Below are 55,088 nucleotides of genomic sequence, written 5' to 3' on the forward strand. Positions count from 1 at the left end.
CCGTTGTAAAGGCTGGTAGGAGTGGTCAAGGATTGCTTGCGTCCACTTTGTGGTTCCCAGAAGACGGGCACCCCGCGTCGATCGTGAAGATCGTCCGGAACAATTGAAAACACGCACGGCGTGTAACCCAAGATTTGACCATCGACCCGTTTCGCGGGTGGGTGTGTCGCCAGGGTTACGGCGGCCATAGCGAGAGGGAAACGCCCGGTCACATTCCGAACCCGGAAGCTAAGACTCTCAGCGCCGATGGTACTGCAGGGGGGACCCTGTGGGAGAGTAGGACACCGCCGGACACCATTCACGATGGCCACCCACACACTGGGTGGCCATCGCTGTTTAACCGGTCGCCACGATTTCGTGGGCGAGACCGACGGCCGGAGCGACGTCGCTCCCGTCGTCGCCCCACTCCCGATCAAGGAGAAACGGTGAACCAGGACCGCACTCATCAGGACCAGACCGAGCAGCACGGCGCCGGCCAGGAGCGCGCTGACGCGGTTGCTGACGATCTCGGAGCGACGCTCGAGGACATTGAAAACGCTCCGCTGGCGCAGAGGGCGGCTGCGTACTCGCAGGTGCAGGACGAGCTTCGGCTACGGCTAGAGCACGCCAATCGCGCCCGATGATGGACAGTTCACGACTTGACTCGGCTCTCGCTGTTCGGGGGATCGCGCGCTCTCGGACTCATGCCGCTCGGATGATCGCCGACGGTCTCGTCACGGTCGACGGGATTCCCGCGCTCAAGTCCTCGCTCCGTGTGCGCGACGATCAGGAGGTGGCGGTCGCCGGTCTCGACCATTACGTCAGTCGTGCTGCCCACAAGCTTCTCGCAGCGCTGGACACGTTCGCGGTCCGGGTGGAGGGTGCGAACGCGCTCGATGTGGGCGCGTCGACCGGCGGTTTTTCGCAGGTCCTCCTCGAGCGGGGTGCGGCCTCGGTCATCGCCCTCGACGTCGGGCATGCGCAAGTGGCGCCGCGTATCCGCTCCGATGACCGAGTGCACGTAGTCGAGGGGTTCAACGCCCGGGACATGACTTCGGCACGATTGGCCGAGGCCTCCGGTACCGATGTTGTGCCCGACCTGGTCGTCTCGGACGTCTCGTTCATCTCCCTGACGATGGTGCTGCCTCCGGTTGCCGCATCCGTGTCTGCGTCGGCCGACTTCGTGCTGCTGGTGAAGCCGCAGTTCGAGGTCGGGCGAACCGGTATCCGCGAGGGGATCGTGCGCGATCCGGCGCTGCGGCGTGAAGCGCTCTCGGACGTTCTGTGGTCGGCCTGGGATGTCGGGCTCGGTGTTGTTGGTCTCGTTGAATCGCCTCTCCCCGGGAGCGCTGGGAATCACGAGTATCTGGTGCACCTCCACCGCGGCCATGGAACGATTCCGACAGAATGGAGGGACGCGGTCACCGCGCTCACCACCGGATGACGCGATCGTGTCCGCCGCCGTCGATCGATCCGAAGGACACCTCCTCGATGCAGTCCCCTCCTGACGAGCGCAATATCCTCGTCGTCGCCCACACCGGACGAACGGACTCCCTCGACGCGGCGATCCTCGTCGTCGAACGCCTGCGCAATTCCGGTGCGCGGCCCATTCTCTGCGCGGATGACAAGGGCGACATGGTCGCCGCAGCCGCCGACCTGGCCGACGTCGACGTGCTCGGCGTTGATGTCCCCCTTGAGTCAATCGAGTTGGTCTTCGTGCTGGGCGGCGACGGCACCATTCTCCGGGCCGCGGAGATCGTCCGCTCGGGGACCGCGCCGCTGCTCGGAGTCAACCTCGGCCATGTCGGGTTCCTCGCCGAGAGCGAGCGCGACGACCTCGACGACGCCGTCGCGCGAGCGCTGAGCGGCGACTACCGCGTCGAGGAACGAATGACGCTGCAGGTGCGGGTCAAGATCAATGACGTGGTCGTCTATGAGACCTGGGCTCTGAACGAAGCGACGGTCGAGAAGGGTAGCCGCGAGCGGATGCTCGAGGTGATGGTCGGCATCGACGGGCGTCCGTTGTCGAGCTTCGGCTGTGACGGGATTGTGGTATCGACTCCGACCGGATCGACCGCCTACGCGTTCTCGGGCGGCGGTCCCGTGGTCTGGCCGACCCTGGAAGCGATGCTGCTGGTGCCGCTGAGCGCGCACGCCCTCTTCGCCCGGCCTCTGGTGGTGGGGCCGGATTCGAGCCTCGCGGTCGAGGTAAAGGAACGGACCGACGGCGTGGGCGTGCTCTGGGCCGATGGGCGGCGCACGTACGAGCTGCCGACGGGTGCGCGTGTCGTCTACCGCCGCTCTCCGGTGCCCGTGCGCTTCGCGCGCCTGCACGACGCCTCCTTCACCGATCGCCTCGTGCACAAGTTCGGTCTCCCCATCCGTGGATGGCGGGGGTCGGCGGAGACGGAGTAGGGACCCATGCTCGAAGAGCTACAGATCCGCGATCTCGGAGTGATCGCCGAGGCGACGCTTCCGCTCGGACCAGGCTTCACGGCGGTGACCGGGGAGACCGGTGCCGGCAAGACCATGGTCGTCACCGCGCTCGGTCTGGTGTTGGGCGCGCGGTCGGACGCGTCCGCAGTTCGCTCGGGTGCACGGCAGGCCTGGGTGTCGGGGCGCTGGCTGGTCCCGGAGGTAGGGCCCGTCGCCGACCGCGTGCACGACGCCGGAGGCGACCTGGACGGGCCGGAGTTGCTGCTGGCGAGGTCAGTCTCGGCGGAGGGGCGCGGGCGCGCCGTCGTTGGGGGCCGCAGCGCTCCGGTGAGCGTTCTCAGCGAGCTCGCCGACCAGCTGGTCGTGGTGCACGGGCAGTCTGATCAGATCCGCCTCCGCTCAGCCGCCGCGCAGCGCGAGGCGCTGGATCGCTTCGGCGGACCGGACCTTGCCGAGGCGATTCGCGAGTACACGAGCGCGTTCGAGCGTTGGCGCGCCAACCGCGAGGAGCTCGACGGTCTGAGCGACGCGCGCGAGGCACGCGCTCGCGAGGCGGAGCGGCTCCGCGCCGCCCTCGCGGAGATCGAGGTGATCGCTCCGCAGCGGGGCGAGGACGTCGAACTCGCAGCGCAGTCGGCCCGCCTCGGGAGTATCGAGCAGCTTCGGCTGGCCGCGGGTGATGCGCGCGAGGCCGTGTCCTCGGAGGAGCTGGACGGGCGTGACGCGCTCGGGCTCGTCGAGACGGCGCGGCGCGTGCTGGAACGGGCCGCCGAGCACGACGCGGCGCTGCAGCCGACGGTGCAGATTCTCGGCGAGGCCTCCGTGCTGCTCGTTGATGCGGCGGGCGCTCTCTCCTCCTACTTGGCCGAGCTGGACCTCGACGGGGCGCACGACCTCGAGCTCATCGAGAACCGGCGCGCCGAGCTGACGATGCTCGCCCGGACCTACGGACCGACGTTGGACGACGTGCTCGACCTGGTCGACTCCTCCGGCCTGCGCCTGCTCGAACTGGATGGTGACGACGAGCGGATCGCGGCTCTCGCGGCCGACACCGCGGCCGACGCCGATCTCGTTGACCGGCTCGCGACCCGGCTGACGCAGCTACGCACGGCTGCGGCGGCGGAGCTGGGGGAGCGAGTGAGCGACGAGCTGACGGCACTCGCGATGACCGACGCGCGCCTGCAGGTGCAGGTGACGGCGGCGGGCGAGCCATCGATGTACGGTCGCGACGTGGTGGAGATGCTGCTGCAGCCGCACTCCGGTGCGACGCCTCGACCACTTGGTCGCGGCGCCTCGGGCGGCGAGCTCTCGCGGGTGATGCTGGCGATCGAGGTCGTGGTCGCCGCCAACGACCCCGTGCCGACGTTCGTGTTCGACGAGGTCGATGCCGGAGTGGGTGGTGCCGCGGCGATCGAGATCGGCCGACGGCTCGCGCGCCTCGCTGAGACCTCGCAGGTCATCGCTGTCACGCACCTGGCGCAGGTCGCGGCCTTCGCGACCAATCACCTCCGCATCGAGAAGGGATCAGACGGCGCAGTGACGTCGAGCGCGGTGACGCAGCTCGACTCCGAGGAACGGGTCTCGGAGATGGCGCGGCTACTCTCCGGCCTCACTGACTCGGCGAACGCCCTCGCCCACGCGCGGGAGCTGCTGGAGACGAGCCGGCGCGGCTGAGCCGGGCTCCGATCCGGGCGAAGGACGACGGTCGCTCCGAATGTGCTGTTAGGGTGGAAGCCCGTGGTGGACTTTACGAACACGGGCCTTTCCCCTTCTTCTCCCGCGGATTCCGGGAGATTCTCCGACCCGACGCGTGTCACGTCGTCGGCCGGGCAGGACACTCCTCTGAAAGTCACGAAGCACATCTTCGTCACGGGCGGAGTCGTCTCCTCGCTCGGCAAGGGCCTGACGGCCGCCAGCCTGGGCAACCTCCTCACGGCGCGCGGACTCCGCGTGGTCATGCAGAAGCTCGACCCGTACCTCAACGTGGACCCGGGCACGATGAACCCGTTCCAGCACGGCGAGGTCTTCGTCACCGACGACGGGGCCGAGACCGACCTCGACATCGGGCACTACGAGCGCTTCCTCGACATCAACCTCGACCAGGCGGCGAACGTCACCACCGGGCAGATCTACTCGCGGGTGATCGCCCGCGAGCGCGCCGGGGAGTACCTCGGTGACACAGTGCAGGTCATCCCGCACATCACCGATGAGATCAAACGGCGGATGCGGCTTCAGGCCGAGGACGACCCGCAGCCGGACGTGATCATCACCGAGATCGGCGGCACGGTCGGCGATATCGAGAGCCAGCCGTTCATCGAGTCGGCGCGTCAGGTCCGCCACGAGCTGGGCCGCGCGAACGTCTTCTTCGTGCACGTCTCACTCGTCCCGTTCATGGGCGCGTCCGGTGAGCAGAAGACGAAGCCGACCCAGCACTCCGTTGCCGCCCTGCGCTCGATCGGGATTCAGCCGGACGCTCTCGTCCTGCGCAGCGATCGACCGGTGTCGGAGTCGAATAAGCGCAAGATCGCGCTCATGTGCGACGTGGACGAGCAGGCCGTCGTGAACGCCAGGGATGTCGCATCTATCTACGAGATCCCGCAGATGCTCAACGAGCAGGGCCTTGACTCCTACATCATCGACCAGCTTCGTTTGCCCGCCGGTGAGGTCGTCTGGGACGGCTGGGCGCGCCTGCTTGAGGCTGTGCACGAGCCCAAGCACGAGGTGACCATCGGCCTGGTCGGCAAGTACATCGACCTGCCGGACGCCTACCTGTCGGTGACCGAGGCGCTGCGGGCCGGCGGATTCGCGCAGCAGACGAAGGTGGTCATCCGCTGGATTGCGTCTGACGGGCTCGAGGACCCGGAGGTTGCGGCACGGACGCTCTCAGAGCTCGACGGCATCTGCGTGCCCGGCGGTTTCGGCATCCGCGGCATCGAGGGCAAGCTCGGCGCATTGCGCTTCGCCCGCGAGAACGGAATTCCGACGCTGGGTCTGTGCCTGGGGCTACAATGCATGGTGATTGAATACGCGCGCACCAAGGCGGGACTCGAGGGCGCCTCCTCGACGGAGTTCGACCCGGACACCGAGTTCCCCGTGATCGCGACAATGGCCGAGCAGGTCGAGATCCTCGCGTCCGGCGATATGGGCGGCACCATGAGACTCGGGCTCTACACGGCGACCCTTGCCGAGGGCTCGATCGTGGCCGAGGTCTACGGAGCGTCCGAGGCGGCCGAGCGCCACCGTCACCGCTACGAGGTCAACAACGCTTACCGCGATCGGATCGCCAAGGCCGGCCTCTGGTTCTCGGGCACATCGCCAGACGGACACCTCGTCGAGTACGTCGAGCTGCCGCGCGACAAGCACCCCTACTACGTCGGCACCCAGGCGCACCCGGAGCTGCGCTCGCGCCCGAACAATGCGCACCCGCTGTTCCGCGGTCTGGTAACCGCGGCGCTGGAGCGCCAGGAGTCCTCGCGGCTGTTCCCTGTCTCGGAGGCGGGCGACGATGAGTGAGCCGCTGTCCGATGAGCTGATCGAGCCCGAGATCCTCACCAGCGAGCGGATCTTCGACGGGGTGGTGTGGGATGTCCGCGCCGAGACCTTCCGCTACGGGGGCGGCGAGTTGCGACGGGAATTCGTCGACCACACCGGCGCCGTCGCGGTGCTCGCGCTCGACGACGACGGCCGGGTTGCGCTCATCAAGCAGTACCGTCACCCGATTCGCAGCCGTGAGTGGGAGATCCCCGCGGGGCTTCTCGACATCGAGGGTGAGAATCCGCTCGTCGCCGCGCAGCGCGAGCTGGGGGAGGAGACCGACCTGCAGGCCGAACGCTGGGATCTGCTCTCGGAGTTCGTAACCTCGCCCGGCGGCAGCGACGAGGTCATCAGGATCTACCTCGCCCGCGGGCTCTCAGCCACCGCTGCCGCTTTTGAGCGCGAGGCCGAGGAAGCGGACATGGAGCTGCGCTGGGTGCCACTCGACGAGGCTGTCGAGGCGGTGCTGGCCCGGCGGGTGCAGAACCCGTCGCTGACGATCGCTGTACTGGCGGCGCACGCATTTCGGGCCCGCGACTGGCGCGGGCTGGGCGACGCCGCCTCGCCGTGGACGCGGCACCCCCGGGTGCGCCACCCTCGGGTGTGACGCCGCGCGCCTGCGCCGACGCTTACCTCCGCCAGGCGAGCGTCGAGCGCGGGCTCTCGGCACACACGCTCGTGGCGTATCGGCGCGACCTCGCGCTCTACCTCGGCTGGCTGGAGGAGCGCGGGGTCAGTGAGTTGGCCTCGCTGCGACGAGCGGATGTCGGCGAGTTCTCCTCGTGGCTCGCGGCGCGTCCCGACAGGCCGCTCGCGCCGAGTTCGAGGGCGCGCGTTCTCTCGAGCGTGCGCGGGCTGCACCGGTTCGCGCTGGAGGAGGGCCTCGTCGCCGACGACGTTGCGCACGACGTCGTGCCGCCCAAGCTGCCGATGACTCTGCCCAAGGCGATCACGATCGAGCAGATGACGGCGCTGCTCCAGGCCGCGCGCGGCGAGGAGCTGGCCGACCTACGAGACCGCGCGCTGCTCGAGCTGCTCTATGCGACCGGCGCGCGCATCTCGGAGGCGGTCGACCTGAATGTAGACGATGTGCTGGACGCCGAGGTGGTGCGTCTGACGGGCAAGGGCTCGAAGCAGCGCATGGTGCCGCTCGGGCGCTACGCCCGAGAGGCGGTGGACGAGTACCTGGTGCGGGCGCGGCCGGAGTTGTCGCGGCGTGGGCGGGCGACTCCTGCGCTCTTTCTCGGGATGCGGGGGAGCCGGCTGTCGCGGCAGAGTGCGTGGCTCGTGATCCGGGCGGTGGCCGAGAAGGCGGGGCTGGATGCCACGATCTCGCCGCACACATTCCGGCACTCCTTCGCGACGCATCTGCTGGCGGGCGGAGCGGATGTGCGGGTGGTGCAGGAGCTACTCGGGCACGCATCGGTGGCGACGACGCAGATCTACACGCTGGTGACAGCAGACACCCTGCGCGACGTGTACACGTCGGCGCATCCGCGCGCGCGGCGCTGAGGGGCCGCCCCTCCGGGGCTCGGCGGGGCGCGGCGGCGGGGGACCGGGGCGCCGGTACACTCGACGCAGGCCGCGCGGGAGCGCTCGCCGACACGGAGACGAGGTAGACGCAGGTGACACGCAAGACGGACGACAAGGCCGAACTCACCGGTCTCGAAGCCCCGACGCTCGGCCCGACCGGCCGTCCTCTGCGCGACTTCCCCTTGCCTGTGGAGTTGACCGGCCACGGACCCGCGCGGATCATCTCCCTCTGTAATCAGAAGGGCGGAGTCGGCAAGACGACGACGACCATCAACCTGGGCGCGACGCTCGCCGAGTACGGCCGCCGCGTGCTGGCGATCGACTTCGACCCTCAGGGCGCTCTGTCCGCGGGCCTTGGGGTGGCGACCTACGACGCGATCACGATCTACGATCTCCTCCTCGGCACGGTGAAGGACCCGGCCGAGGCGATTCGCAGCACCCGCGTCCCCAACCTCGACATCATCCCGGCCAACATCGATTTGTCGGCGGCGGAGGTCCACCTCGTGAACGAGGTCGCCCGTGAGCAGATCCTCGCGCGCGTGCTGCGCAAGGTGAGCGCCGACTACGACGTCATTTTGATTGACTGCCAGCCCTCACTGGGTCTGCTGACCGTCAACGCACTCACCGCGAGCCACGGGGTCCTCATCCCGCTCGAGTGCGAGTTCTTCGCCCTGCGCGGTGTCGCGCTGCTGATCGAGACGATTGATAAGGTGCGCGATCGGTTGAACCCGGTGATCGAGCTCGACGGCATCCTGCCCACGATGTACGACTCCCGCACGCTGCATTCGAGGGAGGTGCTCGACCGCGTGGTCGACACGTTCGGTGACAGCGTTCTCGAGACGGTGATCGGCCGGACGGTGAAGTTCCCGGACGCGAGTGTGTCCGGTGTGCCGATCACGCAGTTCGCTCCCGAGCACAACGCCGCGAAGGCGTATCGCAAGCTCGCCAGGGAGCTGATCTCGCGTGGCGCGGTCGCCTGAGGTCGTCCTCGAGGGGCGTCCCGCGCCGACCGGATTCCGCGTCGCCCTGAGCAACTTCGAGGGACCATTCGACCTCCTCCTGAGCCTCATCGCGAAGCAGCAGGTCGACATCACCGAGATCGCGCTGAGCGCGGTGACGGACGAGTTCCTCTCTTACCTGCACGGAATCGACACGCTCGAGGGACTGGACCGCGCGTCCGAGTTCCTGGTCGTCGCTGCGACGCTCCTCGACCTCAAGATCGCCGGGTTACTGCCGCAGGGCGAACTCGTGGACGCGGAGGACGCCGCACTGCTGGAGGCCCGTGACCTGCTGTTCGCGCGACTTCTCCAGTACCGGGCGTTCAAGCACGTCTCGTCGTGGTTCGCCGAGCGGATGGCGGTTGAGACCGGCCGCCACGTGCGAAACGTCCCGCTGCAGGAGGAGTACCGGGCAACGAAGCCGGAACTCGTCTGGACCCTCTCGGCCGAGGACTTCGCCGCGCTGGCTACTCTCGCGCTTGCGCCCCGGGAACTGCCGACGGTCGGGTTCGATCACCTGCACGCGCCGCGGATCAGCATCCGGGAGCAGGCCGCCCACGTCGTCGTCGTGCTGCGCTCACGGGAGTGGGCGACGTTTCGCGAGCTGATCGCGGGCGCGGACGAGAAGGGTGTGGTCGTGGCCCGCTTCCTCGCCGTGCTCGAGCTGTACCGGCACGGTGCCGTGTCGTTCGAGCAGCCCGAGCCGCTCGGCGAGTTGACACTGCGCTGGATCGCCGAGTCGTGGAGCGACGAGAACCTTGCCGCGCTGGGGGCGGACTATGACTCCTGATTCCTCCGGTCGGACGGACGCCGATCCCGGTGCGGTCGCCGTCGAGATCGACCGGGCGATCGAGGCGATCCTGATGGTTGCCGACGAGCCGCAGTCGCTCGCCGCTCTCGCTACTGCCCTCTCGCGACCGATCGCGGTGGTCCGCCAGTCGATCGAGCGGCTCGTCGCCGACTACGACGGCATCGACGGCTCGATCCGCCGCGGATTCGAGTTGCGCGAGGTCGGCGGCGGCTGGCGTATCTATGTGCGTCGCGAGTATGACGCGGTGGTCTCGGACTTCGTGCTGACCCAGAATCCGACGCGGCTCTCGCAGGCCGCGCTCGAGACGTTGGCGGTCATCGCGTACAAGCAGCCTGTCTCGCGCGGCCAGGTTGCGCAGATTCGCGCGGTCAACGTCGACTCCGTCGCGCGCACCCTCCTCGGCCGCGGCCTGATCGTGGAGGTCGGCCACGATCCCGAGACGGGCGCGGTCCTCTACGGCACCACCGAGCAGTTGCTCGTGCACCTCGGCCTCACCTCGCTCGATGAGCTGCCGAAGATTTCACCCCTACTGAGCGACGGAAGAGACGGATTCGATGAGCGCCCCTGACAGCGGCCCCGATGGCGAACGACTGCAGAAGGTCCTCGCGGCCGCGGGGGTCGCCTCCCGCCGGGTCGTTGAAGAGATGATCGTCGCGCGACGGATCCGCGTGAACGGCACCGTGGCCGACGAACTCGGTCGGCGCATCGACCCGGCGACCGACCGAATCGAGGTCGACGGCGTCGCGGTGCAGTTGGATACCTCGCGCCGCTACGTGATGCTGAACAAGCCGGTCGGAGTGGTCAGCTCGCTGGCCGACGAGAATGGCCGGGCCGACCTCAGCACCTACACGAAGAATTTCGAGGAGCGGCTGTTCAACGTCGGCCGTCTCGACGCCGAGACTTCCGGGCTCCTGGTGCTGACCAACGACGGCGAGCTGGCACACGTGCTCGCGCATCCGTCGTTCGGAGTGACGAAGACCTACATCGCGAAAGTGCACGGGCAGGTTCTCCCGCAGACGATCGCGGCGCTGACCGCCGGGATTGAGCTCGATGACGGACCGGTGGCGGCCGACAAGGCGCGGCTGCTGGGGCGGCCGGAGGGGCGCTCGAACGCGTCGCTCGTTGAGATCACGCTGCACTCGGGGCGCAACCGCGTCGTTCGGCGGATGATGGCCGCAGTCGGGCACCCCGTGATCGAGCTCGTGCGGCGGCAGTTCGGGCCGCTGCACCTGGAAACGCTGCGCTCGGGCGATCTGCGCGATCTGACCCGCGACGAGCTGGGTGCACTGCTCACCATCGCGAGGCAGGGCGGGGAAAAGGTGGCAGCCGCGACGCCGGCGCCGACTCGGAAGGCGAGTGCGGGGGCTCGGCGGCCACGGCCGGACAGGGGTGAGCGCGGCACGGGCGGGGGGCGTGGCTCCGGCGCTCGCGAGGAGGCTCCCGGTCGCGGAGGCTCCTCCACAGGCGGTCAGCGGCGGGATGCTCCACCGCGTCGCTCGGGAGCGGACAAGCACCGTCGCCCCGATCGCTAGGCTGTCCGGGTGAATGAGCTCCTGCACCCCGCCGCGCCCGCGATGCGGACGACCGGCACGGTGCGGGTGGTCGGCTCCGGCCTACTGGGCGCCTCCATCGGCCTTGGCCTCGCCTCGCGTGGGATCGATGTCGTGCTCGACGACGCCTCGCCGGCCAGCCTCTCGCTTGCCATTGACTACGGTGCCGGCCGTGCTGCCTCCGCCGATGACCGGCCTTCGGTGGTGGTGGTCTGCGTGCCGCCCGACGTCACAGCGAGCGTCGTCGAGCGCGAACTCGCTGCGCATCCGGAGGCGGTAGTCACCGATGTCGCGAGCGTCAAGACCCAGCCGCTGCGCGAGTTGCGCGCCCGCGGTGTCGATCTCTCCCGCTACATCGGCTCGCACCCGATGGCCGGCCGCGAGCGCGGCGGACCCGTCTCGGCGCGCGGCGATCTCTTCGTGGGCCGACCCTGGGTGATCTGCCGTGATGGTGAGACGAGCGCCGAGGTGCTCGCGCGGGTCGAGGGCCTCGCGCTTGATCTCGGTGGGACGATCGTCGAGATGGACCCGGAGGAGCACGACCTCTCGGTCGGCCTCGTTTCGCACGCGCCGCAGGTCATCTCGTCGCTGCTCGGGCAGCGCCTGCTTGACGCGCCAAACGCGGCACTGCGCCTGGCCGGGCAGGGCGTGCGGGACGTCTCGCGCCTCGCTGCCTCTGCCCCCGAACTGTGGATGCAGATCCTCGCCGCGAACCGCCACCACGTCGTCGCGGTGCTCGACGCCTTCCGCAACGACATCGCCGAGGTCGCTGACGCGCTCCGCGACCTGGATGCGCCGGGCTCGCGCCGCGTCCTCGCCGAGCACCTCGCAGCAGGGAACGCCGGAGTCGCGCGGCTGCCAGGCAAGCACGGCCAGGACCAGCGCTTCTCGACACTGATCGTGCTCATCGACGACTCCCCGGGCGCGCTCGCGCGCCTGCTCGCCGAGATCGGCGAGGCCGGCGTCAACCTCGAAGACGTGCGCCTCGAGCACGCCGAGGGGCGCCGCGTGGGCCTCGCCGAGATCTCGGTACTGCCCGAGGCGGTCGCTCCGTTGACGGATGAACTGACCGCACGCGGCTGGAGGATCGCCGGATGAGCACCGAGCAGAACAGGCAGGAGGGTGGCCTGAACAGAATGACACCCGCCCGTCGAGCGCAGCAAAGCATCCCGGAGGACGGCGGTGCCGCTCCCGTGCGTGCTTCCCGCACGGAGGCGGCCGAGCAGGGCGATTTCGGTGAGGCCGTTGTCGTGGCAATCGACGGCCCGGCGGGCAGCGGTAAGTCGAGCGTGTCGCGCGAGGCTGCACGCCGGCTCGATTTCGAGTTTCTCGACACGGGGGCCGCCTACCGGGCGCTCGCCTGGCACGGACTCGACCGCGGGCTCGACTTCGCCGACGAGGACGCGATTGTCGACGCGCTCGATGGCTTCGACTACTCCATCGGCACGGACCCCGAGTCGTACTCGGTCTGGGTTGGCCCGACCGAGGTGACCGCGGCAATCCGTGAACCCCGCGTCACCGCGCAGGTGTCGGCCGTCGCGAAGGTGCCGGAGGTGCGGCGGAGGATCACCCTGCTGTTTCGGCGGATCATCGGCGAGACGCGACGCGAGGGCATCATCGTCGAGGGGCGCGACATCACGACCGTGGTCGCACCGACGGCACCCGTGCGGATCCTGCTGACGGCAAGCGAAGAGGCTAGGATGGCCAGGCGTTCGCGCGAGGTCACCACGCAATCCGCCGAGGCGACGGGTCAGGCGCTGCGGTCCAGGGACCGCGCCGACTCGCAGGTGGTCGACTTCATGAACGCCGCAGAAGGAGTCACTCTTCTCGACTCCACTCATCTCGACTTCGAGCAGACCGTCGATGCGGTCGTCGCCGAGGTCCGAACTTCGAGAGCAAGGGCCGATCATGGCACAGGACACGCACGTCGGTGACGACGAGCTGAACTTCCCCGACGACGATCTCGTCGAGCGTCTCGGCGACCTCGACGAGCAGCTCGCCTCCTCACGCGCTCAGGCGCTGCGTAGTGGACTCGAGGACTACGACCTCGACGAGGAGGACCGCGACCTCCTCGAGTTCGCCGCTGAGGACTCGAACGAGGTCCGCTACCTCCCGGCCCTTCCGGTCGTGGCAATCGTGGGCCGTCCGAACGTGGGCAAGTCTGCGCTGGTGAACCGCATTCTTGGCCGCCGCGAAGCCGTCGTTGAGGACACCCCCGGCGTGACCCGCGACCGCGTGTCGTACAGGGCCGAGTGGATCGACCGCTCCTTCACCATCGTCGACACTGGCGGCTGGGAGCCGGACGCCCGCGGCATCGACGCCTCCGTCGCCATGCAGGCCGAGATCGCAATCGACCTCGCGGACGCCGTCATCTTCGTGGTCGACGCGAACGTCGGCGCCACGGCAACCGACGAGCACGTGGTGAAGCTGCTCCGCAAGACGAAAAAGCCGGTCTTCCTCGCGGCGAACAAGGTCGATGACGCGCGGCAGGAGCCGAACGCTGCTTCCCTGTGGTCGCTCGGCCTCGGCGAACCCCGCCCGGTCTCGGCCGTACACGGCCGCGGTGTGGCCGACCTCCTTGACGCGGTGCTCGAGACGCTGCCGCTCGAGTCGGCCGTCGCCAAGCGTGAGGTCGGTGGTCCGCGCCGCGTCGCGATTCTCGGGCGCCCCAATGTCGGCAAGTCGAGTCTGCTGAACAAGGCCGCGGGGGAGGAGCGGGTCGTCGTCAACGAGCTGGCCGGCACCACGCGAGACCCGGTCGACGAGCAGGTCGAGATTGCCGGCAAGGTGTGGCGCTTCGTTGACACCGCGGGCATCCGCCGCCGCGTTCACCTGCAACAGGGCGCCGACTTCTACGCGTCGCTGCGCACCTCGACCGCGCTCGAGAAGGCTGAGGTCGCCGTCGTCGTCCTCGACGTCTCGCAACCCATCTCGGAGCAGGACGTCCGGATCATCGACCTGGTCCTCGAGTCGGGCCGCGCGCTGGTCCTCGCCTTCAACAAGTGGGACCTTCTCGATGACGAGCGCCGCCGCTACCTTGAGCGCGAAATCGAGACCGACCTGGCGCACGTCGCCTGGGCGCCCCGGGTCAACATCTCGGCGCGCACCGGTCGGCACCTCGAGAAGCTCGTGCCCGCCCTCGAACTTGCCCTCGAGTCGTGGGACACGCGCATCCCGACCGGCAAGTTCAATGCATTCCTGGCCGAGCTCACCGCGGCGCATCCGCACCCCCTCCGCGGAGGCAAGCAGCCGCGTGTGCTCTTCGGCACCCAGGCGTCCTCGCGGCCACCGACCTTCGTGCTGTTCACGACCGGGTTCCTCGACCCGGGCTACCGCCGCTATATTGCGCGGCGCCTCCGCGAGATCTATGGCTTCCAGGGGTCGCCGGTGAATGTCAACATGCGGGTGCGGGAGAAGCGCGCGCGCTGACGCCGCTCCGGCTCCTCATTCTGTGTGCGGCTCGCAGGAATCGTCGGATCCTGCGAGCCAGACGTGCGTGTGGCGCCCGAGCGTGATTCTGCCTGCCCGGGGGCGACAGTCGAGGCGTCAGGCGGCTGTCGCGAAAGGCCACCACGGCGGCAGGAGCCGGCGGTAGGCGGCGAGGTAGCTCTCGGTCGAGCGGGGCGCGGGCAGGCGTAGCCACGCCTCCATCAGCCCGGTCGAGCCGGCCGCGAGGAAGGACGCCGTCCCCTCGAGAAGGAAGCCGCGGGGACCCTCTCCCTCGGGGACGTCGAGCACCCCGGCTTCGAGGGTCGCGGTGACCGCCGAGCGGAAATGCAGCGCGAGCATCGCCCGCAACCCCGAGTCACCGGCGGGTGCATCGAACGCGCGGAGGTAGAGCTCGCGGTGGGTCTCGAGGTGGCCGAGCACCTGCGCGGTGGCCTCGCGGATGCTGATGTCGGTCGCCGCGCCCTGGTGCAGACGCTGCAGGAAGCCATCGCGGATCGCGTCGAGCTCCCCGCGCAGCGCCGCGCAGAGCAGCTCGGCGGTGGAGGTCGCATGGGCGTAGAAGGTCGAGCGATTCACACCGGCGAGGTCAGTGATCTCGGTGACGGTGAGGCTTGCGATGTCGCGGTTGGTCGCGAGTTCGATGATGGCTCGGTGCAGGGCCACCTGCGATCGCTTCTGCCGCGCATCCACTACTGCTGCCTCCTGTGCTGTTCCTGGCGCGTCGACCTGTGCCGCCGCGTTCCGCCCGGTGATTCTACGGTGCCCGCCCGTTTTCGCTTCCGGCCGCGGCATCCGCTAAGGTAGTCGAGTTGCCCGGGCTTCGGCCTGGACTGCCACGGGCTGTGGCGCAGCTTGGTAGCGCACTTGACTGGGGGTCAAGGGGTCGCAGGTTCAAATCCTGTCAGCCCGACTGATAAGGCCTGGTGAGACGGCAATCTCACCAGAGCGTTGCCATGTTCTGGGGTCGTTTCTGTGGTCCCCCTGCGGTGCTCCCGGACGGTCGCCTGCGGACGACTGGGACGTCTTGACCCCTTTTTCTCATGAGGACTCCGGCTAATGAGTGATCCCCGATCGGCCTCCGCGCAGGAAACCGCTACCGGGCTAGTCAGCAGTCAGATGCTCGGTCGCCCGATCCGCCGGAGCCCGTGCCAACCAGTGCGACCACACGTCTTTTTCAGACGAGGGCTGATCTAGCATGGGGCCGCAGACCGACGGGCGTCCGGTCCGCGTGGACGACCTGAATGGCGGTACAAGAATGATGACTGAGCGAGGCATCGCGACCCTCGTCGGGAATGGATTGTCAATCGCCTTCAACCCGGAACTGAACTTGCAGAGCATCACTGAAGAGGTTCTTCGTCGCATTGAGAAGGCGGACGGCGGAGACGTTGTTGTTGCGATGAAGGAGATTGCCGAGCGCGCCCTTCCCGATGGCGCGACGAGCGCCGAGGACTTCGAAGTTCTTGTTGGCGTGTTCGGGGCGGAGTCCCGCACGCTGGATGTCTTGGGCACTCTCGCGGTTTTGACCAAACCGTCGGACAAGGACCTCAGGGACGCGATCAGGCGAGTCTCGACGTTCGCGAAACAGATACGAGACACGGGCGTATCGCACGTCCTCGAAGTGATTGCAGAGCGTTCACACGCATACGTTACGGAAGCGCAGAGTCTCTACGACTTGATAACGGCGATCACCGAGTCGTTCGACGGCAGGGTTGTCATTGGGAATCTCAACTACGACACGCTCTTGCTTGCTGCGCTTTTGGCGGTCTGCCAATCGGACGTCGCTGACATGGGGCACGGGAACCGTCCCGTGAACATACTCGTTCACGACGGCGTTGAACGCGAAGTGCAGCGGCTCAGATCAAGTAGCGAAGACTTCCCGGGAAACAAGCGAGTGCAGTTGCTGCATATCCATGGTTCGCTCACCTACTGGGCAACACAAGACAAAAATATTTATGCCAAGTTGCCCAAGGAGATACTCAATGGTCGCGACCAGTGGCGTGCAATCCGCGAAGAGACAACGAATGTCCGACCAGTCGTCGTTCTTGCGAATCGGAAGGACAAAGCGGAACACGTAGCTCGGTATCCTTTCAGTCTGGCGTACGAAATGTTCTCAGGCGGATTGGCCGAAGTGGATCACTGGCTTATCATCGGCTACTCTTTTAGAGACGATCCTGTAAATTCCGCACTACGAGCGAAGTTTATCAATCGTGATCGGAAGCCTTACGTTCTCGTCGTGACTTACGGCCGCGAGTTGCAGCAGCGAGACGTAGAAAGGGCATTCGGTTGGCGTGCTGAAGACGGCTCGTCCACTTCATGGCTCACCATCAACCGGGGCGGTGCCCGCGGCGTGGAGAATACTGACGACTGGCAGGACTTCGTCAAGCGGCGGCAACCCCGCCGAGATTCTACTCGGTAACTACCCACCTACTGAGTGTTGCATTTTCGATGCGCATGTTGGCTACAAGTCTCTTCAAATCTGATATCCGCACTCGATCGCGTTGTTCTACGAACTCCTCCTGCAACGGTGGTCGCAGCTACCTAGCGCCGCCAAGCGCAGTGGAACCGGAGCTTCGTCCGCCGTGCGAAGACCTGCTCTCACTGGAGTTCTGACCGAACTGGTTGCGACGCTCATCACGCAGGTGCAAGAGGGCGGGCAAGTCGATGCTGTCAAAGTCCTTACGAACGAGATTTCACACGAAATCGGCAAGGAGCTTGAGATGCATCTCACCGGCGGCGGTCCGGATCATCGGAGCAACCGGCACCTCTGGTGCGTCGCACTCTCCACGATCTGCCGCGTCTACGACGAAATCGGCGGTTTCACCCAGCAGTCCATCCAGGATCTCACGAACCGCATCATGCAGAAGATCCGAGACGAAATCTCGTTGGAGCGGGGTGAGAAGATCAGTTGGTGGGCACATCGCAGGCGATTACTCTATGGTGTGCGCATGAAGGTCTCCCTCGCGGCTCCAACTGACCCACGTACGACTTTGATCGCGGAACGCAATTTCGTGTAAGGCATGCGGTTCTATCCGCAACAAATTGGTTTATTGATGACTACGACATCGTTGAAGTTGAAGATGTGCTGGAAGTGATCGCCTGGGCGAAGAGCGAGTTGCGGGACGGGCAGTTTGCTGTGTACGTCGTCACACAGAGCAGCGCGGAGGGGCCTAACGGATTCTTCGACGATACGCATTTCACGCGAATATTTGGTGATCTTTTTGATGAAGACGAAGGCGCTGGCGCAACGTCGGTGGAGATTCGCGAGGACTGAGGCGACGGGTAAGTCCATCCCGCCGCCTCAGCCGCTCTTAATTGGCGGTAATCGAGATTGTTTGTGTACCCGGCCCTCCAGCGCTCATGGTGGTGTCCTGAGGGGCTACGCGGGACGAAAAGCCGCATGCTATGGAGGTCCATGCCGAGTACGTGGTTCCTGTCGAGTAGGAGGGGTCGTAGTCTGCCGGAGCGTAGAGCACCCATGGAGGCTTATTCGCGCGGCTTGTTTGAGAAAGTGAAGTGCCACGACCGCCGAGATTGTTTGGGTGAAGGTAGGAAAGGGTCGCCGGTAGTCGGTGTGGAGGATTCGCCAGTTTTTTGCGCGTGTAAATCGATCAAGCTGATCGTGAACGGGCCAGTCACTGTAGTACTGCTGCTCCGTGCCTGCATACGAGTGGCGGTCGCCCGGCGCCGAGGGCGACGGGCCGATTACGACCGACCCCACGAGTGCGCCGAAGTCCATCCCTGACCGCTCATCGGAACCGTCGTCTCCCAATGGAGGTGTCGACGGTCGCTCGTGCTGAGAGCAGTCACTACCTTCGCGTCGTGTGAAGGTGCTGACGAGCTGCTCAGCGGCTTCACTCGTGATCCCCGATTGCCTGGCGTATAAAAGCGACCGTGCCGGGCGCGTCGATTGCTAGACGGTCGAGCACGTCACCGGGTTCGGCACCGTCGTCCCATGCCGCGGCGATTGCGGCGACGATCCCGCCGAGCGCATCCGGGCGGTCTTGGTGCAGCTTGGTGAGGAAGTCGTCGGGATGCTGCGCTTCCACGCCCCACGTCTTCAACCGTTCCGAGGGGAAGTCGCGGAGATTTCGGATGACGATCACCTGGGCTTCGGCGTGGATCGCGGCGGCCACGACGTGCCGGTCGTCGGCGTCGGGGAGGTCGAGCTGGTCGATCAGGTGTTCGTAGCCGGTCACCGTCACGTCACGGATCGCGTCGTTCATCAGACGGCGGGTGCGACCCAGGCGTGCGGGGTCGAGGTCGGGGCGGTTGGCGCGCAGGTTGTGGAACACCTCATCGAGAATCCGATCCGTCCACTTCGGCTGCACCAGTCGCGCGAGGCCGACGCGGATCAGCAGATCCCGCAGAGTGGACGGGTAGAGCACGTTGGCGTCGTAGACAACGACCACCGGCATCAGGCGAATCCGAACTCGCGAGTCTCCGCTGTCAGCGCGTCGGCTGCCGACCGGCGACGTGCGTCGTCGTCGCGTAGGTAGTGGATCAGCGACGCGGCCTTGACGCGGCGGTGGGTGCCGACCGTGCGGTACTCGATCTGCCCCGCGTCGAGCAGCCCGATCAGGAACGGGCGTGACACGTGGAGCGCATCGGCGGCCTGCTGAGTGGTCAGCTCCGCCTGCGCAGGAAGAACCGTCACGCCCTCGCCGTGCGCGAAGCTGTCGAGCACCTGCGCCAGCGCGGCCAACGCGGACCGGGGCACCTCCACCTCGCCGGCCTGATCGCCGAGTCGCAGCCGGACCGGCCCCTCCGTGCCGAGCGCGGCGTCGAGCCCGCGCAGGGCGGACGCCGACAGCTCGGTGTCTGCCGGATCGGGCACCAGCGTTGCGATGTCGCTCATCGGACCGTCCTCCTCATCGAAACAATCGAAGCAGTCGAAACAAGTGTATCTGGGACGAGTTGGTCTGGGGTGGGGCGCAGTCGGGCGCATCGTGGGCATGGTGTCTATCGATGACCGGCCCGAGGAGGCGATGGATCGGCGGTTTCCCGGGGCGGGGGAGGGCGACCTGATCATTGGAGCGCACGGCAGGACGGCCGCGATCACTGTGCTGGAACGGCATTCGCGTTACGGGATCATCCTGGGCCTGCTCCGACGGCGTCGCCGACGCCCTCATCGACCGGAACAGCGACCTGCCCGCGCACCTCCGCGGCTCGCTGACGTGGGATTAGGGCACCGAGATGGCCCGCCATGCGCAGCTCACTCTCGCGACCGAGCTGCCCGTCTACTTCGCGCACCCGCGGTCCCCGTGGGAGCGGCCCTCGAACGAGAACACCAACGGGCTGATCCGCGAATACCTGCCCCAAGGCGTCGAGATCACCAACCATCAGTCCTACCTCGACGCCATCGCCGACGAACTCAACGACCGACCCCGCCACACCCTCGGCTTCCGAACACCACGCGAGACATTCGAGAAAATCCTCACCGACCACACCGTTACTTAGACGACTTGACACCGCCGGGTCCAGTGGAGAGTTCATCGAGCGCATCTGTAGCGAGGTCACCCTCCGGGTCGGACCTCGTCGGTCGCAGTAGATCGCTGTGCTTCAGAGGTGCTTCTCGTAATGAGGATGCCAGTCGGGACAAAGACGTACTACGGCTGGCCGGTAGTTGCGGGTAACGCCCGGAGTACCATTTTCGCCGTATTCGGGAGAGCGGTGAACTATCGGCATCTGGCGAGGGAGATGGTGTTGCGGGTCAGATCTCGTTCGCGGCGGTAGGCGCAGTGGCCTCACCAAGCTCATCGGGGGCGGCGACCCGACTCACGGGGTTCCGACTTTCCAGAGTGCGCGCAATCTATCACGGGAGTTCAGTGCATTGGCTGGGTCTTCGGCCCAGAATTTAACGAAGTCATCGTTCACGCCCTCGTACGTGGGAAGTGTCTTCATAACGAGATCATTGGTCCGTCGTTCCTGCCACCGAGACCGATCGGGAAGAGCGCGTTTAAGATCTCTCCGATTGCGGTTGAGTCGTCTGGGTGCCCCTTCGTAGATATACATTGCCGCAATCGCGCATGCCTTGGCGATCAGCATTGACCCTCCCGACGCGGCCGTGGGACCGAAGAAGAGCACAAAATCTGCGACGTTGCACACGCGAACGAATTCTTCGTCTGTGCAGGATTCGATCCAGGGTGCAGCTTCATCTTCGCCGTAATGCCGCAGATCCATCGCGACTACATTAACGTCAGTATGCAGCGACATAACGGGACTTGCTGGTTAATCGACGCGAGGTCTGGGTGCGAGGATGCGGTGAATCTGACGTCGGTTCAGACACGGTGGGGAGCGCCGGATGAAAGATGACACTCATTCATACACGGCGCCACGACTTGCCGCAGCGCGCTGGCAGGGTGCGTTCGCGGCGCGTGCGCTCCATTAGCGGCGCAAACGGTCCCGATAGTGCGGCCGCCTGCCGCAGCGGTCTTGACGCTCGCTCGCAGAGCCCCAGGTCGACGAAGGCCCAGGTCTCCGAGGGCAGAGGCGCGACGCTGGCGTGCGCCCGTCCGCGCACCCCCGCCCCTCCGCCTATCCTGGAGGGCGATGTCGAACTCCCGCGCCGAGGCCGCCTACTTGCGCTCGCTCGGCGCCTTCCGAACGCCGACTCTCGACCTCCTCCACGGGCGCTATGCCCCCTTCGTTGTCGCCGCCCTCTCGCTCGTGTTTACCGTGGACCGGCAGGTCGTCGCGGTCTCGGACGTGCACGCCGAGGTCGGTGAGATCCTCGATGAGCTGCGCGCCTCCGGCTATGACGAGGGGGAGCGGGCGTTGCCGAACGGCACGGCGCGCGAGGTGTGCCGGTACTGGGTCCGCGTCGGCTGGTTGGTGCCGCAGATCGAGGGTGAAGCCGAGGTGTACCGTCTCAGCGCCCACGCCGTGAGCGCCCTCGAGATCACCGGGCGCACGGGCGGCGGTCGCACCCGCGTCTCGAACTCGCGCGTTCGCACGCTGCTGGAGGCGGTCGAGCGACTGGCTGCCGACGTCGATTCCGATCCGGTCACTCGCCTGGTGCGACTCCGCGAGGAACGGGCGCGCCTGGACGCCGAGATCGTCGCGCTCGAGGAGGGCGGCGGCATCGAACCCGCCGACGACGAGCAACTGCTCGAGGAGGCCGAGAACGTCGTGCATCTGGCGCGCGAGCTACCGGCCGACTTCGCCCGCGTGGCGGAGTCCATCAAGGCGATGCAGCGCGACGTGGTTGCCGATCTCCGCCGCGACGTTCGGCCCACCGGCGAGGTGCTGCGCGAGTACCTCGAGCGCGGTCAGCACGTGATGCAGTCCACGAGCGAGGGGCGCGCCTTTGCGGGAGCGTTGCGGCTCCTCGGCGACCCCGAGCGGATCGACGCGCTCGCTGAGCAGCTGCACACGGTCCTCGTCCAGCCGTTCTCGCGCCTGATGGATCCTGCCCAGCGGGCGGAGCTTAGCGCGATCGGTCGGCGAGTGGAGCTGGGCGTGCAGGAGGTTCTCACCGCCCAGCGGCGCGCCTCCCATGTGATTACCGGACAGGTGAGGACTCACGATCCTGCCCGCGATCGGCAGGTGGACGAGTTGCTGCGCGAGGTAATGGCGGGCCTGCAGGAGTGGACGGCCTCGGATGCACCGGTCGTGCCGCTGCGGCACCTACCCGTCGCCGCGATCGGTCACCTTCGCCAGACTCTGGGCGATGTGCGCCCGGCCGACGGACCGGCTCCGCTCACCGACGACGACGGTGCGGCGGAGTTCGTTGACGAGGACAGCCGTGCGTGGGGCGGTCCGCGCTACGCCGAGCTGGAGGCGTATATCGCGGGGCTCGGCGACGAGTTCGACCTCGGCGACGCGTTCAGCGCTGCACCGGAGGAGACACGCCGTCCCGTCGACCTGCTCGGTCTGCTCGAGATCGTGCACCGCACGGGCCTCCGTGAGGCCGACGGCTACTCGGTCGTGCGCGCCCGCCGACCCGACGGGACGACCCGCCGCTTCGCCTTCGGCTCCATCACTGCCCATATCGACAAGGAGACCGAGGATGACTGAGAGTGCCGCGACCGAGGCTTCGGCGGCGACCGAGGAATCCGCCGTCGATCCGTTCATCGCGCCCGTGGCGATGGAGGAGGACCCCGACCAGCTTTTCCCGGGCGACCGCGGTGTCCTCGACGCCGAGGTGCGCCGCGTCCTGGTGCACGTGTTGCAGCGACGGTTCCTCCTCGCCGACCGCCACCGGGAGCAGTGGGCCGTGCTGCTGGAGCATCGGCAGCTGGTCGAGTCGCGGCTCAACGACGTGTTCGTCCGGCTGATTGTCGACCATGAGCGCGGAGTCGCGTACAAGCAGCAGGTGCGCTCCGACGAGATCGAGATGCCGGTGTTGCTGCGTGATCTGCCCTACACGCGAGCCGAGACGCTGGTGCTCGTGCACCTGCGCACGGTGCACCAACGGGAGTCGGCGGCGGGGGAGCCGTCGGCGCGAGTGGATGTCGAGGAGGTCGAGCAGACCGTGCTCAGCTACTTTGCCGACGCCGAGCGGGACACGGCGCGCCGGCAGCGGATGGTGAGGAAGGCGCTGGAGCGCCTGGGCCGGGATGGGATCGTCGAGGAGGAGTCGGCCGGGCGATACCGGATCAGCCCGGTCGTGGAGATTGTGTTGAGCGCGCCGAAGCTGCGGGAGCTGAGCGACTGGCTGCGCGGGCGCGAGGAGGCGCAGGGCGGCTCGGGTGCGGTGGATCGCGGCGATTCCGACGAGGGCGCTGATCCCTTCGACCCCGCGGACTCGCTTGAACACTCCGACGACTCCGCCGCCCCGGACCAGGAGGACGACCCCCGATGACGATGCTCGAGACCCTCTTTGGACTCATCCCCGCCGCCTCGCGCGGGCAGCAGTGGCTCGCCGAGGACCTGCAACTGGTCAACTGGGGCGGCTACGACGGCGCCCACCGGGTGCGCTTCTCGCCCGGCGCGACGCTGTTCTGCGGCGGCTCCGGCTCCGGCAAATCGACACTGATGGACGCCTACATCGCCCTGATGATGCCGCACACCGCGCCGTTCAATGGCGCCTCCAACGGTGGAGTGACGGGGCGGCCGCGCGGCGAGGACCAGCGGAACATACTGTCCTACGCCCGCGGCAAGCTCGACGAGTCGCGCACGGAGGAGGGGACGGCCATGCGCGTTCTCCGCGGCGACGGTTCCGACACCTGGACCGCCGTCGCGATGACCTGGGTCGACCACGACGGCACGCGCTTCAGCGCCCTCCGCGGTTGGTATGTGCCCGCCGGAGCGCGCGTGCTCGAGGAGACCGTGCGCGTCCGCGCGACGGCCGAGGGCGCGATCGACCTCGGCACGCTGCAGGCGGCGGCCGCGCACCGGCTTTCGGACGCGTCGTTGCGCGCGGCTGGCCTGGATCCGCTGGCCACCGACCGCGAATTTTCGGCGCGCCTGCACGCGGTGCTCGGCATTGGCGCGGCGGGCGCGGGATCGAAGGCGATGAGCCTACTCGCGCGCATCCAGGCCGGCCAGCAGATCACCACGGTCGATGACCTCTACAAGCGGCTCGTGCTGGAGGAACCCGAGACCCTTGCCGCCGCCGACGCGGTCGTCGCGCACTTCGATGAGCTGGAGAGCACACGGCTCCGGATGCTCACCGCCAGGCACCAGGTCGCGGCGCTCGAACCGCTGCGCGGACTCCGCCTGCGCATGGCCGCCTCGGCTGAGCGCGTGCGTCTGATCGACGCGCTCGGCGACCTCGACGCCTCCGTCTCCCCGGCCGCGGTCTGGCGGGCGGAGCAGCGGCTCGGCCTTTTGCGCGACGTCGAGGCCGAGCTGCGCGACCGTACCCGAGCGGTCGATGCCCTGCTGCGGGAGAAGCGTGCACTCGCTGAGGCTGCGGAGACGGAGCGTGACGGGCTCGCTGAGGTACTTCGCGTCTCCGGAGGGGATCGGCTCGAGACGGCGCAGCGTGAGCTCCGCGACGTCGAGCGACGCCTCGGGACGGTGCGGGAGAACCGAGCGCGGCTGGACGAGGATCTGCGGGCGCTCGGTGTGACGGAGACCACGCGGGAGCAGTTCGAGGCGGTTGTGGCGAGTGCCATCGACAGCACGGGTACTGCGGAGGCGAAGCGGGACGCCCGCGCGACCTGGTCCGATGCGGTGGCCGAGCGCAAGGCCGCGGCTCGCGACCTCGCCGAGCTCGAAGCGGAGGAGCGCGCCGCCGCACAGCGCCGCGACAGCATTCCGAGGCCATTGCACGAGGCGCGCGAGCGGATCGCGGCGGCGGCGGGGCTCAGCATCGACGACCTGCCCTTCGTCGGCGAGCTAATCGAGGTTCGCGCCGAGTTCGAGCCGTGGCGCGAGGCGTTCACGCTCGCCCTCGGCGGATTCGCCACGACGCTGATGATCGACGTCACCCACCTCGAGCGCTTCCGCGCGGCCATCGACGCGGTTCGGCTCCCCCTCCGACTCCGCTACGAGGGCGTGCAGAGCGGGCTCGAGGAGGTGCGCGGTCTCGATCCGAAGACCCTGCCCGGCCGCCTGGACTATCGGGTCACCCCCTTCACTGGCTGGCTGCAGGACCGCCTCGAAGACCGGTTCGGCTTCGTGTGCGTGGACCGGGCGGACGAGCTGGGCCGGCACAGGCTCGCGCTGACCCTCGCCGGTCAGCTCTCGCAGGGAAAGCGCGGCGCGCACGGCGGGCATGGCGCAGCCAACGTCCTCGGCTTCTCGAATGCGCGGCGTGTGAGCGAACTCGGCGCTCTGGTCGCGACGGCACGCGCCCGCAGCGCTGCCGCAATCGCGAGGGCGCAGGCGGCGGAGGAGGCGCTCGACGCGCTCGATGACCGCCTGACCCGGCTCGCCCGCGTTGCGCGCATCACCTGGGATCAGGTGGATGTCGAGTCGCTGCTTGCCGAGCAGGAGCGATGGAGCGTCGTGGGCGTCGAGGTGGCGGCGGCCACTCCGGAACTCGCCGGGCTGCAGGAGCAGATCGCCGACCTGCGCACGCGCATCGAGCGCCTGCGACAGGAGATCGCGCGCGCCGGCGTCGAGCGCGAGCGCATCGAGGCGGAGTGGGCGATGGTCGTCGATGACGTGGACGCGAGCCAGGCGACGCTCGACGCGGCACAGCGCGCCGAGCGCGAGCTCGACGATGACCAGCGCGCGTTCCTTGACGCGCGCTTCACGCTCACCGACGCCGCGGCATCCGGGAGCGCGAAGGACGTGCTGGTGCGCTTCGATGCGGCCCTCGCGACGGCGGCTCAGCGGCTTGAGGAGGACCGTCGATCGGCCGCGGACGCGCACGAGCAGCAGCGCGAGAGCGCCGGTCGGATCATGGCAGGGTTCCTCGACCGCTGGCCGAACCCCAACCTGCTCGCCGACCCCGACACCTCCGCGGGCGACTTCGAGCGCCTGCTCGACGCGCTCGAGACAAGCGGCCTGCACCGGCTCGAGAGTGAGTGGCGTGACAGCCTGCTCACTCTCTCCGGCAACGACCTGACCAGCTTCGACTCCACTCTTGGCCGCTCGCTCCGCGAAATCCGGGAGCGGATAGAGCCGATCAACGTGATCATGCAGGATCTGCCGTTCTCCGACGACGCTCACCGTCTCCAGATCACAACCCGCGAGAACCAGTCGGAGGTGCGTCGGCGCTTCCGCCGCGAACTCCGCGACGTGCGCGCGCAGATCCAGGCGGTGTCGACGGAGGAGGAGCGCGAGCAGGTCTACCGGCGCATGTCGCGACTCATCCAGCGGCTGCGGCGCACCGCGCCCGACTTCGGCGATCTCGTCGACGTGCGCAACCACGTCCGCGTCAGCGCCGAGCGCGTTGATGCCGTCACCCGCGAGCACGTCGCGCTCTACGACCACATCGGCGAGAAGTCGGGTGGGGAGTCACAGGAGTTGATCGCGTTCATCGTCGGGGCCGCGCTGCGCTATCAGCTCGGGGACGCCGGGGCCGACCGCCCTCGCTACGCCCCGGTCTTCATGGACGAGGCTCTGATCAAGGCGGACGCGCACTTCACCAAGCGCGCGATTGGGGCCTGGCGCGGGCTGGGTTTCCAGCTGGTCATTGGCGCTCCGAACGACAAGTACAGCGCCATTGAGCCGCACGTCGAGGTGGAGTACGACATTCTCAAGGACACCCGCGGCCGCTCGTGGGCGCGGCCGAAGGTGGGCCTGGCGGGGTGAGCCCTACTTCCCGATCTTCGCGTGGCGGCGCGAGTAGGTGAAGTAGATCGCGAAGCCGACCAGCAGCCAGATCAGGAAGCGCAGCCAGGTCTCGACGGAGAGGTTGAGCATCAGGTAGATGCAGATCAGGGCCGAGAGCAGGGGCAACCACGGATTCAACGGGACTCGGAAGCCGCGCGGGAGGTCCGGGCGTTTGCGGCGGAGGACGATGACGCCGATCGAGACCAGCACAAACGCTGACAGCGTGCCGATGTTCACCATCTCCTCCAGCACCCCGATCGGGGTGAGCCCCGCGAGCAGGGCGACGACGATCGTCACGATGACCGAGGTGAACCACGGCGTGCGCAGGCGCGGGTGCACCGCGGCTAAGCGCTGGGGGAGCAGCCCGTCGCGGGCCATCGCGAAGATGATGCGCGTCGCTCCGATCATCAGTGTGAGAACGACAGTGGTGAGACCGGCGACTGCGCCGGCCGAGATCACGGTCGCCATCCAGGTCTCCCCGTGGTACGAGAAGGCGTTGGCCAGGGCGGCGGAGGGGTCGAGTTCGTTGTAGGGGACCATGCCGGTTACCACGAGGGCGACGGCGCAGTACAGGACGGTGCAGATGATCAGAGAGGCGATGATGCCGATCGGCAGGTCGCGCTGAGGGCGGCGGGTTTCCTCCGCTGTGGTCGCGACGACGTCGAAGCCGATGTAGGCGAAGAAGACGAGCGACGCGCCGGCGATGATGCCGCCGACTCCGAAGGTCGCAGGCTCGATGCCCGAGAGGAACTGGAGGAGCGGCTGGGTGAGGCCGGAGGCCGACTGCGACGGTGCAGCCTCGGGGATGAAGGGTGAGTAGTTCGCCGTGTCGATGAACTGCAGACCGGCGATGATCACGAAGAGAACGATGAAGAGCTTGATCGCGACGAGCACGAGGTTGACGCGCAGCGACTCCTTGATGCCGACCGTCATGAGTGCGCCGAGGGCGAGGACCAGGAGGATCGCCGGCACATCGATCGCTCCGCCGTAGGAGAGCGCGGGTGGCAGGACGATGCCCAGCTGCTCCAGCAGCGAGCCGAGGTAGGCGCTCCAGCCCTGAGCAACCACGCTTGCGCCGAGAAAGAGTTCGAGGATCAAGTCCCAGCCGATGATCCAGGCCACCAGTTCGCCAAGGGAGGCGTAGGAGAAGGTGTAGGCGGATCCGGAGACGGGCACCGTGGAGGCGAACTCGGCATAGCACATCGCGGCGAGGGCGCAGGCGAAGGCGGCCACCACGAAGCTGAGCACGATCGCGGGACCGGCGATGTCGTGCGCGGCGCGACCGGTCAGCGTGAAGATCCCGGCGCCGATCACGACTCCGACGCCGAAGACGGTGAGGTCAAGAGCCGTCAGCGATTTCTTGAGCCGGTACTCCGGCTCATCGGTATCGGCGATGGACTGCTCGACGGACTTGGTGCGCAGAACGCTCACGGGCACTCTTTCTGTCGAAGGCGGGGCAGAGGCGCGGAGGCCACTCCGAAGAATAGTGCGGCGGCAGCACCCGCCGTGCCGATCGCGCGCGGCGGTGCCCGCGAGTACTCTCCCTGGCCATGAGCAAGTTTTTCACCACGGCCTTTGGACGTGTATCCGCACGACGTGGCACAGGCGGAGCGGAAGGGCCGCAGGCGGGCCGACGTGGACGAGGCGGTGTGGCTGGCTTACCGGGTTCGATGAGCTCGCGAAGGGACGGCCGCTGGCGAAGGTAGTGCGGCCTGCTCCTGCGGCGGTGTCACGGCGCTGCGCGGGTGCGGGCTCGGGGGTCTGAGGCTCCTCCACAGGTGCGGATCCGCTCGAGCTCTCCACGGATCGCGCTCCGTTCTCTCGCGCACCAAGCCGGCGGAGGAGGGTGTCGGACATGACATCGACTCACCGCATCCCCGCCCATTCGTTCCCCGCCCACTCGTCCACCGTCCGCCGTCGGCGCGACCCCGAGGTCGTCCGCGCAGGCGAACTCCAGGACCTCCTCGCCGCGGTCCCCTCCATGATTGGCATCCGACCGGTGGAGTCCTTGATCGTGGTGCCGTTCCTCGGCACACGTGCTGGCGGTGGCTTCCGCATCCCGATTCCCGAGCGCCTGCACCGAGCGGAGGTCGAGGCACTCGCGCGGGGCTGCACGGCCATGATGGAGACGATGCCGCGTGCGACCGCGGCGCTGGTCGTGCTCTACACCAGCGCGACCTACGCCGAGTCGCGGGGCATCCCTCTGCTCGACCTCGGACGTGCGGTGCTGCGTCGGCTCGAGCGCACGCAGCTCGGCATTGTCGCTGTGGCGTGCGTGGCGGGCGACGGCTGGGGCCGCTACACCGAGCCGTCGGAGTGCCGACAGCCGCGCCCGCTCCTCGAGATTGAGCGGAGCGAGACCGGGGTGCTCGCGAGGGCGGTCGCCGATGACCCGCTCGATCTCGCCGCGTTGGCCGCTCTCCCCGCGGTCGACGAGGCTGACCGGGCGATCGTGGCCCAGGTCCTCGACCGGCCTCCCCTGATTCCGGACACCGTGCCGCTTGTCGAGAGCTGGCTCACCGGGCCGCACAACCCTCGCCGCGAGGGCTTGATCATCCGGATCCTGCAGTCAGCACCGCTGCGTGATCAGGTCACTCTGCAGATCGCCCGCGGGGCCGAGCTAGGTGCGGAGGAGAAGCTGCGCCAGTCACGGCTCGACGCTCTGAGCGCAATACTGGGTGAGACCGTGTCGGACATCGCTGGTCGGGAGTATCTGGCCCGGTCGAGCGACGAGCACGATCTTGAGGCATCGATGGTGATGCTGGGGACCGGGCCGGCCCCGGACCGCGACCGCCTGGTGGTGGCGACCGGCTTGCTCGCCCGCGCCGCGGCACTCGCGCCCGATCAGGCGCGGTCGCCGGTGCTCACCGTGCTCGCGTGGTGCTGGTGGGCGCGGGGCGTGTCGAGCCTCGCGGGGCTCCACCTCGACGAGGCACGGAGGCTTGATCCCGCGAACTCGATGGCTCAGCTCTACGCATCTGTGTTCGAGACTCGGCAGCTACCGGAGTGGGTGCTCGACGCCGCTGCCGAGGCGCTTGCCGCGGTGACCGTCTGAGACGACGAGCGTCTTGGGCAAGAACAGACGCACCTCTTGCAAAGACTGGGGGCGCGCCCTATTTTCCAACCACATGGTTGTAGGTCGTGGTGCGCCGCGCATCCCGCCTGCTCGAGGACTACGAGAAGCTCTGCACGGGGAGGATCCGCCGGATGGCCGAGCTCCTCGACAACGAGGAACGAGCGTCCGGGAGCCGGCCGGCTTTCGGGGACCGAGGAGAGGGAGACGCACGATGACCGTGCTGGAGTCCGTCAAGGACGTCGAAGAACTGACTCTGACCATCACTGCGGAGTTCGAGGCGGGCGTCGACCGCGTCTGGCTTCTCTGGACCGATCCGCGCAAGCTCGAGCGCTGGTGGGGTCCGCCGACCTGGCCCGCCACCTTCGAGCGCCACGAGCCCGTCGAAGGTGGTCAGAGCAGTTATGCGATGACTGGGCCCGACGGCGAAATGGCTCGAGGCTGGTGGCGCGTGACCCGAGTGGAGGAGCCGACGCTGTTCGAGTTCGAGGACGGTTTCGCCGACGAGCACGGTGTTCCGATCGATGCGATGGGGATCACGCGCGCCGCCGTCACGTTCGACGACATCGCTCCGGGCCACACGCGGATGACGATCCGCAGCAGCTTCGAGTCGCGCGAGCAACTCGAGCAGATGGTGTCTATGGGGATGGAGGAGGGTATGCGCCAGGCGATAGGCCAGATCGACGCGGTGCTGCTCGAGGGCTGAGCCGACGGGCGGGGAGGGCGACCGGCGCGCTACTCCTCGTCCGCACCGTCCGTCAGGGCGGCGGCGTACGCGCGAACGGACCGCTGATACCGGGGGAGGGCCGGCGCCAGGGCCTCCAGCGCGGTGCGCAGCGCCTCGTCCGCGCGCCCGGCGCTGTGCAGGGCGAGTGCGAGGAACACCTCGCGTGCGGCGCCGACCGCGGGGTGCGGCGCGGCTCCGGCCAGCAGGGCGATCGCCTCGTCGGTGCGGCCGAGGTTGCGCAGGGTGGAGGCGTACTGGATCGTCAGGCGCGCGCGTCGCTCCTCATCGAGGCCCGCGGCGAGGGCGCGCTCATACTCGACCGCCGCCTCCGCCTCGTGTCCGGCGCTGTCCAGGGCGCCACCGAGCTCGAACGCGGCGACCCCGTCGGTGCCCGGGTAGCGGGCGGCGAGGACGCGCATCCGCTCCACCACGCCATCGGGATCGTCCTGCGCGTCACGGCGATCGACGGCGGCCTGCCACAGCGCGAGCGCGTCCGCGTCGCCCGACTCGGAGGCGGCGAGTTCGGAGGCGCTGATCTGATCGGTCACGGCTTCGACGCTACCGCGGCGCGGCGTCAGCTACGAACCGCTGGTTCGATCACTCCCACCGCGACACCTGCGGTCGGTGCGTTGAATGCTGACGCCGCGCGAACAGGACGGACAGCCATGCGCACCGCTGTCGCGCACCGCTGTCGCTCACCGCCGAGCAACGACACCAAGGCCGCTCACCTCCTCGCTGCGGCCGAGTGACGAGGACGCGACTAGTCTGCCGCGCCGTCGCCGTCCGGCTCGGGGTCGTCCGCCGCGATGACGCCCTCGACCGGGGCAGCGCGACGGCCTGCCTCGATCAGCGCCGTCGAGGCCGCGGCGCCGCCGACGAGGGCGAACAGCGCCCAGCCGGCTCCCCATTTCCGCTTGCCGATCAGTGCGTCGAACGAGAGCGTTCCGGGTCCGTCGGCGACGATCGCGGCCACTGCGGCGACCAGCACGCCGTTGTACTCCCAGCCGCCTCCCGTGTTCCAGAGGCCGTTACTCCAGTGCACCTTGCGCACCGCGGTCACCATCGTCGCGATCAGGCCGGCGGCGGCCAGCGGAGTCGCGGCCCCGAGCGCGAGGGCGGCTCCTCCGGCCGTCTCGGTAACAGCCGCGGCGACCGCGTTGCGACGGGCCGGATGCAGCTCGAGGCTTGTCATCATCTGCTCGGTGCCGTCGAGACCGGGGCCGCCGAATGAGCCCCGCAGCTTCTGCAGCCCGTGACCGACGAAGAGCCCGCCGACGGCGAGACGGAGAATGAGCGAGCCGACCTTCATAGTGACCTCCGGATGGGTTCGGAACGTGTCATGCGAGGTTGGCGGGTCGACCAAGCCCCGGTCAAGGGGTCGCGCGGCGGCCTCAGAGGAGAGTGTAGGCGGAGGCGTCCATCATCACGGTGCCGTCGGTACAGACCTCCAGCTCGGCGGGCGCGCGGACCGCGCCGTCCGCGGCATCCACAACTTCAGCGACCAGGTACGCGGAGGTGCCGACCGTGCAGCCGTACGCGCCGGGCGAGTGCCAGGCGATCCGGACATTCGCTCGCGCACCGGGGAGGAGATCGACCGGGCCATCGGGGTTCGGCCCGGAGGCGTCGGCGACCGCGCTGATCCGAGTGCCGCCGGCATCGGTGGCGTAGACGCCGGGGATGCCGACCAGTGCGCACGCGACCGACGCGGTGTTGGTCAGCACCAGGTCGAAGGCGCTGCTGCCGGCGCCGGACGCTTCGGGGTCGGGCCGGTACTCCATCGCTAGGTCGGATCCCTGGCAGCGCCTCGTCGACGCGGCGGGGGAGGACGCTGGGGCGCGCGATGCGGTTGCCTCGGGAGTGGCCGCGACGGTCACCGTGACCGTCGGCGTCGGCGTCGGTGCGCCCGTCGCGGTACTCGGCGTCGGGAGGGGGCTCCTCAGCGTGGTACCACCAGTGCCCGCGCAGCCGCCGAGAAGGAGAGCCAGTGCTGCTGCCGCCAGCGCTGGGGCGACCATCCGAGACGAGAACATGCTCATCTGCGCAGTCTGCCACCGCGGTCGGCGGTCGGGGCGTTGGATCAGCGACAGCTGTCCCACCCGCGGGGACATGCTGTCCTGACGGCTACGCCTCGGTGGGCGCAGCCTCCTCGCACCGACCATACGAGCTAGAGACGGACGACCATCTTGCCGGTGTTGCCTCCACGCATCATCGAGAGGAACGCGTCGACCGCGTGGTCGATGCCGTCCACGACCGTCTCGTCGTAGGCGATCTGCCCCTCGGCGAACCAGCCGGCCATCAGCCGGTTGAACTCCGGAGCGTGGTCGAGGTAGCCCGAGAGCGTAAAGCCGCGCAGGGTCAGCCCGCGGGTGATGATGGTCGCCATGTTGTCGGGGCCCGGCGTCTTCTCGGTGCTGTTGTAGCCAGCGATCGCCCCGCACAGCGCCGCGCGCCCGCCGTCGCGGAAGGCATCAAGAGCCGCCTCGAGGTGGTCGCCGCCGACGTTGTCGAAGTAGACGTCGATCCCATCGGGCGCGGCCTCGGTCAGCTGCTCGCGCACAGGGGCGGAGTGGTAGTCGAAGGCGGCGTCGTAGCCGTACTTGTCCCTCAGTAGCGCGACCTTCTCGGCCGAGCCCGCGGATCCGATGACGCGCTTCGCGCCGAGTAGGCGCGCGATCTGACCCGCTGCCGAGCCGACCGCCCCCGCGGCGCCCGAGACGAAGACGGTGTCACCCTCCTTCATCCCGGCAATCGCGGTCAGACCGACGTAGGCCGTGAGGCCAGTCATGCCGAGAATCCCGAGGCGGAGGGAGAGCGGGACGCCGGGGATTTCGGGGACGACGCGGAACTGCGACGACTCCGCCTGTGCGATGTCGCGCCAACCGAGCTGGTGCAGGACCGCGCTGCCGACGGGGAACGCCGGGTCGTCTGAGACGGTGACCCGGCCAACCGCCCCGCCGGTCATGGTCTCGCCGAGCGCGAAGGGCAGGGTGTAGCTCTTCACGTCGTTCATCCGGCCGCGCATGTAGGGGTCGACCGAGAGGAAGGCGTTCTCGACGCGGATCTCGCCGGCGGCGGGGTCGCCGTACTCGACGGTGGCCGTGCGGAAGTCTTCCGCAACGGGCCAGCCGTCGGGGCGGCGGGCGAGCTGGATCTGGGTGCTGGTGACGGAGGTCATGGAGCCTTTCGGAATGGAAATGGAGCGGAGAGGTGTTAGAGCGCGAGGCCGACCGCGAGCGCGATCACCGCGAGAAGCCCCGGGGTCATTTGGGTCAGCGCGGCGCGCCGCTTGGTGGGTGCGGAGAGGAGGAGGACGAGCGCGGCGGCGACCATTGATCCGGCGCCGGCGAACACCAGTGCGGCGCCGACCGCCGTGGCTCCGCTCGCTACGGCGATGATGCCGACCGCGATGAGGATCGCGAGGAAGAGATTGTAGAAGCCTTGATTGAAGGCCATGTCCTTCGTCGCCTCGGCCTCGCCCGCGGTGGTACCGAAGGTCGATCGCGCGCGGGGGGTGGTCCAGAGGACCGACTCGAGCACGAAAATGTAGACGTGCAGAGCCGCGGCGAGAGCGGCGAGCACCAGTCCGAGAGCGATCACGACGAGGCCTCCAGGCGATGTCTGCGGCTCGGAGGGCTCCGGGCCGATTGTGTAACGACCAGTGCACAATATACTGAGGCGAGTGGATCGCGCCAGCGCGGCGTGAGACACCGGCAAGGAGGAGGCACCGTGGGTCGCACGCAGGGCTTCGAGACCGAGCAGGTCGTCCGTGCCGCGCGCGCCGTGTTTTGGGAAAACGGCTTCGAGGAGGCGTCCCTCCCGGCACTCGAAGCGGCAACCGGGCTCGGCCGCTCTAGCCTCTACCACGCCTTCGCCAGCAAGCGTGGGCTCTTCGACGCCGCCGTGCAGAGCTACCTTGACGAGGTGGTGCGGCCGCGGCTGGTACCCCTCGTCGCTGCCTCCGGAGCATCGCCGTCGGCCCTTGAGGACTACTTCATCGGACTGCGCGCGGCGCTCGCCGACGCGCGGAACCTCTCGGCCCGCAGCGGCTGTCTCCTCCTGAACGCCGCGGGCGCGCCGATCGCGCGAGACGAGGCGGTGCGCGACGTGATCGCCGACTACCGTGCGGAGTTGCTCCGTGCACTGCGGGCCGGTGCGCTGGCACGCTGGCCGCAAGCGCCTGACTGGGCGTCCGGGCAGGCGGATGTCTTGGTCTCGCTGGTGGTGGCCGCGCTCGTGCTGGCGCGCGTCGATCCGGCGCAGTCTCTCGCGACGGTGGACGCGGCGCTCGCGCTGGTGCGTGCCGCCGCCCCCTGAGTGCTCCTCCGCGAGGCGGAGCCCTCCGCGGATGCCGCGGTACTCGGCGGATGCCCGGATGCACGGTGGCGTCCCGCGGCGTGCGTGCGCAGGGGCGTCGAGCGTGCGCCGCGACCGAGCGCCGGAGACGACGGACGCCGCGTCCAGCGAAACACCGGCCCAGGGGTCCGCGTCAGTCGGTACCGGCGTCGAAGGCGGCGCCCTCGGAGGCGAGGTCCGTCGCCCGGCCGAGCGCATCGGCGGCCGCCGAGCCGCCGCCCTCGGTGATCGCGTCGGCCTCGCCGATCTCGAGTTCGCCGACCAGCTCGGCCGTGGGCCCGCCGACGAGCCCGGCCGCGGCGTACTGCTCGAGGCGCGAGCGGGAGTCGGCGATGTCGAGGTTGCGCATCGTGAGCTGGCCGATGCGGTCCTCGGGGCCGAACGCGGCGTCGCCGACTCGCTCCATCGAGAGCTTGTCGGGGTGGTAGCTCAGTGCAGGTCCGGTGGTGTCGAGGATTGTGTAGTCATCGCCGCGGCGTAGGCGCAGGGTGACCTCGCCGGTCACGGCGGAGCCCACCCAGCGCTGGATGGACTCGCGCAACATCAGCGATTGCGGATCGAGCCAGCGTCCCTCGTACATCAGGCGGCCGAGGCGGCGGCCCTCGGAGTGGTACTGGGCGACGGTGTCCTCGTTGTGGATCGCGTTGAGCAAGCGCTCGTAGGCGATGTGCAGGAGTGCCATGCCCGGTGCCTCGTAGATGCCGCGGCTCTTCGCCTCGATGATGCGGTTCTCGATCTGGTCTGAGACGCCGAGTCCGTGGCGGCCACCGATCGCGTTCGCCTCGAGCACGAGCGCGACCGAATCCGACAACTCGCTGCCGTTGAGCGCGACCGGACGGCCGGCCTCGAAGCGCACCGAGACGACTTCGGAGGCGATCTCGACCTCGTCGCGCCACGAGGCGACTCCCATGATCGGCTCGACCAACTCGAGGCCGCTCGAGAGCTCTTCGAGGCGCTTCGCCTCGTGGGTAGCGCCCCAGATGTTGGCGTCGGTCGAGTACGCCTTCTCGGTGGCGTCGCGGTAGGGGAAGCCGCGGGCGACGAGCCACTCGGACATCTCGGTGCGGCCGCCCAGCTCGTTGACAAACTGCACATCGAGCCACGGCTTGTAGATGCGCAGGCGCGGGTTCGCGAGCAGGCCGTAGCGATAGAACCGCTCGATGTCGTTGCCTTTATAGGTGGACCCGTCGCCCCAAATGTCCACGCCGTCCTCGCGCATCGCGCGCACCAGCAGCGTGCCGGTGACCGCGCGGCCCAGGGGAGTGGTGTTGAAGTAGGTCTTGCCGCCCGAGCGGATGTGGAACGCGCCGCACTGTAGGGCGACGAGTCCCTCCTCCACTAGCGCGCTCTTCGCGTCGACCAGGCGCGAGATCTCGGCACCGTACTGCGCCGCGCGAGACGGGACACTCTCGATGTCGGGCTCGTCGTACTGGCCGATGTCAGCCGTGTAGGTGCAGGGCACGGCGCCTTTCTCGCGCATCCAGGCGACGGCGACGGATGTGTCGAGGCCTCCCGAGAATGCGATTCCGACACGCTCGCCCACGGGCAGACTGCTCAACACTTTCGACATGGCTCCGATTTTAGGAGACGCGCGGACCCGCTCCGCGCCGCCCGGTCGCCGAGTGGCAGGGGGCGGGGCCCGGAGGAGTGCGGTCCGGCCAGATGGGACCCGATGTCCCGTCAAATCGCGCCGCCGTTGTGTCGGGATGTGCCGCAGCGTTTACCGCGATCATATAGTGAGTCCACGTCGTATCGGGCAAAAAGCGGCCACGACCCTGCTGTTGAGATGACGCACAACGACGGGTTGCGGCGGGGTCTTATGGTTCCGCGTCCGAGTGCCGGATGGTCGATGCGTGCGCATGAAAAGCTCCGCTCGCTCCTGAGCGGTTCCGCAGACACCGCTTCTCGAAAGGAACACCAGTGCCACAGCCACCCACTCGCCGCCTGGCGGCGATCACCCTCGCCTGCCTCCTCGCCTCCGGAGGAGCGGCCGCTCTCGCGCCAGTCGCCTCTGCCCTGCCCGCCGCTGTCTCCGACTCGCCGGCGTCCGTGTTCGTTCCGGGCACCTCCTCCACCGCCCCGACCGCTCAGGCGCGCGGCACGCGAACCTACTCCAACGCACTTGTCGCCGGCGAATATCTCGACCCCGGAGAACAGATTGTCTCGGCGAACGGCTCCTACAGCCTGAAGATGCAGGGCGACGGTAACACCGTGATCGACGACTCGAGCGGGCACACCGCCTGGAACACCGGGACCCAGGGCGTCGGCTCTTACCTCCGAATGCAGGATGACGGCAACCTCGTCGTCTACTCGGCAGACGGCGCTTCACTCTGGAGTTCCGGGACGGAAGGCACTGTCGGCGCGGTGGCTATGATCCGCGACGACGGGCGGCTCGTGATCGTTCGCTCGGACTCCTCGACTGCGTGGAGTTCTGACAGCGAGCAGTCGGCGACTCAGGATGTTCTGGCGAGCGGCCGGTCGCTCTCGGCAGGTCAGCAGCTCACCTCCCCGGACGGCCGCTCACGCTCGATGATGCAGGGTGACGGCAACTTCGTCGTGTACAGCGATGGCGTTGCGCGCTGGAGTTCCCTCACCTTCGGAGAGGGCAACCGCCTCGAGATGCAGTCTGACGGCAACGCTGTCGTCCACGGGCCAGGCGGAGGTATTCGCTGGGCTTCGAACACCTCGGGCAACCCCGGGGCGCGGCTGGTCATGCAGAACGACGGCAACCTGGTCGTCTCTGCGGACTCGGGCCGGCTTCTGTGGGCGAGCAGCGACCAGGCCGGGCCAGTGATCGGCGATGTCCTCGCGGGCGGTAGCGAGCTGCACCGCGGCCAGCAGCTCATCTCGTCCGACGGCGGCTCCCGCGCCATGCAGCAGAGCGACGGCAACTTCGTGGTCTACGCGCGCGGGGGCGTCCGCTGGGCCGCAGGCACGCTGGGCGAGGGTGACCACCTCGTGATGCAGAGCGACGGCAACGCGGTGATTTACGCCACGGACGGCCGTGTGCTGTGGCAGTCGGGCACGGGCGGAAACAGTGACGCTCGGATGGTCATGCAGAACGACGGCAACCTCGTGATCTCCTCCGCCTCGGGCCGGGCACTCTGGGCGAGTGACACCCTGCCGTCTCCGGTCGTCAGCGACACGCTCCCGGGGGGCGACCGCCTGACCGTCAACCAGCGGCTGCGTTCAAGCGACGGGGGCAGCGAAGCGATCATGCAGGGCGATGGCAACTTCGTCGTGTACTCGGGAGGCGGCGTCCGCTGGAGTACCGGCACGTCCGGGGGCGGCAACCGCCTCGAGATGCAGTCCGACGGCAACGCTGTGATTTACGGGCCCTCCGGGGTGCGCTGGCAGTCGGCGACCGGTGGCAACCCGGGCGCTCGGATGGTCATGCAGAACGACGGCAACCTCGTGATCTCTTCCGCTTCGGGTAGTGCGCTGTGGCAGAGCAACCAGCCTGCACCTGCACTGCCCCGTCCCGCGGATCAGGACTGCAAGGACTTCCCGAGTCGAGCCGCGGCTCAGAACTTCTTCGAGTTCTGGGCGCAGTGGTACGGCGACTTCGCCGGCCTCGATGCACACAACACCGGCGACGCATGCGAGGACTACCGCTACTAGGTTCGTCTGCACGGTGACTGAAGGCCCGTCTCCCCGTCCCGGGGGGCGGGCCTTCGTCGTCCCCGCCCGCGCACGGCATCGCCGTTGCCCGCCAGGTGCCCGGGCTCAGACAGACGCGCGCACTCCGGCCGCCGGCAGCAGCACCGCGTCGACCAGCGAGATCAGGTAGTCGCGGTTCACCGGCTCCCGCAGCAGCAGCACGCGGTAGGCGGTCATCGAGGGCGCGATCAGCGCCAGCTGCTCGACGTCGATGTCGGCCGAGATTTCGCCGCGGGCAATCGCCCGATTCAGGAGAAAGCGGATCGCCCGCGCGCGCGGCTCGACGATGACAGTGCGGACCGTGTCCGCCAGCTCGGGCGCCTGAGAGATCATGGCGACCACTCCGGACATGATGCGCAGTTTCCGCTCGGTGTCCTCGATGGCGTGCGGCTTGATCAGCGCGACCAGATCGCCCCGGAGGGAGCCGGTGTCGGGAAGGGATTCTTCGGACAGGTCCGCGCCCTTGAGGCAGGCGAGCGCGTCGAGGACGAGCTCGGCCTTCGACTCCCAGCGCCGGTAGACCGTGGCTTTGCCTGCCTTGGCGCGGGCGGCGACCATGTCGATGGTCATTCCCTCGTAGCCGGTTTCGGCGAGCACATCGAGGGCGGCTGTCAGAATCTCGAGGTCGCGGTTGGGGTCGCGGCGGCGGCCCGGGCGGGCAGTTTCGCAGGCGGTGGGGGGAGTGGGCGGCGTCATTGCGGCTGCTCCTGTCTGTTTCGGCGGTGGGTCGGACCGGCCCCGTGTGAACACCATGCTAATTGAAGAACTACGCAGTTCCGAAACTGCGGCGTCTCGTATATGGTCGCTGGCATGACACAGACCTCTCTGCAGCCGGCGACCGCCGCTCCGGCTTCCTCGAACCGCCGCTGGTGGACCCTCATGGCTGTCGGCCTGGCCCAGCTGATGGTCGTGCTCGACTCGACCGTCGTGAACATCGCGCTCCCCGCCGCGCAGGCCGACCTCGGCTTCTCCGACGGCGACCGCCAGTGGGTCGTGACCGCCTACTCCCTCGCCTTCGCCAGCCTCCTCCTGCTCGGCGGACGCCTCTCCGACCTGATCGGCCGCAAGCGCACCTTCGTGATCGGCCTGATCGGCTTCGCCATCGCCTCCGCCCTGGGCGGAGCGGCTCCGAACTTCGAACTGCTCATCGCCGCTCGCGCTCTCCAGGGCGTGTTCGGCGCGCTCCTCGCCCCAACGGCGCTCGCCGTGCTGACCACGACTTTCACTGTCCCCAAGGAGCGCGCCCGCGCGTTCGGCGTGTTCGGTGCCATCGCCGGTGCGGGAGGAGCCGTCGGCCTGCTCCTCGGCGGCGTGCTCACCGAGAGCTTCGACTGGCGCTGGAACCTGTACATCAACGTAATCATCGCGATCGTCGCCGTGATCGGTGCCATCGTCTTCGTGCCGCCGATCGAACGCTCCGGCCCGCGCCCCCAGCTCGACGTGCCGGGCACCCTACTGGTCTCGGCTGCGCTCTTCGGCCTCGTCTTCGGCTTCGCGAACGCCGAGACCGACGGCTGGGATTCGCCTCTCACCTGGGGACCGCTCGTGGCCGCCGGCGTCTTGCTGGCAGGCTTCGTCCTCCGCCAGCGCACCGCAGACCATCCCCTCCTGCCCCTGCAGATCGTGCTCGACCGTGACCGCGGTGCCGCTTACCTCTCGGTACTCATCGCCGGAGCGAGCATGTTCGGCATCTTCCTGTTCGTCACCTATTACTTGCAGGTGTCGCTCGGCTACTCGCCGATCCAGACGGGGCTGTCTTTCCTCCCGATGATCGGGATGCTCGTGCTCGCCGCGCAGCTCGGAACCAACCTGTTGCTGCCGCGCCTCGGCCCAAAGATCATGGTCCCTGTCGGCATGGTGCTCGGTGTCATCGGCATGCTGCTGCTCACGCGCCTTGACCTCGGTAGCGGCTACGCGGCCGACGTACTGCCGGCGCTGATGCTGCTCGGTCTCGCGATGGGCACGATCATGCCCGGATCGATGCAGACCGCCACCCGTGGAGTGGATGTGCAGTTCGCCGGAGTCGCCTCCGCGATGGTCAACACCAGCCAGCAGGTCGGCGGTTCGATCGGGACTGCGCTGCTGAACACCCTCGCCGCGACGGCTGTGACGGACTACCTCGCGTCGCACGCTCCCGTCACGGCGACGATCGCCGCAGAGGCCGCGGTGCAGAGCTACGCCGTCGCCTACGGCTGGGGTGCGGGCTTCTACGCGGTTGGCGCGGTGCTCACGGTGCTGCTGTTCCGCCGCCGCCGCCCGGTCGCAGTCGCGGCGCTGGCGTCTCCGGCACCTGTGCTCGCCCACTGACCTGCCGCCGCCCACTGACCTGCCGCCACTGTCCAAAAGTTGTCGCACTCGACCCCCGAGTGCGACAACTTTCGGCTTCTCGGCGGCGCCGGGTATCCCCGCGCGTCAGCGACTGTCCACAAGTTGTCGCAGTGGGTGCCGAGTGCGACAACTTGTGGACAGTCGTGGCGGCAGTGGCGGCACTCAGCGCAGGCGGGAGTGCTCGCCGAGGTGGTGCCAGGTGCGGTTGTGATAGACGAGCGGAGCCGTGGCCTCGGAGTCATCCGGCACGTGCGCCTCGAGGGCGTGCACGGCGACGATCGTCGACGCCCCCGCCTCCATGCGGTTGATCACCGTGCCGCGGATCCACGCGGACGTCCCGGGGAAATACGGCTCGCCCGTGGGCAGCCGCGACCAGAGGGACGTGTCGGCGAAGCGATCAATCCCGCTGGTCGAGCCAAGTCGCGCGAGATCGAGTTGACTCGCATCGAGGAGGTGCACGACAAGCGTCTCGGACGCCTGGATCGCCGGAGAGCTTGACGACGCGGACGACAGAGAGAAGACGAAGAGCGGAGGCTCGGCGCTCACCGAGAAGACGGAGGTCGCAGTCAGTGCGACCGGCCCCGTGCCCGGATCGGCGGTGATCAGTGCGACCCCGGCCGCGTGGTTGCGGAACGCGAGCTTGAACTCTTCCGGGGAGAGCCCGGCGAAGGCATGGTGCTTCGGCTCGGTACCCCCCGGCTCGGCGTTCGGGGTGGTGGCGAGGTTCTCACGGCTCATCGGAGCTCCTGATCGTTCGAGGGAGCGACGAGCGTGATCCTGCATCGCACCGCTGGGTGACCCCTCCAGCCTGACGCACCAGGAGGCGGAGGGTGACTCTATTTCGCGGAATGACGGCCCTCTGCGTCCCGCGCCGCTGCCAACCTCACTCCGGGGCGCGCCTCTCGACGACTGAGGCGGAGGACGTTCGATGTGCAGTTGTGATGTGCAGGTACGACGGCTGTGAGAACGATCTCCCGCCCGCCGAACTAACGCGTCGGTCGAGATCCCCTGCGAATCGTGCGCACCCCTGCACATCGTGCATACCCCTGCACATCGTGCACATCGCAACGATGCACCGCCCGCAGCGCAACCCGTCGCGCCCCGTAGCCCGCCGCGTGCACACTCGGGGGTATGGCTCACCGTCCCCGCGCCTCCTCCGCGCACCCCGAGAGCAAGACCTGCGCCTCCTGCGGCCGCGAGATCGAGTGGCGCGCGAAGTGGGCGCGCGACTGGGATGACGTGCGCTACTGCTCCGAGACGTGTCGGCGCCGCGGGGTCGGTCCGGAGGAGGAGCGCCTGGAGGACGGCATCCGCGCCGTCCTGCTCGCCCGGGCTGCGTCCTCGACGGCGTGCCCGTCCGAGGTTGCGCGCAGGGTCGGCGGTGAGGAGTGGCGCCCGCTGATGGAACCGGTCCGCCGTGCCGCCCGCCGGCTCGTCGACCGCGGTGAGATCGACATCGTCCAGGGCGGTCAGGTCGTCGATCCCTCCCGGGCCAAGGGCCCGATCAGGCTGCGGAGGCGCCCCGGAGGCCCCCTGTCGCCCGGCCGCACCGCGGGCTAGCCTCAGCAGATGCCCAGCAGCGACGCCGTCGTCCTCACCGTCCCCGGACCGAACGGCGATCGGGAGGTGCGAATCTCGAGCCCGGGACGCGTGCTCTTCCCGGAGCCGGGAATCACGAAGCTCGAGGTCGCCGAATACCTCGTCGCCGTCGGCGAAGCGTTCGTCGCGGCGAACGGCGGCCGCCCCGTGTCTCTCCAGCGCTTCTCCTCCGGAATCGACGGTGACCAGTTCTTCTCGAAGAACCCGCCGAAGGGCGCGCCAGAGTACGTGCGCTCACTCGCCGTCACCTACCCGAGCGGACGGGTGCATCCGCAGCTCGTGATCGACGAGCCGGCCGTCGCCGTCTTGGCCGCGCAGATGAACACCGTCGTCTTCCACCCGTGGGCGTCTCGCGCCGAGGCGTCCGACCTGCCCGATCAACTCCGGATCGACCTCGACCCGCAGCCGGGAACTGACGTCGCCGACGCGGTTGTCGCCGCGCACGCCCTTCGCGAGGTCCTCCGGGAGGCGGGCCTCGATCCCTTCGTGAAGACCTCGGGGAATCGTGGGCTGCACGTCTTCGCCCCGATCGTCCCCGAGCACGAGTTCCTCGACGTGCGGCACGCCGTCATCGCCGCGGCCCGAGAACTGGAGCGGCGGATGCCCGAGCAGGTCACGACCGCGTGGTGGAAGGAGGAGCGCGGCGAGCGGATCTTCGTCGACTTCAACCAGGCGAATCGCGATCGCACGATGGCCGGCGCATACAGTCCTCGGCCGCTCCCGCACGCGCCCGTCTCGACTCCGCTGGAGTGGGACGAACTCGACGGAGTCGACCCGCGGCAGTTCACCATCCGCTCGGTGCCGGCACGACTCGCCGAGCGGGGCGACCCGTGGGCGCGGATGCACGACGTGCCGGGTCGCCTCGAGGCGCTGCTCGGCTGGTGGGAGCGTGATCTCGCCGGGGGACTGGGCGAGCTGCCCTTTCCCCCCGACTTCCCCAAGATGCCCGGGGAGCCGCCCCGCGTGCATCCGAGCCGCGCCAGGAAAAGCTGACGGCTCGATCAGCCCAGTACATCCCCGAGGTCGTACGCCGTGGGTTGTTCTAGCTGCTCCATCGTGCACGATGCGGCCTCGCGGTCTGGCCGCCACCGCTCAAACTGCACGGTGTGCCGGAACCGGTCGCCCTCGCGCTGGTCGTAGCGCACCTCCAGCACGAGCTCGGGACGCAGACGCACGAAGGAGGTGTCTCGGCCGCCCGAGAACCGGCTCCGCTCGCCGTCACCGCGCACCGGCTCGCCCGCCTCGTTCCGCTCGACCGCGGGCGCGAGCTCGTCGAGCAGCTGCACCCGCCGCTCGTCGCTGAAGGCGGAGGCGCCGCCGACCTGGCGCACCTCGCCGTCGTCGCCGTACAGCCCGAGCAGGATCGAGCCCACGCCGACCTTAGAGATGTGTGCGCGGTAGCCGATCGCGATCACGTCGGCCGTGCGGTGGTGCTTCACCTTGAGCATCGTGCGCTTGCCGGGCGAGTAGTGGGCGGCGAGCGGCTTCGCTATCACTCCGTCGAGCCCCGCGCCCTCGAATCGCTCGAGCCAGTCGCGGGCCAGCGCCTCGTCGGCTGTGGTGCGCCCCAGGTGGAGCGGATGCGGCATGCCCGCAACTAGCGCGGCGAGCGCCTCCCGCCGCGCCGAGTAGGGCTCCTCGAGAAGGCTCCTGCCGTCAACGGCGAGCAGGTCGAACGCGACGAGCATCGCCGGAGTCGACTTCGCCAGCATCGCGACGCGGCTCGCTGCCGGGTGGATGCGCTGCGAGAGAAGGTCCCAGTCGAGTCGTTGTGCGCCGGTCTCGCCGGTCGCCAGGACGATCTCGCCGTCGAGCACGCAGCCGTCCGGGAGGAGCCGCAGGAACGCCTCGACCAGCTCGGGGAAGTACCGCGTCAGCGGCTTGGAGCCCCGGCTCCCGATCTCGCATACTCCCTCCGTGACCGACACGATGGCGCGAAATCCGTCCCACTTCGGCTCGTAGGAGTAGCCGCCAGCGACCGCGTCCTGCTCGGGCACCGCCGGCACGGCCCGAGCGAGCATGGGAGCGAGGGGGAGCGCGAGGTCCATTCCCCGATCATCCCGGGCGGGCGGGCGGGCCGCATCCCTTCGATTCTGTTGTAATGCCCTGCATGACCCTGTTGTAATGCCCTGCATCACCGTCCTTCGCAGCCGTCTCCGCGTTTCGGGGCGTAGCGTTGCCCCTTATGAGTCACTCTTGGAAGCGCTGGACGCCCGTCGTCATCGTGCCCGCGGTCGTCGTCGCGGCCGCCGTCGCCCTCCCCCTCTCCGCGAGTGCCGCGGGAGACCTCCCCGAGAAGTCCGCCGCGGACCTCCTCTCCTTCGTCGCCGAGAGCGTGCCGACCGCTTTCTCCGGCGAAATCCAGCAGACGTCAGCGCTCGGCCTGCCCGACCTCTCAGCGCTGGGCGGATCCACCGGCGCGGCCAGTGGCGACGCCTCCGGCACCGACGCTCTCCTCGAACTGGCCACCGGCTCGCATCAGGCGCGGGTGTACGTCGATCCTGCGCAGGGAGCCCGCCTCCAGATCCTCGACCGGCTCGCCGAGCGCGATGTGATCGCCTCCAAGGCCGACGGGGTCTGGATCTACGATTCGAGCGCGAATGCGGCGACCCACGTCGTCCCGTCCGAGGCCGGTGCGGAGCCGGACCAGCCAGGCGATCGGGTGGTCACCCCGACCTCCGCCGCCGAGAAGCTGCTGGCGGCTGTCGACCCGACCACCACCGTCGCGGTGGGCTCCAACGTCCGCGTCGCCGGGCGCGACGCCTACGAGCTCGTCCTTACCCCGCGTGATAGCGGCACCCTCGTCGGTTCCGTGACCGTCTCGGTCGACGGTCAGACCGGCCTTCCCCTCGGCGTCGCCGTGACCGCTCGCGGAGGAACCGCTCCCGCATTCAGCGTGGCCTACACGAGCATCGACTTCTCCACTCCCGATTCCGCACTCTTTTCCTTCACGCCCCCTGCGGGCGCCGAGGTGAGTGACGAGGCGGCCTCCGAGCACGAGCCGTCTGGCGCTCCGTCCGCGGAGGCCGACGACTCACAGGCGCCGAGCGCCGAGGACGTCAGCGTGACCGGCACCGGCTGGAACACCGTTGTCGAACTGCCCGCCGGCGACATGGAGGCGGGCGGCTCCCTCAATGCGATCACCACGCCCACCGACGGGGGCCGCGTCCTCTCCTCCGCACTCCTGACCGTGCTCCTCACCGACGACGGCCGCGTCCTCGCCGGTGCAGTGCCGGTCGAGGCCCTGCGCGCCGCAGCCGACGCTCGGTGACCACGAGCGAGCTAGCGGTCGAGACCCGCGGCCTGACCAAGCGCTTCGGGCGCCAGGAGGCCGTCTCGGGTCTCGACCTCGCTGTCCCGCGTGGAGCAGTATTCGGCTTCCTGGGACCCAACGGCTCAGGTAAGACCACGACCATCCGGATGCTGCTCGCGCTGGCCGCGCCCACCGAGGGCAGCATCACGGTCCTCGGCTCGGAGATGCCGCGACGCTCCGCCGACGTTCTCCCGCGGGTGGGCGCTCTCGTCGAGGGCCCCGGCTTCTACCCGTTCCTCTCTGGTGCCGCCAACCTCCGCCGGTTCGACGCCGCGGAGCCGGGCACCTCCTCCCGCACCCGCACGGCCCGGGCGGAGGAGGCACTGGCGCGCGTCGGCCTCTCTGTCGCCGCCCGCAAGAAGGTCGGCTCCTACTCCCTCGGGATGAAGCAGCGGCTCGGCATCGCCGTGGCGCTCCTCTCCCCCCGCGATCTGATCGTGCTGGACGAGCCGACGAACGGTCTCGATCCGCAGGGCACGCGCGAGGTGCGCTCTCTCGTGCGCGGACTCAACGAGGACGGCACAACCGTTCTGGTCTCCAGCCACCTCCTCGCCGAGATCGAGCAGCTCTGCACTCACGCCGCGGTCATGCGGACGGGCCGCCTGGTCGCGCAGGGCGGGCTTGACGAATTGCGCGGCGACGCCGCCTCCGTCGAACTGCTGACCCCCGACCGCGAGCGCGCCGTTGTCGCCCTCCGCACGCGGGGACTCGAGCCGCAGACCGCTCCGGGAGCGCATCCCGCCGATCCGCCGCTCGTCACCGCTGTACTGCCGCCCGGACTCGCCCCCGAGGCACTGGTCGCGGCACTCGTCGAGGCCGACGTGCGTGTGCGCGGCTTCTCCGTGCGCCGTCCTTCTCTCGAGGAGCGTTTCGTTGAGTTGACCGGGGAGGGCTTTGATGTCGAGCGCTGAGGTCACCGAGCGACGGGGGACCGGAGTCGGCTCACTGCTCGTGTCGGAGCTTGCCCTGCTCTTCCGCCGCCGCCGAACCTGGGCTCTGCTCGCGGCGCTCGCCGCGATCCCGGTCCTGCTGGCGGTCGCCGTGCGGCTCTCTGGCGAGGGCGGCGGCCCCTCCTTTGTGGGAGCGATCGCCAGCAACGGGCTCTTCACGGGTCTCGCTGCGATCACCGTCGCCGTGCCGCTCTTCCTGCCTCTCACGGTCGGAGTCGTCGCGGGCGACGCGATCGCGGGGGAGGCCTCGCTCGGCACCCTGCGCTACCTCCTGGTAACCCCCGTCGGCCGGGTGCGGCTTCTCGCCGTCAAATTCGCCGCCACCCTCGCCTTCTGCCTTGCTGCGGCGCTGACGGTGATGGTCACCGGGATCCTGATCGGCCTGGCGCTGTTCCCGGCGGGGCCGGTGACACTGCTCTCCGGAACCACGGTGCCGCTGCTGGACGCGATCGGGCGGGCGCTGACGATCGCTGTCTACGCGGCTCTCTCACTGGTGGGGCTGGCCGCGATCGGTCTCTTTATCTCGACGCTCACCGACGTACCCGTCGGTGCGATGGCCGCGACCGTCGTGGTGTCGATTGCCGCGCAGATCGTGGGATCGCTGTCGCAGCTCAGCGTTCTGCACCCGTTCCTGCTGACTCATCGCTGGTTCGACTTTGCCGATCTGCTGCGCGACCCGATTGCCTGGGGTTCCTTCGGCGAGAACGCTGTACTGCAGCTCGCCTACGTCGCGGTGTTCGGTTCCCTCGCTATCGCCCGTTTCACCACGCGCGACATCCTGTCCTGACCGGCCGGAACCGCAGGGTCTGAAAACATTGAGGGCCGCCCTTCCGACGAGCGGAAGGGCGGCTCTTGCTGCGCCACTCAGTCCTGCGGAGTGAGGTCGAAGCTGACGGCGCCGCCCTCGTCGACCTGGGCGTCGAGCACCTTGTCGCCGAGTGCGTCCGAGGCCGCGACGTCGAGGAAGACCCGCGCCCCATCCTGCTCGACGACGGCGTCCGTCGTCTCGGGCGCCGCAGCGACGGCGACCGCGAAGTTGCTGGCGTCGAGGTCGTTCCCGCTGATGCGCAGGCCGCCCTCCACGGGGGTCTGGGTCTGTCCGGTGATGGTCTTGACGACGGTGCTGGCGTTATCGGTGAGGGTGAGCATCGGGTCATTCCTTCCGTCGGTGATCGATGAGGGGGCCACGTTGCCGAGAACGGCGGCGGACCTCAAGAGGGGGGCGCCGATGTCGAGGGGATACGGAGGCGACGCACACCTGGGAGCGCGTGGACGCGCGCGGTGCCACACTGACCGGATGCATCCCGCCGACTCCTGCCCGTGCGGAAGCCGCCGCCACTATGCCGACTGCTGCCGTCCCGCCCATCTCGGAGAGGAACCGTCGCCGAGGGCGGAGCGCCTGATGCGCAGCCGCTACACCGCCAACGTTCTCGGCAGCGCCGGATACCTGCTGGCCAGTTGGCATCCCTCCACGAGGCCCGCCCGAATCCACCTGGACGAGAACGTGCGCTGGCGTCGCCTCCAGATCGTCGACACGGTTCGCGGAGGCGAGGGCGACGACGAAGGACTGGTCGAGTTCCGCGCGTCCTACCGCTCGCCCGCTGGCCTCGGACTCGTGCACGAGCGCAGCCGGTTCGTGCGGGAGGACGGTCAGTGGCTCTACCTCGACGGCGAAATCCTCGACGACCACGCCTGAGGCGCCTCGATCGTTCTACGCTGGACAGATGGCCAAGGACTTCCGCCGGGCGGACGACGCGTCGCGCTACGAGCTGCACCTGGACGGCACTCTGGCGGGCGTCCTCGACTACCGCGAGAGCGGCGGGACAGTATCGCTCGTGCGCTCCTTCACGACTCCGCCCTTCCGCGGCCGCGGCCTCGCCGGCGAACTCGTCGCGTTCGCCGTGGCCGACATCGAGGCGAGGGGTGGGCGGACGGTCGTGCCCCTGTGCTGGTACGTCGGTGAGTGGTTCGAGCAGCACCCCGAGAAGGCGCACTTGCTCGCTGCAGCCTGACGATCAGGCCGGTCCGGGCGCTCACCTCCGGACAGCGGGCTCCACATCGGCGAGGTCGGGTCCGAGGCCGAGGTCAACGAGGCGCAGCCGGCCGGCGTAGGAGTCGCCAGGCGGCACGAGCAGGCCCGCCTTGATCGCGCCGAAGGTCACCGTCACGTCGGCGCGCAGGACGGTCGGATCGGGCACCGAGCCGTCGTCGGGATGGATGCCACTCGGCAAGTCGACCGCGACGACGACGGGTCGCTCCGTGCGCTGCTCGAGCGCCGCAAGGACCGCCGTGACCACCTCGCGCGGACGTCCGCGCAGGGCCGCCTCGGTGGTGCCGATGCCGAGAATCCCATCAACGAGCACGTCGGCCCGCGCGACGGCGGCCGAGAGGGCGCTCGCGTCGTCCGGAGCGACGCGGTCGCAGCCCTCGTCGAGGGCGATGGCGAGGCCCCGTCCGTGCGCGTGCTCAGCGGCGAGGACGAGAGCGACGTCGGTACCGGAGGCCGAGAGCTCCGCGGCCGCGTACAGGGCGTCCCCTCCGTTGTTACCGGGACCGACCAGGACGAGCACGAGGGCGGGGCGCGAGCGGTCGTGTCGGTTGGCGAGGACGAGTCGGAGTTCGCGGGCGAGCCCATTCGCTGCACGCTGCATCAGCGGTTCGCGTCGGGCCAGGTGCGGGGCTTCGGCGGCCCGGACCTGCGCTGAGGTGTATCCCTCGACCATGCGTCCACTGTGCGCGCGTGATCGCGCACCTGCAACCCCGGCTGCGTAGCCGTTTCCGCGAGCCGAACCCCCTGCGGCGGTGTCATCGTCTCCCTCATGTCCCCTGGACCGCCCGGTCCGCCTCCACGAGGCTGGCGCGCATCGCCGTCTCGGCGGCGAGATTGGCGGCCTGATCGGCGGTGCACGAGTGCTTCGAGAGCGTGTCACCCGCCTCGGACCGGCTGGTGAAGGAGCACCTCGGGCTCAGCATCGGCCAGACTCTGAAGACCTGGACAGTCAGGGAGGGCCTGGTCTCGGTGACCGGGCTCGCCGACGTCCTCGTGATCGGTCTCGTCGTAGGAGGTATCTGATGCCCGCTCTGCCCACTGTGTCCGTCCGCGCCCCTGTGCCCGTCCGCGCCGTCGTCGTGATGGGTGTCTCCGGCAGCGGCAAGTCGACGGTTGCGGCGCTGCTCGCCGAGCGGCTGGGCTGGGAGTTCCTCGAGGGGGACGGTCTGCATCCGGCCGCGAATGTCGAGAAGATGCGCGCCGGCATCCCGCTCTCAGATGAGGACCGTGCGCCGTGGCTCGCCGAGATTGCGCGCGTCGTCGACGAGCGGATCCGCGCGGGCCGGCCGGTGGTCGTGACCTGTTCGGCCCTGCGGCGGCGCTATCGCGACGTGCTACGCCGGGACGACCTCGTCTTCGCGCACCTCGCCGGCTCGCGCGACCGCATCTCGGGACGCCTCGCTGCCCGCGTCGGCCACTTCATGCCGACGACGCTCCTCGACTCGCAGTTCGGCGCTCTCGAGCCCCTCGGGGAGGACGAGGCGCACGTCACGGTCGACGTCGGTCGATCGCCGGAGGAGGAGGTCGCCGAGATCCTCGACCGGCTCGGCCTCTCGCCGGCCGCAGGCTAGTCCAGCAGCGACTCCACGGGTGTCGCGGGCAGGTCGAAGGCTGCCGCAACCGTGGGAGCGACGAGCCGACCATCGTGCGTGCTCAGTCCGCGGGCGAGCGCGGGGTCAGCGGCGAGCGCCGCCTGCCAGCCGCGGTCGGCCAGTGCGATCGCATAGGGCAGGGTCGCGTTCGTTAGCGCCCGGGTCGAGGTCTCCGGGACCGCGCCCGGCATGTTGGCGACGCAGTAGTACACGCTGTCGTGCACCGCGAAGATCGGGTCGTCATGCGTGGTGGGGCGAGAGCCCTCGAAGCAGCCGCCCTGGTCAATCGCGATGTCGACCAGCACCGAGCCGGCCTTCATCGAAGCAACCATCTCGTCGGTCACGAGCTTGGGGGCTTTCGCGCCGGGGATCAGCACCGAGCCGATGACGAGGTCGGCGTCAGCGAGTTGCGCCGCAATCTCGTAGGCCGACGAGGCGCGCGTCTGGATCGCTCCCTGAAAGCGGTTCTCGAGCTGCGCGAGGCGGGGGAGCGAGAGGTCGACGATCGTGACATCCGCGCCCATCCCGAGGGCGTTCGCCGCAGCGTGCTCGCCGGCCACGCCGCCGCCGATCACGACGACCTTCGCCTTGGGAGTGCCGGGGACGCCGCCCAGGAGGGTGCCGCGTCCGCCGACCGCGCTCATCAGGTGGTACGCGCCCACCGTGATCGACAGGCGTCCGGCGACCTCGCTCATTGGCGAGAGGAGCGGGAGCCGACGGTCGGCCAGTTGCACTGTCTCGTAGGCGATGGCGGTGGTCCCGGCCGCGAGCAGTGCCTCCGTGCACGGCCGCGAGGCCGCGAGGTGCAGGTACGTGAACAGCATCTGCCCGCGCCGCATCCGCGGATACTCCGCCTCAACGGGCTCCTTGACCTTGAGCACCAGTTCCGCCTCGGCCCAGACCTCGTCCGCGCTGGTCACGATCCGCGCTCCGGCGGCGGCGAAGTCCTCGTCCGAGACGCGCGAGCCCAGGCCTGCTCCCGCCTGCACGAGCACCTCGTGTCCGCGGCGGACGAATTCGTGAACACCGGCCGGGGTCGCGGCGACCCGGTTCTCGTTGTTCTTGATCTCGGTGGGGATTCCGACGCGCACGAGGGCTCCTTCGCTGTGGCCCTGAGGCGGGCGGGGACGCCGATCCTGCGCCGACGCTGCCCCTATCGTGCGAAGATCGTGCCCAGAGCGGGACACATTCCGCAGGATCATTCAGCGAACTGTGGTTCTCCCGCAGGACGAGCGGCGAGGAAGAGGAGCCGGCGTATGCGGCCGAAGGATCTGCACGACCTCGATGACCTCGATCCCGTCGACCGGACGCTGGTGCGCCTGCTCAGGGCGGACGCGCGCACTCCCAACAGCCGCCTCGCCGAGCGCGCGGGCATCGCTCCGTCGACCTGCGTCGCCCGTGTGCGCGGGCTGCGTGAGCGGGGGATCATCACCGGCTTCACAGCAGAACTCGACCCGGCCGCACTCGGACTCACGCTGCAGGCGCTGATCAGTGTCAACATCCGCGTGGGGCAGCGCCAGGCGATCACGCGGTTCGCGGAGGAGATCCGGGCGCTTCCCGAGGTGGTGCAGTTGTTCTTTCTGGGCGGCTCCGAGGACTTCATCATCCACGTTGCCGTCCGCGACTCGAACGATGTGCGCGACTTCGTGGTCTCGAACCTGTCGGCGCACCCCGCTGTGGCCTCGACGCGCACGAGCCTGGTGTTCGACCACCACCGGATGGGCCCGTCGGTTCCAGAGTAGTCAGTGTGCCCCGGGGGTGAGATCGCCGCCGCCGCGCTGCATCAGGCCGGGGATCCGCTTCGCGAGGCCGGGGATGCTCTCCTCCGAGATCGCGATCTGGGTGTCGCGGAGCCGCTGGCGCAGCAGCGCCTCGACGTCTTCGTCCGGCCTCAGCTCGGCGTCGCCAGCGACCTGGAGCAGGACGCCGCGCAGTTTCTCGTCCAGAGGCGCGTCGTTGCTGCCGTGCTGGATGGGGTGGTCCTGGGATGCGTTCGTCATGCGCCCATGCTGGCACCGGCGGCCGGTGGGGGAGAGGACTTGCGCGGGATACGGGGACCTGCACGCCAGGATGAGGGCATGCCGTTCACCCGCGCCGAGCTCGCCTCGTTCCAAGGCCGCACCGTCGAGGATCTGCTCGGCGACGAGGTTCGCCTCCTCTTCGTCGGAATCAACCCCGGCCTGTGGACCGCTGCCACCGGCGCGCACTTCGCGCATCCCGGCAATCGCTTCTACCCGGCGCTCGTCGCCGCAGGCATCCTCGACCGGCCTCTCCGTGTGTCGGAGGGGATGAGCGACGCCGATCGAGAAGCTCTGCTCTCGAGAGGGATCGGCATCACGAACCTCGCCGCGCGGGCGACCGCGCGGGCCGACGAGCTGACCCGCGAGGAGCTGCGCGCGGGGGCCGAGCGCCTCGTCACCACCGTGGAGCGCGTGCGACCGGCCGCCGTCGCGCTCGTCGGGATCACCGCGTACCGCGCCGCCTTCGGCCGCCGCACAGCGAAGCAGGGCCGCCAAGCGGAGGATCTCGCGGGAGTGCCGCTCTGGGTGCTGCCGAACCCGAGCGGGCTGAACGCGCACGACACGGTTGCCTCGCTCGGCCGCGCCTACCGCGAGCCTGCGAGAGCCGCGGGAATCGTCGCTCCCGACCCCGAGGAATAGCCGTCGTCACTCGGCGGTTGCAGAAGTCCATGAGTATGCATGAAGTTACGTTCGGAGTCGACACCTTCGGCGACGTCACTGCCGGCCCGGATGGCGTGCCGCTGCCCCACGGCCAGGTGCTGCGCGATGTGGTCGAGGAGGGGGTCCTGGCGGACGCCGTCGGCATCGACTTCTTCGGCATCGGGGAGCACCACCGTGCCGACTTCGCGGTCAGCGCTCCCGACGTCGTGCTCGCAGCCATCGCCGCGCGCACCGAGCGCATCCACCTCGGCTCCGCCGTGACCGTTCTGTCCTCCGACGACCCGGTGCGCGTCTACCAGCGCTTCGCCACCCTCGACGGGATCTCCGGCGGGCGCGCCGAGGTCATCCTCGGCCGCGGCTCCTTCACCGAATCGTTCCCGCTGTTTGGCTACGACCTCTCGCAGTACGAACTCCTCTTCGAGGACAAGCTTGACCTCTTCCACGCTCTGGTGCAGGGCGGCCCGGTCACCTGGCAGGGCACCACCCGCCCCGCGCTGACCGAGCAGAGCGTCTACCCAGCGCTGGAAAACGGAAAGCTGCGCACGTGGATCGGCGTCGGCGGCAGCCCCGAGTCTGTCGTCCGTGCCGCGCGCTACGGCTTCCCGCTGGTGCTCGCGATCATCGGCGGCTCACCCGCTCGCTTCCGTCCCTACGTCGAGCTCTTCGGGCGAGCGCTCGACCAGCTCGAGCAGCCCCGGCTCCCCGTCGCCGTACACTCGCCCGGCTTCGTCGCCGACACCGACGAGGAGGCGCGTGAGCTCTACTACCCGCACCACAGGGCGATGATGGACGCGATCGGCCGAGAGCGCGGCTGGTCACCGATGACCCGGGAGCGCTTCGATGAGGAGTCGGGCCCCGAGGGCGCCATCCACCTCGGCTCGCCCGAGACAGTCGCCCGCAAGATCGCAGGGACGGTCTCGGCGCTCGGCATCGACCGGTTCGACCTGAAGTACAGCGCGGGCACCCTTCCCCACTCGGCAATCATGCGCACCATCGAGCTCTACGGCACGCAGGTCATCCCGCGCGTGCGGGAGATCCTCGCCGGGAGCTGATCGGGCGGCCCGGTGAGCGCTCCCGTCGGGTGCCCGGGCGGCGTCGATACACTCGAACACCCGGTGATCCCGCCGCCCGACCCTTCGGAAGCACATGCCAGACAGCCACGCCGCCCGCACCCCCTACGAGGTGCTGGGCGTCGCCGCCACCGCGTCCGACGACGAGCTCAAGCGGGCCTACCGCCGCCTGCTCCGCGAGACGCATCCCGACACGGGCGGTGACGCCGCCGCCTTCCACGCGGTGCAGGTCGCCTGGGAGCGCATCGGCAGCATGTCGGCGCGCGGCGACTACGACCGCGGCGCCCCGGCGCCCGGCGCCTCCTCTCCTCAGACGCCGTACACCGGCTCGCCGCGCCCGCACAGCGCGTCGGCCGTGCGAGCCCGCTCGTACGGCCATCCCGGAGGCGCGGCACGCGAGTATTACCTGCGCCTCGTCCGCGAGTGGCTGGGCCGCGGCGCCGCTGTCGATGATCCATTCGACCCAGCCATCGTCCGCTCCGCCCCTCGCGAGGTCCGTTCCTGGCTCGCGAAGGCGCAGGCCGAGGAGGCGACCGCCGCCCTGGTCGGCGCCCTCGGCATCGCCTACACGATCTGGAACGACGTCGCGGTGGGCGATGGCGGCCTCAAGATCGACCACCTCGTGCTCGGCCCCTCCGGTCTGCTCGCGATCACCTCGGCTGACTGGGGCGACCCGGTCCGCCTCCGCAAGGGCGAGCTGGAGGGGCCGAGCATCGCCGACGACGAGAAGCCGATCTCGTCGCTGGCCAAGGCCGCGCGGCGGCTCGGGCGCGATCTCGGCGTGCGCTTCTCCGCGAGCGTCGTCGTGGTCCCTGATGATGCGCTGGAGCAGCCGTTCGAACAGGTGGAGCGCGGCCGGCACCAGGGCGCCGTCGTCATCCGCCGCTCGCTGCTGCCGCAACTGCTGCGTTCCGGAACCGACGATCCCCGGCTGGGAGGCTACGGCGAGGCGTTCGAGGTCCGCACCCGGGTCCAGAACCGCATCCGCTTCGTCTGAGCCGGAGCTAGCCGCCGGTTGCCGCCGGGGCAAGGGGTTAGCGCACCTCCGCCCCGCCGCCCCAGCATGGAGTATGCCCGCGGGCATCCCACGACGAGCGGAACGAGGACGGACGATGGTGCGATTCGGCTACACCCTGATGACCGAGCAGAGCGGACCCAAGCAGCTGGTTGGCTACGCGGTCGACGCTGAAAGGCTCGGCTTCGAGTTCGCGGTCTCGAGCGACCACTACT

56 protein-coding genes, 1 tRNA gene, 1 rRNA gene and 3 pseudogenes (1 of these 61 running past the window's edge) are annotated in these 55,088 nt (G+C 68.9%); 43 read left to right on the forward strand and 18 right to left on the reverse strand.

Annotated features, from left to right (window positions below):
* Positions 1–188: hypothetical protein (locus HRF29_RS14640; protein ID WP_222929568.1), on the reverse strand; the 188-nt coding region annotated here is incomplete at its 3' end.
* Here HRF29_RS14640 and rrf point away from each other — a divergent pair.
* The 15 genes and pseudogenes from rrf to der all read left to right on the forward strand — a co-directional run bounded on the left by rrf (position 177) and on the right by der (position 14,270).
* A 5S ribosomal RNA gene (gene rrf, locus HRF29_RS00005) occupies positions 177–293 on the forward strand. The two genes, HRF29_RS14640 and rrf, sit on opposite strands and share 12 nt — an antisense overlap.
* Before the next feature lie 132 nt (positions 294–425).
* A complete protein-coding gene (locus tag HRF29_RS00010; protein ID WP_173242863.1) occupies positions 426–623 on the forward strand; it encodes a hypothetical protein in 198 nt (65 codons plus the stop codon).
* A complete protein-coding gene (locus HRF29_RS00015; RefSeq protein WP_173245722.1) occupies positions 623–1,423 on the forward strand; it encodes a TlyA family RNA methyltransferase in 801 nt (266 codons plus the stop codon). Before HRF29_RS00010 ends, HRF29_RS00015 begins: the two co-directional genes overlap by 1 nt.
* 47 nt (positions 1,424–1,470) lie before the next feature.
* The gene (locus HRF29_RS00020) at positions 1,471–2,394 is read left to right on the forward strand and encodes an NAD kinase (RefSeq protein ID WP_173242865.1); all 924 of its coding nucleotides are present in this window, start codon (positions 1,471–1,473) and stop codon (positions 2,392–2,394) included.
* Positions 2,395–2,400: 6 nt separating this feature from the next.
* Positions 2,401–4,089: a DNA repair protein RecN gene (gene recN, locus HRF29_RS00025; protein ID WP_173242867.1), complete on the forward strand. Its 1,689-nt coding sequence runs from the start codon at positions 2,401–2,403 to the stop codon at positions 4,087–4,089.
* Between the two features lie 168 nt (positions 4,090–4,257).
* Entirely contained in the window at positions 4,258–5,928 is a 1,671-nt protein-coding gene (gene pyrG / locus HRF29_RS00030; protein ID WP_173245725.1) for a CTP synthase, read from the forward strand.
* Positions 5,921–6,556: an NUDIX domain-containing protein gene (locus HRF29_RS00035; protein ID WP_173242869.1), complete on the forward strand. Its 636-nt coding sequence runs from the start codon at positions 5,921–5,923 to the stop codon at positions 6,554–6,556. Before pyrG ends, HRF29_RS00035 begins: the two co-directional genes overlap by 8 nt.
* Positions 6,553–7,461 carry a site-specific tyrosine recombinase XerD gene (gene xerD, locus HRF29_RS00040; protein WP_343043585.1) on the forward strand — a complete coding sequence of 303 codons (909 nt, stop codon included), beginning with the start codon at positions 6,553–6,555 and terminating at the stop codon, positions 7,459–7,461. Before HRF29_RS00035 ends, xerD begins: the two co-directional genes overlap by 4 nt.
* 113 nt (positions 7,462–7,574) lie before the next feature.
* Positions 7,575–8,462: an AAA family ATPase gene (locus HRF29_RS00045; RefSeq protein WP_173242873.1), complete on the forward strand. Its 888-nt coding sequence runs from the start codon at positions 7,575–7,577 to the stop codon at positions 8,460–8,462.
* Positions 8,446–9,270, forward strand: coding sequence for a segregation/condensation protein A (locus HRF29_RS00050; protein ID WP_173242875.1), 825 nt, complete (start codon positions 8,446–8,448; stop codon positions 9,268–9,270). Before HRF29_RS00045 ends, HRF29_RS00050 begins: the two co-directional genes overlap by 17 nt.
* A complete protein-coding gene (scpB, locus tag HRF29_RS00055; protein ID WP_173242878.1) occupies positions 9,260–9,859 on the forward strand; it encodes an SMC-Scp complex subunit ScpB in 600 nt (199 codons plus the stop codon). The genes HRF29_RS00050 and scpB overlap by 11 nt, the downstream gene beginning before the upstream one ends.
* Positions 9,846–10,598 (forward strand): annotated as a pseudogene (locus HRF29_RS00060) (pseudouridine synthase); the annotation flags it as partial. The gene scpB and the pseudogene HRF29_RS00060, both read left to right, overlap by 14 nt.
* Before the next feature lie 267 nt (positions 10,599–10,865).
* The gene (locus HRF29_RS00065; RefSeq protein WP_173245728.1) at positions 10,866–11,939 is read left to right on the forward strand and encodes a prephenate dehydrogenase; all 1,074 of its coding nucleotides are present in this window, start codon (positions 10,866–10,868) and stop codon (positions 11,937–11,939) included.
* A complete protein-coding gene (gene cmk / locus HRF29_RS00070) occupies positions 11,936–12,775 on the forward strand; it encodes a (d)CMP kinase (RefSeq protein ID WP_246226569.1) in 840 nt (279 codons plus the stop codon). The genes HRF29_RS00065 and cmk overlap by 4 nt, the downstream gene beginning before the upstream one ends.
* Positions 12,750–14,270: a ribosome biogenesis GTPase Der gene (gene der / locus HRF29_RS00075; protein ID WP_173242884.1), complete on the forward strand. Its 1,521-nt coding sequence runs from the start codon at positions 12,750–12,752 to the stop codon at positions 14,268–14,270. The genes cmk and der overlap by 26 nt, the downstream gene beginning before the upstream one ends.
* Before the next feature lie 117 nt (positions 14,271–14,387).
* Here the strand turns inward: der and HRF29_RS00080 are convergent, their stop codons facing one another.
* Positions 14,388–14,954 (reverse strand): TetR family transcriptional regulator, encoded by a 567-nt coding sequence (locus HRF29_RS00080; protein ID WP_173242887.1) that lies wholly within the window; start codon positions 14,952–14,954, stop codon positions 14,388–14,390.
* A 173-nt stretch (positions 14,955–15,127) separates the two neighbouring features.
* On the opposite strand from HRF29_RS00080, the gene HRF29_RS00085 reads away from it, so the two are divergent.
* The 4 genes from HRF29_RS00085 to HRF29_RS00100 all read left to right on the forward strand — a co-directional run bounded on the left by HRF29_RS00085 (position 15,128) and on the right by HRF29_RS00100 (position 17,562).
* Positions 15,128–15,201, forward strand: a tRNA-Pro gene (locus HRF29_RS00085).
* 285 nt (positions 15,202–15,486) lie between these two features.
* Entirely contained in the window at positions 15,487–16,707 is a 1,221-nt protein-coding gene (locus HRF29_RS00090) for an SIR2 family protein (RefSeq protein ID WP_173242890.1), read from the forward strand.
* Between the two features lie 163 nt (positions 16,708–16,870).
* Positions 16,871–17,305: a hypothetical protein gene (locus HRF29_RS00095; RefSeq protein WP_173242893.1), complete on the forward strand. Its 435-nt coding sequence runs from the start codon at positions 16,871–16,873 to the stop codon at positions 17,303–17,305.
* A gap of 65 nt (positions 17,306–17,370) precedes the next feature.
* Positions 17,371–17,562, forward strand: a complete 192-nt coding sequence (locus HRF29_RS00100; protein ID WP_173242896.1) for a hypothetical protein — start codon at positions 17,371–17,373, stop codon at positions 17,560–17,562.
* A 580-nt stretch (positions 17,563–18,142) separates the two neighbouring features.
* Here HRF29_RS00100 and HRF29_RS00105 read toward each other — a convergent pair.
* Together HRF29_RS00105 and HRF29_RS00110 are read right to left on the reverse strand one after the other, a co-directional pair.
* A complete protein-coding gene (locus HRF29_RS00105; RefSeq protein ID WP_173242898.1) occupies positions 18,143–18,706 on the reverse strand; it encodes a PIN domain-containing protein in 564 nt (187 codons plus the stop codon).
* Positions 18,706–19,146, reverse strand: a complete 441-nt coding sequence (locus HRF29_RS00110; RefSeq protein WP_173242901.1) for a helix-turn-helix domain-containing protein — start codon at positions 19,144–19,146, stop codon at positions 18,706–18,708. Before HRF29_RS00110 ends, HRF29_RS00105 begins: the two co-directional genes overlap by 1 nt.
* Before the next feature lie 82 nt (positions 19,147–19,228).
* Between HRF29_RS00110 and HRF29_RS15420 the strand changes: the two are divergent.
* From HRF29_RS15420 to HRF29_RS00130, 4 genes and pseudogenes are all read left to right on the forward strand, one after another.
* A pseudogene (locus HRF29_RS15420) lies at positions 19,229–19,748 on the forward strand (IS30 family transposase); the annotation flags it as partial.
* Between the two features lie 1,092 nt (positions 19,749–20,840).
* Positions 20,841–22,307, forward strand: coding sequence for a DUF3375 domain-containing protein (locus tag HRF29_RS00120; RefSeq protein WP_173242907.1), 1,467 nt, complete (start codon positions 20,841–20,843; stop codon positions 22,305–22,307).
* A complete protein-coding gene (locus HRF29_RS00125; protein ID WP_173242910.1) occupies positions 22,300–23,094 on the forward strand; it encodes a DUF4194 domain-containing protein in 795 nt (264 codons plus the stop codon). The genes HRF29_RS00120 and HRF29_RS00125 overlap by 8 nt, the downstream gene beginning before the upstream one ends.
* Positions 23,091–26,441 (forward strand): ATP-binding protein, encoded by a 3,351-nt coding sequence (locus tag HRF29_RS00130; RefSeq protein ID WP_173242913.1) that lies wholly within the window; start codon positions 23,091–23,093, stop codon positions 26,439–26,441. Before HRF29_RS00125 ends, HRF29_RS00130 begins: the two co-directional genes overlap by 4 nt.
* A 3-nt stretch (positions 26,442–26,444) precedes the next feature.
* Here the strand turns inward: HRF29_RS00130 and HRF29_RS00135 are convergent, their stop codons facing one another.
* Positions 26,445–27,893, reverse strand: a complete 1,449-nt coding sequence (locus tag HRF29_RS00135) for an amino acid permease (protein ID WP_343043586.1) — start codon at positions 27,891–27,893, stop codon at positions 26,445–26,447.
* Positions 27,894–28,317: 424 nt separating this feature from the next.
* Here HRF29_RS00135 and HRF29_RS00140 point away from each other — a divergent pair, with 424 nt between their 5' ends.
* Positions 28,318–29,517 (forward strand): DUF4192 family protein, encoded by a 1,200-nt coding sequence (locus HRF29_RS00140; protein ID WP_173242918.1) that lies wholly within the window; start codon positions 28,318–28,320, stop codon positions 29,515–29,517.
* Positions 29,518–29,749: 232 nt separating this feature from the next.
* Positions 29,750–30,241: an SRPBCC family protein gene (locus HRF29_RS00145; RefSeq protein ID WP_173242921.1), complete on the forward strand. Its 492-nt coding sequence runs from the start codon at positions 29,750–29,752 to the stop codon at positions 30,239–30,241.
* Between the two features lie 29 nt (positions 30,242–30,270).
* On the opposite strand, the gene HRF29_RS00150 is transcribed toward HRF29_RS00145, so the two are convergent.
* The 5 genes from HRF29_RS00150 to HRF29_RS00170 form a co-directional block, all read right to left on the reverse strand.
* A complete protein-coding gene (locus HRF29_RS00150) occupies positions 30,271–30,810 on the reverse strand; it encodes a tetratricopeptide repeat protein (RefSeq protein ID WP_343043587.1) in 540 nt (179 codons plus the stop codon).
* Between the two features lie 212 nt (positions 30,811–31,022).
* A complete protein-coding gene (locus HRF29_RS00155; RefSeq protein ID WP_173242924.1) occupies positions 31,023–31,571 on the reverse strand; it encodes a DoxX family protein in 549 nt (182 codons plus the stop codon).
* An 82-nt stretch (positions 31,572–31,653) separates the two neighbouring features.
* Positions 31,654–32,298, reverse strand: a complete 645-nt coding sequence (locus HRF29_RS00160) for a DUF4232 domain-containing protein (protein WP_173242927.1) — start codon at positions 32,296–32,298, stop codon at positions 31,654–31,656.
* A 128-nt stretch (positions 32,299–32,426) separates the two neighbouring features.
* Positions 32,427–33,437: an NADP-dependent oxidoreductase gene (locus HRF29_RS00165; RefSeq protein WP_173242930.1), complete on the reverse strand. Its 1,011-nt coding sequence runs from the start codon at positions 33,435–33,437 to the stop codon at positions 32,427–32,429.
* 35 nt (positions 33,438–33,472) lie between these two features.
* On the reverse strand, positions 33,473–33,859 hold the full coding sequence (locus HRF29_RS00170) for a DUF1304 family protein (protein ID WP_173242932.1): 387 nt from the start codon (positions 33,857–33,859) through the stop codon (positions 33,473–33,475).
* Positions 33,860–33,988: 129 nt separating this feature from the next.
* Between HRF29_RS00170 and HRF29_RS00175 the strand changes: the two genes are divergently transcribed.
* Positions 33,989–34,576 carry a TetR family transcriptional regulator gene (locus HRF29_RS00175; RefSeq protein ID WP_173242935.1) on the forward strand — a complete coding sequence of 196 codons (588 nt, stop codon included), beginning with the start codon at positions 33,989–33,991 and terminating at the stop codon, positions 34,574–34,576.
* A 172-nt stretch (positions 34,577–34,748) separates the two neighbouring features.
* Here HRF29_RS00175 and argG read toward each other — a convergent pair whose 3' ends face one another.
* Entirely contained in the window at positions 34,749–36,185 is a 1,437-nt protein-coding gene (gene argG / locus HRF29_RS00180) for an argininosuccinate synthase (protein ID WP_173242938.1), read from the reverse strand.
* Between the two features lie 350 nt (positions 36,186–36,535).
* On the opposite strand from argG, the gene HRF29_RS00185 reads away from it, so the two are divergent.
* Positions 36,536–38,236, forward strand: a complete 1,701-nt coding sequence (locus HRF29_RS00185) for a hypothetical protein (protein ID WP_173242940.1) — start codon at positions 36,536–36,538, stop codon at positions 38,234–38,236.
* Between the two features lie 105 nt (positions 38,237–38,341).
* Here HRF29_RS00185 and HRF29_RS00190 read toward each other — a convergent pair whose 3' ends face one another.
* Positions 38,342–38,971 carry a TetR/AcrR family transcriptional regulator gene (locus HRF29_RS00190; RefSeq protein ID WP_173242943.1) on the reverse strand — a complete coding sequence of 210 codons (630 nt, stop codon included), beginning with the start codon at positions 38,969–38,971 and terminating at the stop codon, positions 38,342–38,344.
* A 114-nt stretch (positions 38,972–39,085) separates the two neighbouring features.
* Here HRF29_RS00190 and HRF29_RS00195 point away from each other — a divergent pair, with 114 nt between their 5' ends.
* Positions 39,086–40,582 carry an MFS transporter gene (locus HRF29_RS00195; RefSeq protein ID WP_173242946.1) on the forward strand — a complete coding sequence of 499 codons (1,497 nt, stop codon included), beginning with the start codon at positions 39,086–39,088 and terminating at the stop codon, positions 40,580–40,582.
* A gap of 183 nt (positions 40,583–40,765) precedes the next feature.
* On the opposite strand, the gene HRF29_RS00200 is transcribed toward HRF29_RS00195, so the two are convergent.
* Complete coding sequence (locus HRF29_RS00200; protein WP_173242950.1) at positions 40,766–41,341, reverse strand: flavin reductase family protein; 576 nt, start codon at positions 41,339–41,341, stop codon at positions 40,766–40,768.
* Positions 41,342–41,734: 393 nt separating this feature from the next.
* Between HRF29_RS00200 and HRF29_RS00205 the strand changes: the two genes are divergently transcribed.
* Both HRF29_RS00205 and ligD read left to right on the forward strand, forming a co-directional pair.
* Positions 41,735–42,163 (forward strand): DUF2256 and DUF3253 domain-containing protein, encoded by a 429-nt coding sequence (locus tag HRF29_RS00205; protein ID WP_173242953.1) that lies wholly within the window; start codon positions 41,735–41,737, stop codon positions 42,161–42,163.
* A 9-nt stretch (positions 42,164–42,172) separates the two neighbouring features.
* A complete protein-coding gene (gene ligD / locus HRF29_RS00210) occupies positions 42,173–43,195 on the forward strand; it encodes a non-homologous end-joining DNA ligase (RefSeq protein WP_173242956.1) in 1,023 nt (340 codons plus the stop codon).
* An 8-nt stretch (positions 43,196–43,203) separates the two neighbouring features.
* Here the strand turns inward: ligD and HRF29_RS00215 are convergent, their stop codons facing one another.
* Positions 43,204–44,250 (reverse strand): ATP-dependent DNA ligase, encoded by a 1,047-nt coding sequence (locus HRF29_RS00215; RefSeq protein WP_173242959.1) that lies wholly within the window; start codon positions 44,248–44,250, stop codon positions 43,204–43,206.
* 137 nt (positions 44,251–44,387) lie between these two features.
* Between HRF29_RS00215 and HRF29_RS00220 the strand changes: the two genes are divergently transcribed.
* From HRF29_RS00220 to HRF29_RS00230, 3 genes are read left to right on the forward strand one after another with little or no spacing between them, the layout of a single operon-like run.
* Positions 44,388–45,473, forward strand: coding sequence for a LolA family protein (locus tag HRF29_RS00220; protein ID WP_173242962.1), 1,086 nt, complete (start codon positions 44,388–44,390; stop codon positions 45,471–45,473).
* On the forward strand, positions 45,470–46,426 hold the full coding sequence (locus tag HRF29_RS00225; protein WP_173242965.1) for an ATP-binding cassette domain-containing protein: 957 nt from the start codon (positions 45,470–45,472) through the stop codon (positions 46,424–46,426). The genes HRF29_RS00220 and HRF29_RS00225 overlap by 4 nt, the downstream gene beginning before the upstream one ends.
* On the forward strand, positions 46,413–47,252 hold the full coding sequence (locus HRF29_RS00230) for an ABC transporter permease (RefSeq protein ID WP_173242968.1): 840 nt from the start codon (positions 46,413–46,415) through the stop codon (positions 47,250–47,252). Before HRF29_RS00225 ends, HRF29_RS00230 begins: the two co-directional genes overlap by 14 nt.
* Before the next feature lie 77 nt (positions 47,253–47,329).
* Here HRF29_RS00230 and HRF29_RS00235 read toward each other — a convergent pair whose 3' ends face one another.
* The gene (locus HRF29_RS00235; protein WP_173242972.1) at positions 47,330–47,614 is read right to left on the reverse strand and encodes a Fe-S cluster assembly protein HesB; all 285 of its coding nucleotides are present in this window, start codon (positions 47,612–47,614) and stop codon (positions 47,330–47,332) included.
* A gap of 148 nt (positions 47,615–47,762) precedes the next feature.
* On the opposite strand from HRF29_RS00235, the pseudogene HRF29_RS14730 reads away from it, so the two are divergent.
* The 3 genes and pseudogenes from HRF29_RS14730 to HRF29_RS00245 all read left to right on the forward strand — a co-directional run.
* A pseudogene (locus tag HRF29_RS14730) lies at positions 47,763–47,825 on the forward strand (SEC-C metal-binding domain-containing protein); the annotation flags it as partial.
* A 42-nt stretch (positions 47,826–47,867) separates the two neighbouring features.
* Positions 47,868–48,161, forward strand: a complete 294-nt coding sequence (locus tag HRF29_RS00240) for a YchJ family protein (protein WP_246226599.1) — start codon at positions 47,868–47,870, stop codon at positions 48,159–48,161.
* Positions 48,162–48,189: 28 nt separating this feature from the next.
* Positions 48,190–48,477 carry a GNAT family N-acetyltransferase gene (locus HRF29_RS00245; protein ID WP_173242978.1) on the forward strand — a complete coding sequence of 96 codons (288 nt, stop codon included), beginning with the start codon at positions 48,190–48,192 and terminating at the stop codon, positions 48,475–48,477.
* Between the two features lie 21 nt (positions 48,478–48,498).
* Here the strand turns inward: HRF29_RS00245 and HRF29_RS00250 are convergent, their stop codons facing one another.
* Positions 48,499–49,188 (reverse strand): NAD(P)H-hydrate epimerase, encoded by a 690-nt coding sequence (locus tag HRF29_RS00250; protein WP_173242981.1) that lies wholly within the window; start codon positions 49,186–49,188, stop codon positions 48,499–48,501.
* A 200-nt stretch (positions 49,189–49,388) separates the two neighbouring features.
* Between HRF29_RS00250 and HRF29_RS00255 the strand changes: the two genes are divergently transcribed.
* Positions 49,389–49,538, forward strand: coding sequence for a GntT/GntP/DsdX family permease (locus HRF29_RS00255; protein WP_343043588.1), 150 nt, complete (start codon positions 49,389–49,391; stop codon positions 49,536–49,538).
* Positions 49,538–50,086, forward strand: a complete 549-nt coding sequence (locus tag HRF29_RS00260) for a gluconokinase (RefSeq protein WP_173242987.1) — start codon at positions 49,538–49,540, stop codon at positions 50,084–50,086. Before HRF29_RS00255 ends, HRF29_RS00260 begins: the two co-directional genes overlap by 1 nt.
* Here HRF29_RS00260 and ald read toward each other — a convergent pair.
* Positions 50,083–51,198 carry an alanine dehydrogenase gene (gene ald, locus HRF29_RS00265; protein WP_173242990.1) on the reverse strand — a complete coding sequence of 372 codons (1,116 nt, stop codon included), beginning with the start codon at positions 51,196–51,198 and terminating at the stop codon, positions 50,083–50,085. The genes HRF29_RS00260 and ald overlap by 4 nt on opposite strands.
* A 165-nt stretch (positions 51,199–51,363) precedes the next feature.
* Here ald and HRF29_RS00270 point away from each other — a divergent pair, with 165 nt between their 5' ends.
* On the forward strand, positions 51,364–51,849 hold the full coding sequence (locus tag HRF29_RS00270; RefSeq protein WP_173242992.1) for an Lrp/AsnC family transcriptional regulator: 486 nt from the start codon (positions 51,364–51,366) through the stop codon (positions 51,847–51,849).
* Here the strand turns inward: HRF29_RS00270 and HRF29_RS00275 are convergent, their stop codons facing one another.
* The gene (locus tag HRF29_RS00275) at positions 51,850–52,107 is read right to left on the reverse strand and encodes a hypothetical protein (protein WP_173242994.1); all 258 of its coding nucleotides are present in this window, start codon (positions 52,105–52,107) and stop codon (positions 51,850–51,852) included.
* Positions 52,108–52,185: 78 nt separating this feature from the next.
* On the opposite strand from HRF29_RS00275, the gene HRF29_RS00280 reads away from it, so the two are divergent.
* The 4 genes from HRF29_RS00280 to HRF29_RS00295 all read left to right on the forward strand — a co-directional run.
* Positions 52,186–52,767 (forward strand): mismatch-specific DNA-glycosylase, encoded by a 582-nt coding sequence (locus HRF29_RS00280; protein WP_173242998.1) that lies wholly within the window; start codon positions 52,186–52,188, stop codon positions 52,765–52,767.
* A 35-nt stretch (positions 52,768–52,802) separates the two neighbouring features.
* On the forward strand, positions 52,803–53,840 hold the full coding sequence (locus HRF29_RS00285; RefSeq protein WP_173243001.1) for an LLM class flavin-dependent oxidoreductase: 1,038 nt from the start codon (positions 52,803–52,805) through the stop codon (positions 53,838–53,840).
* A gap of 94 nt (positions 53,841–53,934) precedes the next feature.
* Complete coding sequence (locus tag HRF29_RS00290) at positions 53,935–54,855, forward strand: J domain-containing protein (RefSeq protein ID WP_173243004.1); 921 nt, start codon at positions 53,935–53,937, stop codon at positions 54,853–54,855.
* Positions 54,856–54,970: 115 nt separating this feature from the next.
* Positions 54,971–55,088, forward strand: partial view of a TIGR03557 family F420-dependent LLM class oxidoreductase gene (locus HRF29_RS00295; protein ID WP_173243007.1) — the 5' end (the start) only. The gene runs 863 nt beyond the window's last position; 118 of the gene's 981 nt are visible here — the first part of the coding sequence; it begins with the start codon at positions 54,971–54,973; the stop codon falls past the right edge of the window.

The organism is Rathayibacter agropyri (genome assembly GCF_013249015.1).
In the GTDB taxonomy this organism is placed as follows: Bacteria; Actinomycetota; Actinomycetes; order Actinomycetales; family Microbacteriaceae; genus Rathayibacter; species Rathayibacter agropyri.

Bases quoted from the DNA above. Each gene is read 5' to 3' on its own strand.
- HRF29_RS00020 (WP_173242865.1), top strand. From the start codon at position 1,471: ATGCAGTCCCCTCCTGACGAGCGCAATATCCTCGTCGTCGCCCACACC.
- HRF29_RS00245 (WP_173242978.1), top strand. From the start codon at position 48,190: ATGGCCAAGGACTTCCGCCGGGCGGACGACGCGTCGCGCTACGAGCTG.
- argG (WP_173242938.1), bottom strand. From the start codon at position 36,185: ATGTCGAAAGTGTTGAGCAGTCTGCCCGTGGGCGAGCGTGTCGGAATC.
- HRF29_RS00195 (WP_173242946.1), top strand. From the start codon at position 39,086: ATGACACAGACCTCTCTGCAGCCGGCGACCGCCGCTCCGGCTTCCTCG.
- HRF29_RS00205 (WP_173242953.1), top strand. From the start codon at position 41,735: ATGGCTCACCGTCCCCGCGCCTCCTCCGCGCACCCCGAGAGCAAGACC.
- HRF29_RS00105 (WP_173242898.1), bottom strand. From the start codon at position 18,706: ATGCCGGTGGTCGTTGTCTACGACGCCAACGTGCTCTACCCGTCCACT.
- HRF29_RS00235 (WP_173242972.1), bottom strand. From the start codon at position 47,614: ATGCTCACCCTCACCGATAACGCCAGCACCGTCGTCAAGACCATCACC.
- HRF29_RS00035 (WP_173242869.1), top strand. From the start codon at position 5,921: ATGAGTGAGCCGCTGTCCGATGAGCTGATCGAGCCCGAGATCCTCACC.
- HRF29_RS00090 (WP_173242890.1), top strand. From the start codon at position 15,487: ATGGGGCCGCAGACCGACGGGCGTCCGGTCCGCGTGGACGACCTGAAT.
- HRF29_RS00110 (WP_173242901.1), bottom strand. From the start codon at position 19,146: ATGAGCGACATCGCAACGCTGGTGCCCGATCCGGCAGACACCGAGCTG.
- HRF29_RS00285 (WP_173243001.1), top strand. From the start codon at position 52,803: ATGCATGAAGTTACGTTCGGAGTCGACACCTTCGGCGACGTCACTGCC.
- der (WP_173242884.1), top strand. From the start codon at position 12,750: ATGGCACAGGACACGCACGTCGGTGACGACGAGCTGAACTTCCCCGAC.
- HRF29_RS00230 (WP_173242968.1), top strand. From the start codon at position 46,413: ATGTCGAGCGCTGAGGTCACCGAGCGACGGGGGACCGGAGTCGGCTCA.
- recN (WP_173242867.1), top strand. From the start codon at position 2,401: ATGCTCGAAGAGCTACAGATCCGCGATCTCGGAGTGATCGCCGAGGCG.
- scpB (WP_173242878.1), top strand. From the start codon at position 9,260: ATGACTCCTGATTCCTCCGGTCGGACGGACGCCGATCCCGGTGCGGTC.
- HRF29_RS00155 (WP_173242924.1), bottom strand. From the start codon at position 31,571: ATGAAGGTCGGCTCGCTCATTCTCCGTCTCGCCGTCGGCGGGCTCTTC.
- HRF29_RS00190 (WP_173242943.1), bottom strand. From the start codon at position 38,971: ATGACGCCGCCCACTCCCCCCACCGCCTGCGAAACTGCCCGCCCGGGC.
- HRF29_RS00140 (WP_173242918.1), top strand. From the start codon at position 28,318: ATGACATCGACTCACCGCATCCCCGCCCATTCGTTCCCCGCCCACTCG.
- HRF29_RS00065 (WP_173245728.1), top strand. From the start codon at position 10,866: ATGCGGACGACCGGCACGGTGCGGGTGGTCGGCTCCGGCCTACTGGGC.
- HRF29_RS00290 (WP_173243004.1), top strand. From the start codon at position 53,935: ATGCCAGACAGCCACGCCGCCCGCACCCCCTACGAGGTGCTGGGCGTC.
- ligD (WP_173242956.1), top strand. From the start codon at position 42,173: ATGCCCAGCAGCGACGCCGTCGTCCTCACCGTCCCCGGACCGAACGGC.
- HRF29_RS00215 (WP_173242959.1), bottom strand. From the start codon at position 44,250: ATGGACCTCGCGCTCCCCCTCGCTCCCATGCTCGCTCGGGCCGTGCCG.
- HRF29_RS00270 (WP_173242992.1), top strand. From the start codon at position 51,364: ATGCGGCCGAAGGATCTGCACGACCTCGATGACCTCGATCCCGTCGAC.
- HRF29_RS00015 (WP_173245722.1), top strand. From the start codon at position 623: ATGGACAGTTCACGACTTGACTCGGCTCTCGCTGTTCGGGGGATCGCG.
- HRF29_RS00130 (WP_173242913.1), top strand. From the start codon at position 23,091: ATGACGATGCTCGAGACCCTCTTTGGACTCATCCCCGCCGCCTCGCGC.
- HRF29_RS00160 (WP_173242927.1), bottom strand. From the start codon at position 32,298: ATGAGCATGTTCTCGTCTCGGATGGTCGCCCCAGCGCTGGCGGCAGCA.
- HRF29_RS00280 (WP_173242998.1), top strand. From the start codon at position 52,186: ATGCCGTTCACCCGCGCCGAGCTCGCCTCGTTCCAAGGCCGCACCGTC.
- HRF29_RS00120 (WP_173242907.1), top strand. From the start codon at position 20,841: ATGTCGAACTCCCGCGCCGAGGCCGCCTACTTGCGCTCGCTCGGCGCC.
- HRF29_RS00145 (WP_173242921.1), top strand. From the start codon at position 29,750: ATGACCGTGCTGGAGTCCGTCAAGGACGTCGAAGAACTGACTCTGACC.
- HRF29_RS00250 (WP_173242981.1), bottom strand. From the start codon at position 49,188: ATGGTCGAGGGATACACCTCAGCGCAGGTCCGGGCCGCCGAAGCCCCG.
- HRF29_RS00260 (WP_173242987.1), top strand. From the start codon at position 49,538: ATGCCCGCTCTGCCCACTGTGTCCGTCCGCGCCCCTGTGCCCGTCCGC.
- HRF29_RS00220 (WP_173242962.1), top strand. From the start codon at position 44,388: ATGAGTCACTCTTGGAAGCGCTGGACGCCCGTCGTCATCGTGCCCGCG.
- HRF29_RS00125 (WP_173242910.1), top strand. From the start codon at position 22,300: ATGACTGAGAGTGCCGCGACCGAGGCTTCGGCGGCGACCGAGGAATCC.
- HRF29_RS00200 (WP_173242950.1), bottom strand. From the start codon at position 41,341: ATGAGCCGTGAGAACCTCGCCACCACCCCGAACGCCGAGCCGGGGGGT.
- HRF29_RS00275 (WP_173242994.1), bottom strand. From the start codon at position 52,107: ATGACGAACGCATCCCAGGACCACCCCATCCAGCACGGCAGCAACGAC.
- HRF29_RS00165 (WP_173242930.1), bottom strand. From the start codon at position 33,437: ATGACCTCCGTCACCAGCACCCAGATCCAGCTCGCCCGCCGCCCCGAC.
- HRF29_RS00240 (WP_246226599.1), top strand. From the start codon at position 47,868: ATGCGCAGCCGCTACACCGCCAACGTTCTCGGCAGCGCCGGATACCTG.
- cmk (WP_246226569.1), top strand. From the start codon at position 11,936: ATGAGCACCGAGCAGAACAGGCAGGAGGGTGGCCTGAACAGAATGACA.